32 protein-coding genes and 1 other annotated feature (1 of these 33 running past the window's edge) are annotated in these 43,156 nt (G+C 50.0%); of the genes, 15 read left to right on the plus strand and 17 right to left on the minus strand.

Annotation, left to right across the window (positions count from 1 at the left end):
- Positions 1–926, minus strand: partial view of a pyruvate:ferredoxin (flavodoxin) oxidoreductase gene (gene nifJ, locus QZQ46_RS03215; RefSeq protein WP_296826770.1) — the 5' portion only. It extends 2,590 nt beyond the left edge of the window; 926 of the gene's 3,516 nt are visible here — the first part of the coding sequence; the start codon lies at positions 924–926; its stop codon lies beyond the left edge, outside the window.
- A 491-nt stretch (positions 927–1,417) separates the two neighbouring features.
- Here nifJ and QZQ46_RS03220 point away from each other — a divergent pair, with 491 nt between their 5' ends.
- Complete coding sequence (locus QZQ46_RS03220) at positions 1,418–2,329, plus strand: LysR family transcriptional regulator (RefSeq protein WP_296826772.1); 912 nt, start codon at positions 1,418–1,420, stop codon at positions 2,327–2,329.
- 53 nt (positions 2,330–2,382) lie between these two features.
- Positions 2,383–2,724: a hypothetical protein gene (locus QZQ46_RS03225; protein WP_296826774.1), complete on the plus strand. Its 342-nt coding sequence runs from the start codon at positions 2,383–2,385 to the stop codon at positions 2,722–2,724.
- A 21-nt stretch (positions 2,725–2,745) separates the two neighbouring features.
- On the opposite strand, the gene QZQ46_RS03230 is transcribed toward QZQ46_RS03225, so the two are convergent.
- From QZQ46_RS03230 to QZQ46_RS03240, 3 genes are read right to left on the minus strand one after another with little or no spacing between them, the layout of a single operon-like run.
- Positions 2,746–3,432 (minus strand): HAD family hydrolase, encoded by a 687-nt coding sequence (locus tag QZQ46_RS03230; RefSeq protein WP_296826776.1) that lies wholly within the window; start codon positions 3,430–3,432, stop codon positions 2,746–2,748.
- Positions 3,433–3,457: 25 nt separating this feature from the next.
- Positions 3,458–4,654 (minus strand): acetate/propionate family kinase, encoded by a 1,197-nt coding sequence (locus QZQ46_RS03235; RefSeq protein WP_296826778.1) that lies wholly within the window; start codon positions 4,652–4,654, stop codon positions 3,458–3,460.
- 31 nt (positions 4,655–4,685) lie between these two features.
- On the minus strand, positions 4,686–5,222 hold the full coding sequence (locus QZQ46_RS03240; protein WP_296826780.1) for a hypothetical protein: 537 nt from the start codon (positions 5,220–5,222) through the stop codon (positions 4,686–4,688).
- A 274-nt stretch (positions 5,223–5,496) separates the two neighbouring features.
- Between QZQ46_RS03240 and QZQ46_RS03245 the strand changes: the two genes are divergently transcribed.
- Together QZQ46_RS03245 and gltS are read left to right on the plus strand one after the other, a co-directional pair.
- Entirely contained in the window at positions 5,497–6,708 is a 1,212-nt protein-coding gene (locus QZQ46_RS03245; RefSeq protein ID WP_296826782.1) for a nucleotidyltransferase family protein, read from the plus strand.
- A gap of 134 nt (positions 6,709–6,842) precedes the next feature.
- Positions 6,843–8,105: a sodium/glutamate symporter gene (gene gltS / locus QZQ46_RS03250; protein ID WP_296826784.1), complete on the plus strand. Its 1,263-nt coding sequence runs from the start codon at positions 6,843–6,845 to the stop codon at positions 8,103–8,105.
- Here the strand turns inward: gltS and QZQ46_RS03255 are convergent.
- Entirely contained in the window at positions 8,102–8,908 is an 807-nt protein-coding gene (locus QZQ46_RS03255; RefSeq protein ID WP_296826786.1) for a tetratricopeptide repeat protein, read from the minus strand. The genes gltS and QZQ46_RS03255 overlap by 4 nt on opposite strands.
- Before the next feature lie 223 nt (positions 8,909–9,131).
- On the opposite strand from QZQ46_RS03255, the gene clpB reads away from it, so the two are divergent.
- The 6 genes from clpB (at position 9,132) to QZQ46_RS03285 (ending at position 14,880) form a co-directional block, all read left to right on the plus strand.
- The gene (clpB, locus tag QZQ46_RS03260) at positions 9,132–11,720 is read left to right on the plus strand and encodes an ATP-dependent chaperone ClpB (RefSeq protein ID WP_296826788.1); all 2,589 of its coding nucleotides are present in this window, start codon (positions 9,132–9,134) and stop codon (positions 11,718–11,720) included.
- Between the two features lie 109 nt (positions 11,721–11,829).
- A complete protein-coding gene (locus QZQ46_RS03265) occupies positions 11,830–12,333 on the plus strand; it encodes an S-adenosylmethionine decarboxylase family protein (protein ID WP_296826790.1) in 504 nt (167 codons plus the stop codon).
- A gap of 30 nt (positions 12,334–12,363) precedes the next feature.
- Positions 12,364–12,966: an HD-GYP domain-containing protein gene (locus QZQ46_RS03270; protein WP_292279405.1), complete on the plus strand. Its 603-nt coding sequence runs from the start codon at positions 12,364–12,366 to the stop codon at positions 12,964–12,966.
- A gap of 267 nt (positions 12,967–13,233) precedes the next feature.
- Entirely contained in the window at positions 13,234–14,085 is an 852-nt protein-coding gene (locus QZQ46_RS03275; protein ID WP_296826792.1) for a hypothetical protein, read from the plus strand.
- A 115-nt stretch (positions 14,086–14,200) separates the two neighbouring features.
- Positions 14,201–14,566 (plus strand): MFS transporter, encoded by a 366-nt coding sequence (locus tag QZQ46_RS03280; protein WP_296826793.1) that lies wholly within the window; start codon positions 14,201–14,203, stop codon positions 14,564–14,566.
- A gap of 17 nt (positions 14,567–14,583) precedes the next feature.
- On the plus strand, positions 14,584–14,880 hold the full coding sequence (locus tag QZQ46_RS03285) for a hypothetical protein (protein WP_296826795.1): 297 nt from the start codon (positions 14,584–14,586) through the stop codon (positions 14,878–14,880).
- Between the two features lie 350 nt (positions 14,881–15,230).
- Here the strand turns inward: QZQ46_RS03285 and QZQ46_RS03290 are convergent, their stop codons facing one another.
- The 4 genes from QZQ46_RS03290 to QZQ46_RS03305 form a co-directional block, all read right to left on the minus strand.
- Positions 15,231–17,516 carry an SEL1-like repeat protein gene (locus tag QZQ46_RS03290; protein WP_296826797.1) on the minus strand — a complete coding sequence of 762 codons (2,286 nt, stop codon included), beginning with the start codon at positions 17,514–17,516 and terminating at the stop codon, positions 15,231–15,233.
- The gene (locus QZQ46_RS03295; protein ID WP_296826799.1) at positions 17,503–19,194 is read right to left on the minus strand and encodes a hypothetical protein; all 1,692 of its coding nucleotides are present in this window, start codon (positions 19,192–19,194) and stop codon (positions 17,503–17,505) included. The genes QZQ46_RS03290 and QZQ46_RS03295 overlap by 14 nt, the downstream gene beginning before the upstream one ends.
- Positions 19,195–19,586: 392 nt before the next feature.
- On the minus strand, positions 19,587–20,720 hold the full coding sequence (locus QZQ46_RS03300; RefSeq protein WP_296826801.1) for an alpha/beta hydrolase: 1,134 nt from the start codon (positions 20,718–20,720) through the stop codon (positions 19,587–19,589).
- A 149-nt stretch (positions 20,721–20,869) separates the two neighbouring features.
- Complete coding sequence (locus QZQ46_RS03305) at positions 20,870–22,003, minus strand: MFS transporter (protein ID WP_296826803.1); 1,134 nt, start codon at positions 22,001–22,003, stop codon at positions 20,870–20,872.
- A gap of 178 nt (positions 22,004–22,181) precedes the next feature.
- Here QZQ46_RS03305 and QZQ46_RS03310 point away from each other — a divergent pair, with 178 nt between their 5' ends.
- On the plus strand, positions 22,182–23,063 hold the full coding sequence (locus QZQ46_RS03310) for a LysR family transcriptional regulator (protein ID WP_296826805.1): 882 nt from the start codon (positions 22,182–22,184) through the stop codon (positions 23,061–23,063).
- Positions 23,064–23,515: 452 nt separating this feature from the next.
- Here QZQ46_RS03310 and QZQ46_RS03315 read toward each other — a convergent pair whose 3' ends face one another.
- Entirely contained in the window at positions 23,516–24,289 is a 774-nt protein-coding gene (locus QZQ46_RS03315; RefSeq protein ID WP_296826807.1) for a PhzF family phenazine biosynthesis protein, read from the minus strand.
- Between the two features lie 10 nt (positions 24,290–24,299).
- Positions 24,300–25,406 (minus strand): pyridoxal phosphate-dependent aminotransferase, encoded by a 1,107-nt coding sequence (locus QZQ46_RS03320; protein ID WP_296816334.1) that lies wholly within the window; start codon positions 25,404–25,406, stop codon positions 24,300–24,302.
- Positions 25,407–25,516: 110 nt separating this feature from the next.
- On the opposite strand from QZQ46_RS03320, the gene QZQ46_RS03325 reads away from it, so the two are divergent.
- Entirely contained in the window at positions 25,517–26,386 is an 870-nt protein-coding gene (locus QZQ46_RS03325; protein ID WP_296826809.1) for a LysR family transcriptional regulator, read from the plus strand.
- A gap of 205 nt (positions 26,387–26,591) precedes the next feature.
- Here QZQ46_RS03325 and QZQ46_RS03330 read toward each other — a convergent pair whose 3' ends face one another.
- Genes QZQ46_RS03330 through QZQ46_RS03340 form a run of 3 tightly spaced genes read right to left on the minus strand, consistent with a single transcriptional unit; the run spans position 26,592 to position 29,695 of the window.
- Positions 26,592–27,239, minus strand: coding sequence for a ComF family protein (locus tag QZQ46_RS03330; RefSeq protein ID WP_296826811.1), 648 nt, complete (start codon positions 27,237–27,239; stop codon positions 26,592–26,594).
- Between the two features lie 24 nt (positions 27,240–27,263).
- Positions 27,264–29,423, minus strand: a complete 2,160-nt coding sequence (locus tag QZQ46_RS03335) for an ATP-dependent RecD-like DNA helicase (RefSeq protein ID WP_296826813.1) — start codon at positions 29,421–29,423, stop codon at positions 27,264–27,266.
- Complete coding sequence (locus QZQ46_RS03340; RefSeq protein WP_226869919.1) at positions 29,423–29,695, minus strand: chorismate mutase; 273 nt, start codon at positions 29,693–29,695, stop codon at positions 29,423–29,425. The genes QZQ46_RS03335 and QZQ46_RS03340 overlap by 1 nt, the downstream gene beginning before the upstream one ends.
- A gap of 206 nt (positions 29,696–29,901) precedes the next feature.
- Between QZQ46_RS03340 and QZQ46_RS03345 the strand changes: the two genes are divergently transcribed.
- Positions 29,902–31,356, plus strand: coding sequence for an amino acid permease (locus tag QZQ46_RS03345; RefSeq protein WP_044503586.1), 1,455 nt, complete (start codon positions 29,902–29,904; stop codon positions 31,354–31,356).
- Between the two features lie 149 nt (positions 31,357–31,505).
- Positions 31,506–31,748: a binding site (T-box leader), on the plus strand.
- A 69-nt stretch (positions 31,749–31,817) separates the two neighbouring features.
- A complete protein-coding gene (locus QZQ46_RS03350) occupies positions 31,818–33,053 on the plus strand; it encodes a hypothetical protein (RefSeq protein WP_296826817.1) in 1,236 nt (411 codons plus the stop codon).
- 106 nt (positions 33,054–33,159) lie between these two features.
- On the opposite strand, the gene QZQ46_RS03355 is transcribed toward QZQ46_RS03350, so the two are convergent.
- Both QZQ46_RS03355 and QZQ46_RS03360 read right to left on the minus strand, forming a co-directional pair.
- Positions 33,160–34,266 (minus strand): NADH-dependent flavin oxidoreductase, encoded by a 1,107-nt coding sequence (locus QZQ46_RS03355; protein ID WP_296826819.1) that lies wholly within the window; start codon positions 34,264–34,266, stop codon positions 33,160–33,162.
- 312 nt (positions 34,267–34,578) lie between these two features.
- Positions 34,579–38,073 carry an autotransporter outer membrane beta-barrel domain-containing protein gene (locus tag QZQ46_RS03360; RefSeq protein ID WP_296826825.1) on the minus strand — a complete coding sequence of 1,165 codons (3,495 nt, stop codon included), beginning with the start codon at positions 38,071–38,073 and terminating at the stop codon, positions 34,579–34,581.
- A 185-nt stretch (positions 38,074–38,258) separates the two neighbouring features.
- On the opposite strand from QZQ46_RS03360, the gene QZQ46_RS03365 reads away from it, so the two are divergent.
- On the plus strand, positions 38,259–39,497 hold the full coding sequence (locus tag QZQ46_RS03365) for an RNA-guided endonuclease TnpB family protein (RefSeq protein WP_225069253.1): 1,239 nt from the start codon (positions 38,259–38,261) through the stop codon (positions 39,495–39,497).
- A 398-nt stretch (positions 39,498–39,895) separates the two neighbouring features.
- On the opposite strand, the gene QZQ46_RS03370 is transcribed toward QZQ46_RS03365, so the two are convergent.
- Positions 39,896–42,970, minus strand: a complete 3,075-nt coding sequence (locus QZQ46_RS03370) for an autotransporter outer membrane beta-barrel domain-containing protein (protein WP_296826823.1) — start codon at positions 42,968–42,970, stop codon at positions 39,896–39,898.
- Positions 42,971–43,156 lie beyond the last annotated feature (186 nt).

Below are 43,156 nucleotides of genomic sequence, written 5' to 3' on the forward strand. Positions count from 1 at the left end.
TTGGAGAACGGACGATAGAGGTGAACGTTGATAACGCCGACTTTTTCGCCCTGGCTCTGCAAGTATTCGACCGTCTGTTTAGCGACGTCGGAGAGAGAACCCATGGAAACGACGATGTGTTCAGCATCAGCAGCACCGTAGTAGTTGAACGGTTTGTAGGAGCGGCCGGTGATTTCAGAAATCTTGTCCATGTAGTCAGCTACGATATCGGGCATAGCATCATAGAACTTGTTGGCAGCTTCTGTATGCTGGAAGTATACGTCCGGGTTTTCAGCAGTACCGCGAACCTGCGGGTTATCCGGGTTAAGAGCACGTTTGCGGAAGCTGTCGATAGCGTCCCAGTCGACGAGTTTTTTGTAGTTTTCGAAATCCATGACTTCAACTTTCTGAATTTCGTGAGACGTACGGAAACCGTCGAAGAAGTTGATGAACGGCAAGGAACCTTTAATAGCAGATAAGTGAGCGACACCAGCGAGATCCATGACTTCCTGAACATTGGATTCGGCCAAGAGACAGCAGCCCGTTGCACGAGCAGCCATAACGTCCTGGTGGTCACCGAAGATGCTCAGTGCATGGTTAGCCAAAGCACGTGCAGCTACGTGGAATACGCCCGGAAGGAGTTCGCCGGCAACTTTGTACATGTTCGGCATCATGAGGAGGAAGCCCTGAGATGCTGTGTACGTCGTGGTCAAAGCACCAGCCTGTAAAGAACCGTGGAATGCGCCAGCAGCGCCAGCTTCGGACTGCATTTCAATGACGTTGACTTTGTGTCCGAAGATGTTTTTCATGCCATTGGCGGACCAATCATCGACATGTTCTGCCATAGGAGAAGACGGCGTGATCGGATAAATTGCGGCAACTTCAGTAAATGCATAGGACACCCATGCAGCTGCTTCGTTACCATCCATGGTTTTAAATTTGCTCATAGATAAAACACGCTCCTTAATTAAATGTTATACACAATATGGAAGATTCCATACTGATAGGCTTAAGAAAGCTATAAAGACGTTCCGCCGTATCTCATACAGACGGCGCGAACAGCTGCACAGGTTCCAACGATGCATTCTGTTCACGTATCGGCCATACACGTCCCAAATTGAAAAAAACGCAACAAAAAGCGGGAAGGTCTGACAATATTCAAAAAAAGTATTGCTAATATTCTGAATCTGTACTACTATTATAGTGGTATTACAGATTCGCACATTACCATATCTCTTTTCAGAATTGCTGACCATCACAAACCGAACGACTTTGTAACTTTATCTTACAAGTTAATTATATGCCTAAGCAATGTTAAATTCAATAGGAATGTGATGCTAGTTTATGCATCGTTCAGTGCTATTTTGTAAACGTATACCAATGGAGTGTATATTCTAACGTTATTTGATATACACTATTAGTTAGTGGAGGTGTTAGCATGGATTTTCATCATCTTAAATACTTTGTCGAAGTAGCAGACAAGAAGTCATTCAGCAAAGCAGCGCGAACACTGCATATTTCTCAGTCCGCCATCAGCCGTACCATCAAAGCCCTGGAAGAAGAACTGGGCGTCGTCCTCTTCATGCGAAATGCGAAGGCCGTCGAACTTACCGACGCCGGCACGATTTTCCTGTCCCACGCAAAACGAGTCGTCTTCATGTTCGAACATTTGAAGACCGACTTTGAAAATGAGTTTAAACTGGAACAGGGCACGATTCTCATCGGTCTCCCGCCCATCACCGGGGCCCCGATCTTTGCCAACCTCTTAGGGGCATTTAAGCAGGAATATCCGCAAATTGAACTGGACTTATACGAACACGGCTCCAAGAAGGTCGAAATCAGCGTTCAGGAAGGCCTCATCGATCTCGGCATCGTCTGCACCCAGCCGAAGGAGAAGGATTTTGAATCGTTCTTCCTTACCCAGGACCCGATGAACGTCATCATCCACCGCGACAACATCCTGTCCAAGGAAAAGACGATTCCCTTGAAGAAACTGGCCAACGAATCACTGGTCCTCTACCGCGATGACTTCAACCTGCACGACGAAATCATCCAGCACTGTAAGAAAATCGGCTTCCAGCCGAAAATCATCTTTGAAACGAGCCAGCGCGACCTCATGATCCAGACCGTCGTCGCCAATCTCGGCGTCGCCCTCCTGCCGAGCCGCCTGTGCCCGACCAAGGAAGCCAATCCGCGCGTATCGGAATCGGTCGTCGTCCGTCCCCTCGTCGAACCGGAACTCATGCACGTTCTCTACGTCATCTGGAAACGCGGCCACTACCTGTCCCATGCCGCTCAGTTGTGGCTTGACTTCGTCCGCAATAAAGCCCGCGTCATTTCAAACTTATAATGGCCGAAAAAAAGCAGGACCCCACCTCTCCTATCCGTCACCTGCGACAGCAGATGCAGCATGGAAAGGCCGTCTTCCTCGGACAGTACCGCCGCCTCCGGCAGAATTGGCACAGCCTGTCAAAAGGTCAAAAATATATGGCTGCAGCAGCGGTCCTCCTCTTCGTGTGGACCCTGGTGCTGCAAGTCCAGGTTCTTTCCTTGTCACAGACCGTCGCCCTGCAGCGGGTCCGCATCTCCCAGCTCGAGAAACAGGCCCAAAAGCAGAATAATCAGCTTTACTCGGCATCGGTTACCTTAGCTGACATCGAAAAGAAATGGCACGCCCTCAACTTCCGCGTCCTGGAAAATACCTGGCGCATCGAAGAACCGAAAAAAAACCCAGACTCCTTATAGAGTCTGGGTTTCCTTTTTATATTACGATTCAAGAAGTGCTTCGAAGGCTTCCGGTTCCGGAAGGGACGGAATGATTTTCCAAGGCTCGCACTTGGCCAGGTTATCGTACGTATGGCGTCCCGTAGCGACGCTGATCGTCCGGGCGCCAATGGCTTTTCCGCACTGGATATCGTGAGGCGTATCGCCGATGACATATATCGCTTCGATATCGTCGCCCCAGGTCCGTTTGGCAATAGCCAGGGCATTGCGGGCCAGGTCGTCACGATAGTAGTAGTCGAAGGCAAAGCCCGAATGGTCGAAATCAAAATACTGAGACAAGCCGAAGAAATCCATCTTCAGGCTGGCGCCGACGCGGCTGTTCCCCGTCAGGAGTAGCTGCTGATAGCCTTCTCTACCGTGGAAGAACGCCAAATTTTCCTTGGCATTCGGCAGGATGACGCCTTCGTGAGCCTTGCGCTTCAGCCATTTCAGGAGCTTTTGCTCATAGTTCCGGCAGAAGGCAAAGACTTCTTCATCAGTCGGCATGACACCTGTCGACTTATAGAGCAGCTGCTGACAAATAAAATTGTCCGTCCTGCCGCCGGCATCGATTTTCGGTATCGGTATATCGGCACCGTTTAAATCATGGAGGACTTCTTTAATGGCATGCAGTCCGGCATGACCTGTATTCAATAAGGTTCCGTCAATATCCCAGTATAATAATTTCACATTCTTCACTCCATTTGAGGCACTATTACTGCTTGGATACGATGTCCTTCGTATCGCGGGCAATCATGATTTCTTCATTCGTCGGAATGACATACATCTTAACCGTCGAATCGTCGGTGCTGATCAAAGCGTCTTTGCCGCGGACATCGTTGCGCTGCGGATCGAGTTTGGCACCGAGGTATTCCAGGCCTTCGGCAATGGCTGCGCGGTCTTCAATGCCGTTTTCGCCGACGCCGGCCGTAAAGGTGATGACGTCAACGCCGCCCATGGCAGCTGCGAAAGCGCCGATTTCCTTGCGGACCTGATAGTGGAACATGTCGAGAGCCAGCTGAGCCCGTTCGTTGCCTTCACCGGCAGCTTTGCCGAGGTCGCGGAAGTCGCTGGAAACGCCGGAGATGCCGAGAACGCCGGACTGTTTGTTCATCAATTTGTCCATATCCTTGGTCGTATAGTTATGGTTGTCCATAACGTTGAGGACGATAGCCGGGTCGATATCGCCGCAGCGCGTGCCCATGAGGACGCCGGCCAAGGGAGTAAAGCCCATCGTCGTGTCGACGCATTTGCCGTATTTGATGGCTGCTAAGGAAGAGCCGTTGCCGAGGTGGCAGTTGATGATGCGCAGTTCTTCAACGGGTTTGCCCATGACTTTAGCGACTTCACCGGCGACATAGCGATGGCTCGTGCCGTGGAAGCCGTAACGGCGGATATGATCTTCCGTGTAGAGTTCGTACGGGAGGCCGTACATGAAGGCTTTTGCCGGCATGGTCTGATGGAAGGCCGTATCGAAGACGCCGACCTGAGGTACGCCGGGCATAATGGCCTTGCAGGCATTGATGCCGATGATGTTCGGCGGATTGTGAAGCGGAGCCATGGCCGAGCATTTTTCCAAGGCTTTCATGACTTCGTCCGTAATGAGCGTGGAAGCAGCGAATTCTTCACCGCCATGGACGACGCGGTGGCCGACAGCGTCGATAGCATCCATCGATTTGATGACGCCGCATTCAGCGTCGGTCAAGATGTCGAGGACCAGCTTAACGGCTACTTGGTGATCCGGAATGGACTGTTTGATTTCCTTTTTCTGCCCATTCCATTTGTGGGTCAGCTGCGAATCGGTAAGGCCGATTTTTTCGACCAAACCTTTTGCCATTACTTCTTCATTATCCATGTTGACGAGCTGATACTTCAAAGATGAGCTGCCGCAGTTTACAACCAATACGATCATGAAATTTTACCCTCTTTCGTTTGTTTTAAGATTACTTTAGATGACCAAATACGTGGTCAACTACTTCCTTCGCCAAATCGTCGCCGTCTTTGTACATGTACATGACGTGCCAGATCTGGCCATTATCTTCAAAGAAGAAACTCCGCACGATGAGCTTTGCCGGCTGGCCGTTCAATGGCTCCGTGTAGGCGGCATCGACGACAACGGCCTTGCGTCCGCTCTCTTCGGCGTCGGTAATCTTCGTTTGCAGATCAGATACATCCGGTGTCTGTTTCAGCCTGGCAACGTATTCGTTGGCCATGGCAACAGGCGTCGTTTCGCCGGCTGTTTCAGAAACAGCGACGACATTAATGTGTTTGTCATTATTGATATACATCATGCCCTGGCCTTCCTGACGGTTCACGTGTGCCAGGTCAAACGGGGTCATGACATACACTTCAGAATTGCCAGCCTTCAACTGGACATAGCCGAAACTGTATTCTTCAAGCATCGTATTGCTGCCACAGCCGGACATCAATACGGCAGCCGTGATCATTGCCGCAGCTGCAAGTCCTTTCAATCCTTTCATACAATCACCTATTTATGCTTTCTACAGACTAGGTTCATTATAGCATAAAAGAGTTATAGCGTCATCTAAAAAAAGCATGAAATGGAAATACTTTCGCTATCCCGTCGAACAGCCAAAAAGAATGGACGGCCTCCATTGACGATTGCCTTTACCTTACGTATACTTATAAACAACTTATACCGCGACATCCCCCTGTCATCAAGCCGTCCCGGTCTCCTCTACCGTCGCGATTCCCTGTAATCATTGTGAAATTCAGAACATAAAAGAGGTCTCTATGGAATCCATTGCCGTCATCGCTGAATTTAATCCCTTTCACACAGGCCACGCCTACTTACTGTCGGAAATCCGCCGGCAGAGCCCGGCCGATGCCGCCATCATCGTCATCATGAGCGGCTCCTTCGTCCAGCGCGGCGAACCGGCTTTCTTCGACAAGTGGCACCGTGCCCGTTGGGCCGTCAGAAACGGCGCCGACGCCGTCTTTGAACTGCCTGCCGTCTATGCACTGTCGAGTGCAGAAGGCTTTGCCTCAGGCGGCGTCCGTTTAGCCCATCGCCTTAGCTGTACGGCCCTTGCCTGCGGCGTCGAAGACGGTACGGCCGACGCCTTTCTCCGTCTGGCTGAAGCTGCCTTAATGAAAGCGCCCGGCGAGGAGAAGAAAGCTGCGACAGCCGGCCGCAATCAGACCGAGGACCTGAAAAAAGCCCTTCCGGAATCAGCTCATCTTTTGGAACAGCCCAACGCCCTCTTGGCCCTTGAATATGCCAAAGCCGTCCTCCGCTTGCCGTCGCCCCTTACGCTGATGACCATCCCCCGCAAGGGAAGCCACCACGAAAAAAGCCTCGGCCAATCTTTTACCAGTGCTTCGGCCCTCCGAAAGGCCCTTGAAAATGGTTTTTCCGCAGAAGCAGCAGCCTACTTCCCGAAAAGCATCTGCGCAGACGTTGAAGGCCTGGTCACCTCCGGAATCTTCAGCGATTACGGCCGCTACCACGACTTCGTCAGCCTGCAGGGCCGCCTCCTGACAGCGGAACAACTGCGCCGCCTGCCGGCTTTTACGGAGGGACTGGAAAATCGCTGGCATAAGGCATTTTCTACCCTTTCGACATATGATGAAGCCCTGTCAGCCATCAAGACCAAGCGCTATGCCTTCAGCCGCCTGTGCCGCATGGGAGCCTACACGGTACTGCAGCCGTCACAGGACTTCTTCAACGAATCTTACCAAGAAGGACCGCAATACGGCCGCATCCTGGCCTTCAATGACCGGGGCGCCGCTTTTTTAAAGACTGCCAAAAAGGCCTTCCCGATCATTACCAAAGTAACGCAGGAAGCAAAAAGCCTGTCCCCCTTAGGACAGACTCAGCTTGCACTCGATATGCGGGCCACGGACATTCAAGCGCTCTGTTTCCGCAGCACTTCTTGCCGCCAAGGACGAAGGGACTATTATACCCCCCCCTGCTATCTTTCCCAAGCGGACGGAGAAGGGTGACATCCGGTTATTTTTATCCGCATATTTGTTTTACAGCCCGAAATCTGTTATCATAAGTACTGTATTTTTTATTTTTTCATAACCTATTTCATCGATTCTGCCCATAATCGGTAAAATATGAAGGGGGCTTATTTGTGGCTGTAAATCTTAATATTTATCAAACATTAGCCGCAGCGATTGTCGTTTACTATACCGGCGTATTCTTGCGTGCAAAATTCGACGTCCTGCGCAAGTACTGTATCCCCGCTCCGGTCGTCGGAGGCATCTTATTCGCTATCATCAACTGCATTCTCTATACTCAGGGTCTTTGGCAGTACGAGCAGGATACGATTATGCAAAACATCTGTATGATGCTCTTTTTCACCAGTGTCGGCTACACGGCCAGCATCAGCCTCATCAAACGAGGCGGCATCATGGTCTTTAAAATGGCCATCGTCACGACGATTCTCATCACCTTCCAGAATATCATCGGGGTGAGCCTCGCGACAATCTTCGACCTCAGTCCTCTCATGGGACTGGCAACGGGATCGGTTCCCATGGTCGGCGGTCACGGCACGGCAGCGGCCTTCGGTCCCTTGTTGGAAGACATCGGCCTTGACAGCGGCGTCACCATTTCCGTCGCCGCCGCTACCTTCGGTCTCGTCGCCGGCGGTGTCATCGGCGGGCCGATTGGGGAAGGACTGATTCACAAACACCATCTGGTCAGCTCGGCTGAATCAGAACGGTTCGATCCTTCGGCCAACGCCGACGCCGTATCGCGGTTGAAAGCCGTAGCCGGCGATAAGGAACGGGCCGAAAACGCCATCAAGATTGAAAACAAAATCGGCCAGACCATCGACAACTACCGCTTCATGAACGCCATGGCCCACCTCTTTCTGGCCATGGGTCTCGGAACGATCGTCAGCGGTTTCTTCAGCAGCATCGGCCTTGTCTTCCCTGGCTACATCGGCTCGATGATCGTCGCTGCCGTCATCCGCAACATCGCCGACTTTACGCACAGCTTTAAAGTCTACCAGCATGAAAGTGAAGTCCTGGGCAATCTGAGCCTGACCGTCTTTTTGACATGCGTCCTCATGAGCCTCAAGCTCTGGCAGCTGGCAGACCTTGCCGTACCTCTGGTCGTCATGCTCCTCAGCCAGGCCTTGTTCATGGCCCTTTTCGCCTACTTCATCGTCTTCCGCATCATGGGCCGCGACTACGAAGCTGCCGTCATGACCAGCGGCGTCTGCGGCTTCGGCTTAGGGGCTACGCCCAACGCCATCGCCAACATGACGGCTATGACGGAAATCTTCGGCCCGGCACCGACGGCCTTCTTCGTCATTCCCCTCATCGGGTCCTTAATCATCGACCCGGTCAATGCCACGATTATTACGGTATTTATCAATATCCTCCATTAATCGTCCTGACTTTTGTTTCGCCAATATAGCGCTTCATCGCGATCCATTTCTACGCCATCGCCCCTTTCCAGGGCGGTGGCGTAATTTTTCATGCCCTCTTTATAGCCTGACGCTGCAGACTGAGCAAACCAGTAGGCCGCCTGAATGCTGTCAGGACCTACGCCGTGGCCGTCACGGTAGAGGACGCCCAAGTTGTTCTGCGCCGGCCCGTCGCCGGCCATGGCCGCTTCATAGTACCAGTGCGCAGCCAGTTCCCAGTCTTGAGGAACGCCATAGCCTTTTTCATAGAGATAGCCGAGATTGTTTCCGGCAATGACATTTCCCTGCTCTGCCGCCTTGGCATACCAATAGGCGGCTTTTTCATAATCCGGTTCCCCGGTGTAGCCGAACTGATACATGATGGCCGCATTGCACTGGCCGTCGCCGTCGTCGTGATCGGCAGCCCGCCGGTACCAGTACAGGGCCTTTTCGTAATCCTGAGGGAGATCCTCCCCTATTTCATAGAGATGGCCTAAATTATTCTCAGCCGCTCCATAGCCCCGGCTGGCGGCCGCACCGTACCAAAGGACAGCCTGTTCGATATCGCGCTCCGTGCCTAACCCATGCTCATATTGGTAGCCCAAGTTATACTGACCGGCAGCATAACCGCCCTTGGCCGAACGGCTGTACCAGTAAAAAGCCTTCTTATATAAATCATCTTTATCTTCTATATCGGCGTCAAAAGCGTCAAAGAAATAATCGTCTCCCATGGCACATTGAGCCGCTGCATCGCCGCTAAAGGCCAGTCGTTCTGTTTCGTCCATCGTCGGACTCCTTTCATCGGTCTCCCATGACGGAAGACAATCTTTATACTGCCTCGATTGTAGGGGAAAGGATGAGGGCTGTCAACAACGTCTTTTCCAAAAGATTTACAAATTTTCCTTTTTGACATATTGATTTTTTGACTTTTACAGCTATAATGATACTAGAAGCTAGCGAAAAGCTCCTAATCCTGAATACAATCGCCATAATAAGGAGGTCTTACTTATGGGAAACGAAAAATATACACAGAAAGTCATGGAAGCCTTCCAGTCTGCCCAGCAGATTGCCGCCCTCCATTACAACCAAGAAATCTCCTCGGTCCACATGCTCATGGGCCTGCTCAAAGAGCCTGAAGGCCTGCTGAGCACCATCCTTACGGAATGTCAGACCGACGTCCCCATGCTCCAGGCACGGTTGGAACAGCTGCTGAAGAAAATCCCTTCCGTCCAAGGTTCGAGCCAGATGTCGATGTCGACGGAAATGGTCCGGGTCATCGGCAAGGCTCAGCAGTTAGCCGACTCCATGCACGATGACTACATCAGCACAGAACACCTGCTCCTCGGCATCGTCAGCGAAAGCAGCAGCGACGTCCAGGAACTGTGCCGTGAATTCGACCTGCACCAGGACAAGATCATGAGTACCATCAAGGCCAACCGCAAGGCCAACGTCAATACCGACAACCCCGAAGGCAACTACAAGGCCCTTGAAAAATACGGCCGCGACCTGACGGCAGCTGCCCGCCAGAATAAGCTCGATCCGGTCATCGGCCGGGACGACGAAATCCGCCGGACCATCGAAATCTTGTCGCGTCGCCGCAAGAACAACCCGGTACTCATCGGGGAACCGGGCGTCGGCAAAACGGCCATCGTCGAAGGATTGGCCCGCCGCATCGTCAGCGGAGACATTCCGGAATCGCTGAAGAACAAGACACTCTACTCCCTCGACATGGGTTCTCTCATTGCCGGGGCCAAATACCGCGGTGAATTCGAAGAACGGTTGAAATCGGTCCTCAATGAAATCGCCAAATCCGACGGTCAGATTCTCCTCTTCATCGACGAAATCCACACCGTCGTCGGCGCCGGCGCGTCCGAAGGCTCCATGGACGCCGGCAATATCCTGAAACCGATGCTGGCCCGCGGCGACCTGCGCTGCATCGGGGCTACGACCCTCAACGAATACCAGAAATACATCGAAAAGGACGCTGCCCTCGAACGGCGTTTCCAGCCGGTCATGGTCGCCCAGCCGTCCGTCGAAGATACGATCACCATCCTCCGCGGCCTGAAAGAACGCTATGAAGTCCATCACGGCGTCCGCATCCGCGATAAGGCCTTGGTTGCAGCTGCCGTCCTCTCGGACCGCTACATCTCGGACCGCTTCCTGCCCGACAAGGCCATCGACCTCGTCGACGAAGCCGCTGCCAAGCTGCGCACGGAAATCGAATCCATGCCGACGCCGATTGACGAATTGAGCCACAAGATCATGCAGCTCGAAATCGAAGAACAGTCCCTGACCAAGGAAACGGACGACGCTTCCAAAGAACGACTGGCTAAGATCACGGCTATGAAGCAGGAATTGAAAGAAAAAGAAAACCAGCTCAAATCCCAATGGGATACAGAAAAACAGTCCATCCTGCACACCCAGGAACTGAAAAAAGAAATCGACGCCGTCAAGGGCGAAATGGCTCAGGCCGAACGCAACTACGACTTGGCGAAAGCATCAGAACTGAAGTACGGCAAATTGCCGGAACTGGAAAAACAACTGGCGGAACAGGAAGCTCACCTGGCACAGAAACAGGATTCTCAACTCCTGAAAGAAGAAGTCGGCGAAGAAGATATCGCCCAGGTCGTCAGCCGCTGGACGGGGATTCCCGTCACTAAGATGATGACCGGCGAACGGGAAAAACTGCTCCACCTCGACGAAACCCTCCATAAACGCGTCGTCGGTCAGGACGAAGCCGTCCGCGTCGTCAGTGACGCCATCATCCGCGCTCGGGCCGGCATCAAAGACCCGAACCGTCCCATCGGTTCCTTCATCTTCCTGGGGCCGACCGGCGTCGGCAAGACCGAACTTGCCAAGACCTTAGCGGAATCCCTCTTCGATGACGAACGGAACATCATCCGCATCGACATGTCGGAATACATGGAAAAACATACCGTATCGCGCCTGATTGGGGCGCCTCCGGGATACGTCGGCTATGACGAAGGCGGTCAGCTCACCGAAGCCGTTCGCCGCCGTCCCTACAGCGTCATCCTCCTCGATGAAATCGAAAAGGCTCATCCGGACATCTTCAACGTCCTCCTGCAGATCCTCGACGACGGCCGCCTGACCGACGGCAAGGGCCGGGTCGTCAACTTCAAGAACACGATCATCATCATGACCAGCAACCTCGGTTCTCATGAAATTTTGGAAACGCCGGACTATGAACAGGCCAACCAGAAAGTCCGCGACCTGCTCAAACAGTACTTCCGTCCGGAATTCCTCAACCGTGTCGACGACATCGTCGTCTTCAAGGCCCTGCAGAAAGACCAGGTACGCAATATCGCAGCCATCCTCTTGGACCGCCTCGGGCAGCGCCTGGAAAAACAGATTAAGATCAAACTCACCTGGACTGATGAAGCCCTGCAGGAATTGGCCGACAAAGGATTCGATCCCCAGTTCGGTGCCCGTCCCCTGCGCCGCTTGATTACCCATACCGTTGAAACATCCTTGAGCCGCAGCATTATTGCCGGCACCATCCGCGAAGGCGATACGGTCGCCATCGGCTTTGACGGAACGGATTTTACCTTCACGCCCATTCGTGAGCACAAAGCATAACTAAAACGAGCCTCATGGGGTTTTAACATATCCCGTGAGGCCCTTTTTGGTTTACAAGTTCCCAAAAACAGTATATAATTAATTGTAACTAAGTAACGGGTGGAGATTTATGAATAACACATTAGGAAAACATGTACTCATCGATTTTTATAACTGCAAAGCTTCTATTACCGAAGCCGAAGACTTGCAGCCCTTAGTGGAACGCGCATTCGACCTGGTAGGCGCGCCTGCTGAGGGCATTACCTTCTTCCATATAGACGACGAACTGACATGTATGGCTGGATCGGGCAACGCCCATATCAGCATTCATGCCTATCCTCTCCTCTCCTACGTGGCAGTAGACATCTACAGTTTCAACATCGACCTCAAAACGAGCCAAATCATGAGCGCATTAAAAGTAAACCTCCGTTCTGACCGCATCAAGGCGACGAGCATTCGCCGCGGTGATTTTGGCTCTATCCGCGACATGCGCCCGAAGCGCAAGTCCAAGATTACGACAGCACGGCGTATGAAAAATACAGGGGCTCGCATCAAAAAGACGAGTGCCAAAATGTTCAATATCCTTCGTCATCCAAAAAAAGTACGCCAGTCGAATCGGACGACGAACGAGTAAAGTGGTTGCAGATGAAAGGGTTTGTTTGTCATGTATATGGTATCGTTAAATCAAGCAGCGGGCATTGCCCGTGAAGAAATGACGTCACTGGACGGCATTACGGCAGAGTTGCTCAACTTCATACAGCTAAAAAGTCAGCGCTTATATATGCACTCCCTGCAAGTTGCCAACTACAGCGTCAGTATCGCTGCCAAACTCATGCTTCCCAAGAGCGAAATCGAACAGATAAAATACGCCGCTCTGCTCCATGACGTCGGTCTTTTGGTCGTATCTAATACACTTTTGGTCAAGATACCCTATTTAAACCGCTCCGAAATGGCACAGTACAAGCGCCATGCAGCGTCAGGCGGCAACATGCTGGAAAACATCCCCTGCTGCCAGGACATCGTCCCCTACATCCGCTATCACCATGAGCACTGGGACGGTTCCGGCTTTCCCAAACACCTGCGCGGAGCCAATATCCCCTTAGGGGCGCGGATCATCGCCGTGGCCGACTACTACGACATGATCATCAACCCGTCGACAGAATTTTGGGCGAAGACAAAAAAACAGGCCGTCCGCGAACTCTTCAGTTCTTCGGGCCTCCTCTTTGACCCGGAAGTGGTCAAGGCCTTCATTGAAATCTTAGGCTGATAAAAAAACATAGACAAGCGCCGCCGGCGACAGACTCCCTGTCATACCGGCGGCGCTTTTTATCGTCCTTCCGCCTCGTTTCAGAAGACAAAAATTCCGTCCTGTCCGCTGTAAAAAGCCGACAAAAGAACGATCCGACAGATGTTCTGCCATTCAATATATGGTATAATTAAATGTAATTATGAAGCTTATTGATAAGCAAATTTTCCAAAGGATGTGATGGTATTGAACCTGGCACCCCGACGTGCTGACCGTGGAACTCATGTAATGATTCTACTGATTACCTGGCTTTATGTTTTCATCAATATGATGACTCGTGACTTTGAAATCCCATCCATTATAGCCGTCGTCGTCTTATTCATCGCTTTTACTTGGCGGCGCATCATGTACATCGTCATCACGGCGGCCGTTACGATGCTCCTCATCAGTATCTTTCCCTTTTTGGCACCCATTGCCTTTATTATCATGGTGGTCATCTTCTGCCTGCGCCTGAAATATATTGCGGCCAATTGGCGGGCCGTCGCGGCCGGATTCTATATGTACGGCGTAGGCTTCTACTTTGCCTTTCTTCGCAGTACGACCGTCGAAACGATTCCGGCCCTGCTCACGGGTTTCGTCGCAGCCGTTGGTTTCCACCTCATCCTGATTTGGCTTTACAATCATCATTACACCCTGGAACGGGCCCTTCCCATCATGGGCGTCGCCCCGCTGCTCATCATCCTCATCTGCCTGCCCTTCATCAAGGCCTTCGGCGGATTTGACGCCATCACCGATGCTGCCGACACGGCCGTCGATACGGCCCACCACGGCGGCGACATGCACGGCGGTTCCGATGCCGTCACGCCGGCACCTGGCCACCACTATACCCACGACTATTACCGCACCGGACCGGACGGCACCCTGCATCACGTCAGGGGCTACGAAGCGACCAATCCCGACGGTATCGTCACTAACAACTATTCCTATCACGGCCAATCCGTCTCCGGCCACGCTTCCGGAGGCCATGGTACAGTGTCTGCCGAAAATGCATCTGCAACGCCGACGGATCCCATTGCCGACAGCACTATCGTCGCCGATCCCGGTCCGAAACGGACAGAACCTAGGGAAGAAGAGGATTGACGCAAAATAATACCTCAACAGCACGAAAAAGCCTGATTTCTTGTTACGAGAAGTCAGGCTCTTTATGTATGTGGAATGTTTCTTAGATCACCAAAAATAACAGGAGGATCATGATATGGATAAAACAAAAATGGCGCTGATTGCGCTGGCTATGATGTTTTTTGGTACGGGCATCACGGAATTCATTGCCGTCGGACTGCTGCCGATGCTCTCTCAGGAATTTAGCATCGCCTCTTCCGTTGCCGTCAGCTTAGTATCGCCTACCAAAAGCGCCGGCGCCATCGCCTTCATTTTCAGCGGCTTTACCATCGCTACGGCCTTTGCAGTCCCCTTGGGAACGTATCTCAGTTCCTTCTTCAGCTGGCGCCTGCCCTTCTGGAGCGTCGTCGCCGTCGCCGCCCTGACCTTGTGGCTTAACTACCACTGCATCCCCAATGATGCCGGACAAGCAACGACCAGCCCCAACTGGCGCAATCAGTAGAAATTGATGTAGCCGGAATGGGACTCATGGCCTTCATGAGCGTCCCCATGCTGCAGGCCAACATCATGCTGCTGGCCAAACGCCACGTACCGAGCGCCGTCGATTTGGCCTCGTCCCTAAACATCGCCGGCTTTAGCGGCGGCATCATGTTAGGCGCCATCTTAGGCGGCATCGTCATCGACCATATCGGCCTGGCCTATACCCCGCTGGCAGCCGCCTTCATGGTAGCCCTCAGCGTCATATTGACTATCGTCGCCATAGCCCTTCAGAAAGAACCCGTTGCCTCTTTAAAACTGCAAAGAGCCTCGAATTAACAAGGCCCTGCATGTACACCTAAGCCAAGATTCTCACCACTAAATATACGATCGATTTCAATCACCTTTCCGATTCACAATGCATAGTGACTTAACTGCATCTATGCTGCTTGAAAGGTGATTTTTTAATATCGTCATTTCTCCAACATAACTGTAGTGACTTAGAATAGGCACTTTCTCAATAGAATCCCCTGCCCAAAGAAAAAGCCTGATTTCACGCATCCTGGAAATCAGGCCTTTCAGCATATTCTCAATGACTTTAGTGCTATCAAAAGATTACTGAATACTTCTTAAATCATCGAACAATTGCCTATTTCAAAATTACCTATCACGGTCTTTAAATATGTCAATTAATAGGAATAGCCTAACTTATTTAATTGTTTAATGGCATCTTCATCTCCCCCTGCTGCCGCCTTCCTAAACCATTCAACGGCCATTGCCTCATTTTTCGCTAATCCCTTTCCTCCGACTAAGTAAGATATACCTATTAGAACTTGCACATCATTCGCCCCTTGTCTTTCTGCTTGTTTAAATAATTCGACAGCTATCGCTACATCTCGATCTACACCTCTTCCCATTCCATAGCACATACCCAAACGAATCATTGCTCGAGTATGCTCCTGTTCCACTGCCTTTCTATACCATTCAACAGCCTGCGCTTCATTTTTCTCCACGCCGACCCCTTTGAAGTAGCAGTCACCCAAATTATTTTGCGCATTGGCATAACCTTGTTGCGCCGCCTTCCAAAACCATTCCACAGCCTGTGCTTCATCCGTTTCTATTCCGACTCCGTCTAGATAACTCAAGCCCAAACGATCCTGTGCCCTGGCATAGCCTTGTTCCGCCGCCACCTTATACCATACAACAGCGCGCTCTTCATCCGATTCTACTCCGTCTCCATTTAAATAACAGTCCCCCAACGCATATTGCGCAAGTTTATTTCCTTGTTGCGCTGCCTTCCGATACCATTCCACAGCCTGTGCCTCATCTACTCCTACTCCAACTCCGTTTAAATAGCAGTCACCCAAATTATTCTGTGCATCAGCATCGTCTTGCTCTGCTGCCTTCTTATACCATTCAACAGCTCTCGTTTCATTTTGCTCCACGCCAATTCCCATCTCATAACACATCGCCAAATAATACTCTGCAGCGGCATAGCCATGCTCCGCCACCGCTCTAAACAAATCAACAGCCTTCCCTTCGTCCCTCTTTACACCTCTTCCCATTAAGTAACACTCACCCAATTTAATCTGGGCTCTGACATAACCTGCCTCAGACGCCTTCTTATATAATTCAACGGCTTTCTCCTTATCTTCCCTGACGCCTTTTACACTATCATAGCACAAGCCTAAATTGACCATTGCATCAGGTAGTCCTTTATCGGCAGCTTTACGGAACCAGGAAACAGCCTTTTGATAGTCTTGCGTTGTGCCTAGTCCATACTCATAGCAAATGGCCAAGGCATTTTGTGCTCTCGCATCACCTCTCTCGGCAGCCTGTAAATACCAGTCATAGCCGAGGCTCTGGCAGTCTTTTATGCCTGTCTCCAGATCAAAAGCTTGTCCCATATAGATTTTATCCATACTAGCCTCGGAATTGGCAATGAGGGGACTCTCTTCAGCACACTGGTCCAGATTGAACAGTAAGTCCAATAGCAAATCATAGTACGTAACCTCTGTATTCAGATCTACTTGAGCCTGCTTCTTCATATAATTTAAAAGGACCGTTTCTTTCAGTTTTTCAGTATCCGTAACGCCCGTTACCTCCGACAAGGTGGCCAATAAATAAGACTCATCGCCATCTAATTTTTTCAGTTTATTCAAGGCACCAAAGCACAACAAATACTCTGGTTCTGCCTGATCAATTACGATGTCCCCGTCGCCCAACAGATAATCTTTCAAGGCTTTATCCTCGTTGAGATGCTGTACCAGGGTTAAATAGTTTATTTTTTCCCGAGCATCAAGGCCAATGGCTCCCATGGCCGACTTTAACAGCAACAGCTCACCTGTATTCCAATTCCCTTTTGTAATGTCGTAAAAATCTCTGGCTGTGCAGACGAGCTTTTCAACAGGTGTCAAATCGATGTATTCTCTCCCCTGATACATTCGATATTCTACGGATGCCTGCCAATTTAATAAAGCCACATTCCGCTCCACTTTATCGATGCGCAAACTCAGCTGCACAACTTGGCTTTGGTTATATTTTACAAAGTTCCGGAGTCCTTCATACAGGTCTTCAAATCTACGGTCGACTTCTCCTAAGGAAGCATCCATCTTATTATTCACAGCCTTCAGCAAATCAAAGCTCAAGACATTTTGCTCTGCCATTCTTTGCAGTATTTTCTGTGAAGCATACTGCGCCGTAACTAGTTGTGCACCGCCGGCATTGGCCAGCTTCTGATTACTGCCGGTGATGCTGCCGATTATTCTAGAGAGAAAACCTTTATTTTGCAGTTTTTGCTGTGCCTCTTCGGATTTACCCAGGGCAGCAATACACTCAAAGGTAAGGCGATTCACATCCTTACGGTTTTGTTGAGACTGCTGAATAACCTGATCAATTTTACTATCGAGGAACACGACTTCTTGAGGCGTTAAAACTTCATCAATCTTTACCGTTACGAAATTATTTGCTTCCATTTAGCAGTTCCTCCAGTTCTTTTTTATATGCTGAAATTCTGGCGTCTGATGCTTCTTTTTGCCTTTTATATAGAATTTCATCATGTTTCATTTCATTCAATATCACTTCTATTTGCATTGAAGAAATATTTCTTTGCTTCATAACATACCAAGCCTTGTCGGCAACCCTTTTATCAACATCTTGGTTGAGGAGCCGTTTTGCCATAGCCACCGTATCCACCTCGGCCGTGTTCGTAAGATAAGACATATCACGCTCTTCCTCAAAACCTTCGAGCAAATCCCCCAAGCCGGCAACAATCTGTCCATACTCAGGAATGTAAATAGCGGCCCTCATGGAAATGACGCTTAAAATAATTTTTTCCAGCATCTGATGTGCAAACTGTCTCTGATCGTCGGCGGCAAACATATCTTCAAGGACATCAGCCGTCAAACGGCTTTGTAAATCGCCTAACACGATATTTGCTTCTTCTTGAGACAGGAGGTACTCGTCAGCTAAAACCACCAACTCCGATTCCATAATTGCAATCATCTTATCGGCGTCATCTTCAATGAATGTGCTCATAAGCGCATGGGCGGCCTTCCCGGCGGCCATACCGCCGACAACACCTCCGGCGACGGTACCGACGCCTTCCACTATCATAGAGCCCAATACGGCCCCTCCCGCTCCTCCTGCCATGCCGCCGGCAGTTATGCTCAGATTCTTGAGTAGCTGCTCTTTCGAAATACGGCCTCGAAACATACTGATAAGCTGCGGCGTCGTTACAACTAATCCCAGTACGGCTGCTGCCGCAACGTTGCTTCTCAAAAGCTTCGCTAAATTCTTAGTAGCTGCATTCCCATAAATATTCGATCCGTCTCTCATAGAATTGACCAGCATATGACGCACATTGCTGGGAAGCATTTTAACCAGTTTGATCGATGGTTTGAGTAAGATATTATTTAATTGGGTACGAGTCAACTGTGCCGTTATAACCTCTGCTACGAAGGCCACTCCTCCCACCTGGATCCCGGCAGCTAAAGCCTGATTCAAGGCCACTTCCGGTTTTTCACCACTCCAGATCGCTTTGGCGAAGGCAATCGTTCCGGTGATTCCCATGGCACTCAAAGCCACGACGGCCCCGTGGGCAGCATCAAATTTTAATGACTCGATATTCCCTGCCTTCGCAATCTTCACGGCCTGCTCATAAGTAACACGCCCTTCTCTGATGAGTTTTTCCGCATCTTCCGGATTGGTGCAGCCGGGAACCTTGCCATCTCTGATTTTCTCTTTTAACAGCTCGACAGCTTCCTTAAACTGCCCCTTGGGGACTTCTAACTGCATCGGCTTCCCCTTACCATCTAAATACCGATAGTTCCCATCATGGCCAAAAGCTGAATTCACGCTCATCTTGGCATTTTGACAATATTTCGTTTGAATTAACGTGCCGTCGACGATGCGATCGGCCCCGTTTTTACGATTGTCATCGCCTAAAATAGCCGCATTTTTGCCGGACAACTTATCATATAAGTCATTGGCCTGCTCGGCTGCAAAACCGTGCCCTTGCCGAGCATTGAATTTCGACATTTTCTCCGTGTGGGCCCCGATATTGGCCCGTGTACTTTCATAATCAGCGGCTAAGGTTTGATGCAGCGGGCTTTTTAATCGCTGCTCTTTCCGATCCTCATTTTGTCTGCTCATATGACCTCCACATAGACGACCTGCCTCTATTACATCTCATTCACTGTTTCTATCAAGCGCTTATTCATATTTTTATTGTATACTTAAATTTACTAATACGCAACAACACAGATACTTCACTTATCATTATACCCTTCCAGATGGTCAAATTATGTCTATCCACCTTATCTGCAAAGCTTTACTATAAAAAATGACCTCCTAAAGTCAGCCAAACTTCAATGACCTTTCCTGTCTGTGATTCATGTCGCCCCTAAGGCTGTAATGATGCGAAAAGGTACTTTTTTAATATCCTCGTCCTCTACCGGGAAAATCATTTTTAGCAGTCTCAAAAAGATACGCCTGCGCAAAAAAGGCCTGACTTCTGGAAATCAGGCCTTTCACTTACGGTGATATTATTTTAAATGATCTTTGAAGAACTGTTCGAATTTATCAAAGGGGATTTTCTCGGTATTATCATAGAGGTCCGTATGGTTGGCACCGGGAACGATATAGAGTTCCTTATCCTTTGAACCGACGGCCTTATAAGCATCTTCGCTGAAATAACGGGAATGGGCTTTTTCACCGGCCACGATCAGCGTCGGCGTACGCATTTCTTTGGCGTATTCCATGATGGGCATATTGATGAGGCCCAGAGGCATGAGCGTCGTCCAGGAACCATTGGGGTTAGAGTTTACCGAACGCGGATGATAGCCGCGGCTTGTCCGATAGAAATCAGCATATTCGGCGATAAACTTCGGCGTTTCCGATGTAATATCTTTTTCCGGGTCCAGATTATTGGCCGGAGCTAAATCGGTATAATCATGTTTCGAGCTTTCCCAGCGAGCATTATTCAGTTGTTCCTTCATCTGGTACCGTGCGTCGGCACTTTGCGGAGCTACACGATCGTATTGCCCTTGGGGATCCATCGTAATTTCATAACCATTGGCCATGACCTGAGTCATATTATACATCGTGCTGACAGCAACAGCTTTGACGCGGGTATCCTGAATGGCATCATTCAAGGCAAAGCCGCCCCAGCCGCAAACGCCCAAGATACCAATTTTGTCACGGTCTACCATATCCAAAGATCCCAGATAATCTACCGCAGCGCTGAAATCTTCTGTATTAATATCGGACGATGCCGTATTGCGCGGATTGCCGGAGCTTTCACCGGTAAAGGAAGGGTCAAAAGCCAGGGTCACAAAACCGCGTTCTGCCAAGGTCTGTGCATAGAGACCGCTGACCTGTTCTTTTACGGCACCGAAAGGCCCGCTTACGGCAATGGCGGCTAATTTCCCTTGGGCGTTTTTCGGCACATACAAATCCCCTACCAGGGTAAATCCATAGCGGTTTTTAAAGGTTACTTTGCGGTGATCCACCTTATCAGACTGGGGAAATATCTTGTCCCATTTCTGTTCCAACTGGATCGTTTGGCCCGGTACAGAAACAGCAGTCGCATTGTCAGGCAAGGCTGCCAAAGAAGTAGCCGTAATAGCAGCAGCCAACAGAGCTGCCATCGAAGTCGTTTGAATTACTTTTTTCAACATAGTCTTGTCTCCTTTATCATCAAAAGTTTAGTTTTATGCTTCATTTATTATTCAAATGGGATATCCTGACTCCATTATAATGGGAGCCATCATAACATAACAAATACATTTATATTATGTCTTGTCATGTTTTTTAATTATATCTGCGCTTATGATACATCGATTCCTATGACCGGATTCATACTGCGCTTCCGGCATTGCCCCCAAAAAAGAAGGGCGGCTGCAGCCAGAAAAAGCAAGCCTCCGTAAATAACGAATTTCGTGCCAAAAGAATCAATAAACATGCCGCTTACCGTCGTAGCTGCCATGGTTCCGAGATTAACGGCCGTAAGGAAGAGGCCGTTGGCAAAATCAGGAGCCTCCGGCGCCGCGTGAGAGAGCCAGAATTGGTTGATGTTGGCGTTGATACCGGCCAGGACTCCCCAGAAAATCGTAAGGACGGCCACCATCAGTTCGCCGTCCCCTCCCGTAAGGAACAGAAGATACACGGCTCCCAGCAAGAAGGGAAAAAATTTCACCGTATCTTCGGCCCGGCTGGAAAGAAGGTGTCCGGCCGCCATGCTGCCAAAGATGGTGCAAAGGCCGTAGCCAAACAGGAGCAAACTGACAAGGTTCGGCGCCAGCCCGACAACATTGGTCAAGTAGGCTGCCCAGTAATTGAAAACGCCAAAGACCGAGCCGTTCAGGAAGAGGATGGCAAAAATAGAGGCCCAAACCATGGGCTTTTTCAACACGGCCAACTGTTCTCCATAAGACAACCGCCCTTCTGCCGGCATGGAAGGAACAAATAAGGCCGTCGCCATCATGACGAAAAACGTCACAAGGGCAAAGAAAGACATGGAAACGGATAAAGAAATATGTTCCGCCAGGAAATTACTGATCGGGACGCCGACGACCATGCCCGCCGACACACCGATGTTTATTTTTGCCACCGCCTTCGGCGCCGCTTTCACACCGGCCACTTCCGCTGCCATCGTAAAAGCCATGGAGCAGTAGACCGGATGGAAAAAAGCAGGAATGACCCGCACGGCCAAAAGCAGATTGAAATTCTCAGCAAAAACAGAAATGGTATTGCATATCGTAAACAATCCCAACACCAACAGCATGACATACTTACGGTTAAACCGGGAGAAAATAAGAGGCATGACGGGACCGGAAAGGGCCACGCCCAAAGCAAAGAGGCTGATGAGCAGCCCGGCGTGGACGATCGTCACATCGTAACGCTGCGCAATATAAGGCAGAATCCCAATAAAGCCCATCTCCGTATTAAGGATGCCGAACACCCCTGCCATTAGAATAAATATCAAAAGACGCTTGTTCACTTGCAAAGCATCACTCCTTTCTCGTTGATGGATTAAGGATATCACAGAAAGCCAAAAATAACTAATACCTATAACATTTATCTGGACATAATTGGATTACATATCTGACTCTGTTATAATGGTAGCAGAGGTGATGGAAATGGAATTTCGTGTCTTAAAATACTTTTTGGCAGTTGCCAGAACGGAAAATATCTCTCACGCCGCAGAAGCCATGCACGTATCCCAACCGGCATTGTCCCGGCAGCTCATGGATTTAGAAGAAGAGCTCGGCGTGAAACTCTTAGTCCGGGGCAATCGAAATACTACACTGACAGAGGCCGGTTTCCTGCTCAAAAAACGAGCTGAAGAAATTGCTCAACTCGTCGATAAAACCGTAGATGAACTGTCCCATGCTCAAGAAGGCGTAAGCGGCAGCGTCCGCATCGGCTGCGGCGAAACAGCCGGCATGAGGGTCGTAGCCCGCGCAATCCAGTCTTTACGAAAAGAGTATCCCAACATCCACTATCAGTTTCAAAGCATGGATGGCATGGTCGTAAAAGAGCAGCTAAAGAGAGGGACCTTGGATTTTGGCGTATTGATACAGCCTGAGACCCCACAGGATTATCCCCATATCGAGCTGGCCCACGAAGATGTCTGGGGTGTACTGATGCGAAAAGACAGCCCGCTGGCCGCACACACGACCATTCGAGCCGCAGACCTGGAAGGACTCCCCTTAATCGCTTCCCGACAGGCGCTGACTGCAAGAGAACTTAGCCTATGGTTTGACAAGGACGAAAGCGAACTCAATATCATCGCCACGTACACCTTGATTTACAACGCCTCTCTCTTGGCCGAGGAAGGCGTCGGCTACGTGCTGTGCCTGGACCGCCTCATCCAACTCCCGAAAGACGGAAATCTCGTATTCCGGCCGTTAGAACCCCAAAACATCTGCCGCATCTTCTTTATCTGGAAAAAGAATCAACTCTTTTCAGAAGCCGCCCGATTATTAAAAGAAAAAGTGATGGAATTGTCCGAAACATAGTCTGCTCTAAAAAGCCCACTTCCATCAAGATATGAGTTCCCAACTACAATATCATCATCGCAGCAAAACAAAACCGACCGCCTAAAGTCAGACCAACAATCTAACCTTAGGCAGTCGGTTAATTTATGCGAATATACACAGATACCGTGCCTATATTATTATAAATTCCTATTACGGTGCTCCGCTGGCCATGACCAAGCCGATTACCTCTGCAGCACCCTTCCGCTTCAAGGCTTTGGAACAGATTTTAAAGGCCCGGCCGGTCACAAGTAGAGCTAATCAAAGGTATTTGTCTTCAATATAATAAAAGGATTACAGAGGTTTGGAACATCCTGTGTTCACGGCTATACAATTACCAGGCTTGGCCGGTACAAATTATGAACATCCCAAAAAGAACTTTCTGTATCGAATCCGATTCGTTATTTATTCGGTGTACTTTTTCGCAATATGTTTTACACAAAAAGCTCCGCCTCCGCAAATAGTGCTGCTCTACCGCGTATTACCGTGTGTTCTCCGGCATAGCTGCAATACAGCACCCCTCCACGTGCGGATGCCTGATATGCGATAAATTCCGTTTTTCCGGTTCTATCCGCCCAGTAAGGAATGACATGGCAATGCCCACGTCCACAGACGGGATCTTCTGCTACATTGCATTTTGGCGCAAAGGAGCGTGTTACGCAATCATACTCATTACCGAGGGCGGTGATGTGCAAACAAACCCCCTCCATCTGTCGAATCAAATCTTGATTCGGGTGAACATTTTTAACCTGCTCTTCATTTTCTAAAACGCATACCATATCAGCCCCACAGTAAGCCTCAACAGGTTTTACTCCCAAAGCCGCTGTCATTTGTTCCGTGACGGGAACCGGCTGCAACTGAAAAGATGGAAAATTCATCACTAGCAAATCATCTTGTTTTTCTACGGTCAGAATGCCGCTAAGTGTATGGAAGGTCACTGTTTTCAGTTTGGGCTCTACAAAACGAGTAATGACATAAGCCGTAGCCAGCGTTGCATGGCCGCACAGTTCTACCTCACCGCCGGGAGTAAACCATCGCAGATGATAAACCGCTCCTTCTTTTACAGCAAAAGCTGTTTCAGAGAGATTATTTTCAACGGCAATATTCTGCATAATCTGATCATTTAACCACGTATCCATCACACAGACAGCGGCAGGGTTGCCTGTAAAAACTTTTTCTGTAAACGCATCCACTACATATTGTTTCATAATTGCCTCCTTATTTTTTTCGATTGAAAAGGTATTCACTGACCAATTGAATGCACTTTGGGAAACTCTTACGGCACAGGCCGATACGAAGATATTCATCCGATTTTTCCAGCACCGAAGAAGGAACAATCAGCACGCCGGTATTCTCCAAAATTTCCATACAGAATGCCATTGCACTTTGCTTTCCCTTTAATTTCACATATGCCATGGTGGCACCCTTAGGTGGAACATAGGAGAATATTTTTTCGTGTTGCTTCACAAACAGCGCCAATAGCTCGGCATTGCGATGGACAAGGGCATTATTACGCTGTATGATAGCATCTCGTTTATTCAGCAGCTCCCTTGCAATCCATTGACACGGCAGATTGGAGCACGTGCTGGTAAAATGGCGGTAATCCAGTAATCTATGCATGAGTCCCGGATTTTTGGTCGCTATCCACCCCAGCCGCAGTCCAGGAGCCGCAAAGGTTTTAGAAAAACTGCCCAGAACAACCGAATTTTCATACAAATCTGCAAATGAGGCATCCGAACAACTTTCCTCCATACGGAGAAAACGATATACCTCATCAGCTATCAAATAGAGATTATACTCACGACACAACGCTGCAATAGAAGCCATTTCACGGTCTGTTAAGCAGGCGCCTGTTGGGTTATGGGGATAATTCAAAATCAGCAGCCGAGTCTGCTTAGTAATTTTTGTTTTCAGCGTTTCCAAGTCAAATTCCCAGTTTTGCTCAAAACTAGGGCGATATTCGATAATAGAGCACCCAATCTCCTTTGCGATGACGGAAAGAGACTGATATGAGGGTGTTTGTACTACGATTTCGTCACCTGGTTTCAACAGCGCACGCATCGTGACATAGATGGTTTCCTCGCCACCGTTCATGACAGCAATTTGGTCAGGTGTGACGTTTTCATAGAGTGCAGACAGTTGCTCTCGTAGTAGCAGATATCCCTTTCCCAGTGCATAGCCCAGTGGCTCATCTGCATAGTCGGAAAGGTCGGACACGACGTCCTTCAGCGATAGGGATTCCGGGTCGGAACTCCCCATCATGTATTTAGATTTCGATTCATATTGGGTGAAATAGGCATCCACTAGAAACTTACTCATATCCATAAGGAATTCCTCCAATGCTTGTGTTTTGTATGAGATTATTATATACTCAGGGATATAAATAAGTAAAATCGATGTTTATTATTATAATATGTAAAAGGATTATTTGAAGAATGCAGAGATACATTGCTCTTTTGAAAATAATTGAGGTTGGTAGTTTTACAAAAGCGGCTGACCTTTTGGGCTACACCCAGCCGGCTCTCAGTCAAATGATTGCTTCACTGGAAAAAGAGTTGTCCATCAAAATTCTATATCGTTCCCGTTATGGTATTCGCCTAACACCAGAGGGAGAAAGGTTGTATCCATCCATGCAAAACGCGGTAATACAATACCAGACCATGCGCCACACAGCAGATGAAATCCGAGGACTGGATTCCGGCATCGTGCGTATCGGAACGGTTTCCAGCGTATCTTGTCACTGGTTGCCTGGCATCATTCGTAGATTTTGGCAAAAATATCCGAATATTCAGATTGTGTTACACCAAGGTGACTATACGAGCATCTCAGAATGGGTACGTACTGGGGCAGTAGACTTTGGCTTTGTGAATCCTAACGCCGTCAAAGGAATGGAAACCACGTTCATCAAGTCCGGTGAATTTCGTGCAGTACTTCCGAAATATCATCCCTTGTCTGAAAAACAGTCCCTGTCCCTTAAGGACTTAGCGAATGAACCGTTTTTGTTACTGGAGGAAGGCGCATATAGTGAACCTTTAGAGGCTTTTCATGCGATAGGTATCACTCCAAATATCAAACTACGTGTCCATGACGATTATTCTATCCTGTCTATGGTAGAGCAAGGGTTAGGCATTTCTATCTTGACTGAACTTGTACTGCGCAAGACAAGTTATGAGGTAGTGGCACTCCCCATTGACCCTGTAATCATCAGAACTATGAGTATTATCACAAAAGATAAAAACACACTGCCACAAGCGAGTAAAAAATTTATTCACTATTTATTAGAAGAAAAAAATTCTTTATACTAATTTTTTAATTTTTCATCTTTAAAGGTCACCCATATACTCTTTCTCCCTACGGGAAAACCACTGCCAACTTCCATCAAGATGCGTATCCGTATAGGTTCAGATTTATAGCATAAAATAGACCTCCTAAAGTCAGACCAAAGATCTAACCTTAGGAGGTCGGTTTATATTGTGAATGAGTAGGAATAAGTCAGGCAGTATTGTCCTATTACGGGGCCCCGCTGGCCATGACCAAGCCGATTACCTCTGCTGCCCCGTTTCGCTTCAAGGCTTTGGCACAGGCCTCGAGGGTTGCACCGGTGGTGAAGATGTCGTCGACAAGGAGGATATGCTTGTTCTTAACATCGGCTGTTTCTCGAAGGCCGAAGGCTCGATGAACGTTTTCGGAGCGCTGGCTTCTGGGCAGGTTCCACTGAGCATCTGTGGGACGCAAACGCTGGAGGATGTCGGCCCAGCGATAATGATCGTCAGCCCATGTTTTGAAAAGGCTTTCGACCTGGTTGAAGCCGCGGCTTTTCATTTTCTCCGGTGCTAAGGGCACGGGAACGACCATATCGATGGCTTTCAATCGTTCGGGCCAGGGAAATCGTTCTAATAAGACGCGGCAAGCTTGGCATTTTCCCTCTCTGCCCTTATATTTAATATCGTGAATCAGACGGCGCATAGCCCCGTCGTAGTCGGCCAAACAGTAACAGGCGTCGAGGGCCTTCAACTGTCGGGAGCGGTTGATGCGCCGCGGATACCAGACCGACGCCAGGCACGACGGGCACCAGTCGCCGTCGCGCTTCATGAGGATGCCGCAGGCCGGGCAGGTCGGCGGATAGAAGAGGTTGGTAATAAGGGTGAGCAGTGACATAAAAATGCCTCCTGTCGCAAAATATTACGTAAGCAGCTCTCCTTGGAGCCGCGGGATGAGCAGCGTAAATCGCCGGCTCGTCCGCTGATTCTGAACGGCCGTTTGGACGGCCCGTTTAGTGCCGACTAAGATGACTTTTCGTTTAGCCCGGGTGACGGCCGTATAGAAAAGGTTTCGCTGGAGCATGATGGAATGGCTGTTGACCAGGGCCATGATGACCGTATGGTATTCGCTCCCCTGGCTCTTATGGACGGTAATGGCATAAGCCAGGGTGATTTCATCGATTTCCGCGCCTTCATACTTGACGTCCTGTTCGGGATAACGGACGTAGACCATGTCGTGCTGTACGGCAAAGATTTGACCGATGTCGCCGTTGAAGACGCCTTTTTCATAATCGTTGTGCTTCTGCATGACCTTGTCGCCGACGCGGAAAATCATGTGGCGGCCCTTCAATTCGCCCTTCCCCAAGACGGGCGGATTGAGCCGTTCCTGAATGAGCTGGTTGAGGTTATCGACGCCGCAGGGATCCTTGTACATAGGAGACAATACCTGGACGGCAAATTCGTCGCCTGTTTCCTCCACTTCACTGCGATACAAAGCGCTGATCTGCGTCGCCCCGTCGGCTTCAGTCTCGATTTCGACGAAGCGGAATTCCAGATCTTCGTTGACCACCGGCAGGCGGCCGTTATTGATGAGGTGAGCGTTGGTGACGATGCGGCCCCCTTCTTTTTGACGGAAAATCGTGTCTAAGCGGACGACGGGAACCGTTTCCGAGGCGATGACATCGTGGAGGACGGCGCCGGCTCCGACCGACGGCAATTGGTCGGCGTCCCCGACAAGGATGCAACGGCACTGGGGCTTCAAGGCATTCAGTAAGTGGTACATCATTTCCATGTCGAGCATGGATACTTCGTCGACGATGACTAAGTCGGCCGGCAATAACTTCGTTTCATTGTATTCAAAGGACTGGACCTTGCCGACATGGCCGTCGGGAATGAGGAGTCGATGGATGGTCTTCGCCTTTCGCTGCGTCGTTTCGGCCAGTCGCTTGGCGGCCCGTCCCGTCGGCGCACAGAGCAGGATGCGCAGGCCTTCTTGTTCGGCCAAGCGGATGATGGTCTGAACGACGGTCGTCTTCCCCGTCCCGGGGCCACCGGTAATGACGGTTATCCCCGATTGAAGGGATTTTTCGACGGCTTCCCGCTGCTTGTCTGCCAGTTCAAAATGACAGGAATCCTGCCATCGGTCCAGAAAGAGCTGAACATGCGTTTTCATAGAAAGAGGCTTCATGGCAGCCATCTCACGGATGCGGTCGGCAATATATTCTTCCTCTTCATAGGCTTCCGGCGTATAGACGTAGACCGTCCCCTCAAAATCCGCCGTCCGTAATTGCCCCATATCGACGGTATCCTGTAAGATATCGTGGAGGCACAGGGCATCAGCCTGCAGGAGAAAGGCCGCCCGCCGTACCAGCTCGGCATCAGGAATGCAGACGTGGCCGTTTTGGGTCATAGTCTGAAGAACGTAGGCCAGGCCGGCGCTGAGGCGCTGCGGCGACTGGCGGTCCATGCCGTACGCCAGGGCAATCTGGTCGGCCGTCTTAAAGCCGAAACCATCGATTTCATGAATCATCCGATACGGTTCTTCGGTCAGGACGTATTTCACATCGTCACCATATTTTTGCAGGAGCCGACCGGCATAGCGTCCAGCGACGCCGTGTTGTTCCAGGTCATAGGCGATGTCGTTGATCTGTTTTTCTTCGTAGAAAGATTCCGTTATGACGGCCAATTTTTTAGGGCCGATGCCTTCGATTTCAAGTAAGCGCTGAGCGTCCTTTTCCAAAATGTCCATCGTATCCTTGCCAAAGTGGGCAACGACGCGGTGGGCCAAAGCCGGCCCCATTCCTTTGACGGCGCCGCTTCCGAGGAAGCGTTCGATGCCGTCGAGGGATTCGGGAATGACGCGGCTCCAACCGTCGGCCGCAAACTGGCGTCCATAGCGCTTGTGCTGGACCCAGTGGCCTTTTACTTCTAGGCGGTCGCCGACGAGGGGTTTCGTCCCGTGACCGGTTACGGTATAAGTCGTATCGTCGCTTTCATCGTGGAGGCGAAAGACGCGGTAATCCGAATCGGAGGCTTCAAATAAGATGCGTTCGGCAATGCCTCGTACAATAAGTTCTTCCATCATCCTATCCCCATGTGTTCCCGTTCATATTTTTTGCTTTCATCCATGATGCACTGGTAGATGCGGCGCAAATAAGGAGCCAAATTTTTCTGCTCCGTCAAATTAGAAATCTTATCCAGCACCTGCCGTTCCCTCCGCGGATCATAGACTTCCATATGGTGTTCTTTTTTATAAGCGGCAACGGCAGCCACGACCTGCATGCGCCGCTCCAAAATCTTGGCCAGCTCCCGGTCCAATAAGTCAATCTCCCGGCGGCATTCTTCTAATTCCATAAGCTATCCTTTCCTTTTACGCATGGTAATACTATTATTATAGCGGAAAAGCCCCTAAAAGGCTATAAACGTTTCGCTACCCTATATAATTCTTGCATAATTGCAGAATATTTATTTGTCATCGACGCCAACATCCTATATAATATATTCGTATGAGTTTTTTTAGATTCTAGTTATCAATTTAATACAAAAGGTTGTGATTTTGCATGGAAGAAACTCAACAGCAGCAGCAAAAGCTGCGCCGCAGTCTGAAAGCCCGCCACATGAACATGATCGCCATCGGCGGTGCTATCGGCACCGGCTTGTTTGTCGCCGGCGGTGAAACAGTCAGCACTGCTGGGCCGGGTGGGGCACTCGTCGCTTACGCACTCATCGGCATCATGGTCTATTTTCTTATGACGGGACTGGGTGAAATGGCTTCATACCTTCCGGTCAGCGGCTCCTTTGAAACGTATGCCAACCGCTACGTCGACAAATCCCTGGGCTTTGCCCTGGGCTGGAACTATTGGTTCAACTGGGCCATTACCGTTGCCGCCGAACTCGTCGCCGGCGCCCTCATCATGAAGTACTGGTTCCCCGACGTACCGGCAGCCCTCTGGAGCGGCCTGTTCCTAGTCATCTTATTCGCCCTCAACTACCTGTCGACCCGGTCGTACGGCGAAAGTGAATTCATCTTCGCCGGCATCAAGGTCCTGACGGTCTTGATCTTCCTGTTTACAGGGACCCTCTTGATTTTGGGCCTCGGCTCTGAACCGTCACCGGGCTTCGTCAACTGGACCGTCGATGAAGCGCCCTTCGTCGGCGGCTTCACGGCTATGTTGGGTATCTTCATGGTCGCCGGCTTCTCCTTCCAAGGGACGGAAATGATCGGCATTGCCGCCGGTGAAAGTGAAGATCCGGAAAAGAATGTCCCCCGTGCGGTCCATTCGATTTTCTGGCGTATCCTCATTTTCTACTTAGGCGCTTTTACGGTCATCGGCTTCCTCATTCCTTATACCGATCCGAACCTGCTCAATACGGATATCGTCAACATTTCCATCAGCCCCTTTACGCTGGTCTTTGAACGCTTCGGCTTAGTCGCCGCCGCTTCGATCATGAATGCTGTCATCTTGACGGCCGTCCTTTCGGCCGGCAACTCGGGCCTCTACGTTTCCACACGTATGCTCTACGCCATGGCTGAAACGGGGCAGGCTCCGAAATGCTTCCTCAAACTGAATAAGCGCGGCGTCCCGTCGTATGCCTTATTTGCAACGGTCGTCTTCGGTTTGGCCGCCTTCCTCACGTCCCTCATCGGCGAAGGAAAGGCCTATGACTGGCTGGTTAACATCAGCGGCATGGCCGGCTTCATCACTTGGATTGGTATCGCCATCTGCCACTATCGCTTCCGCCGGGCCTATATCGCCCAAGGCAAGGATCTGAAAGACCTGCCGTATAAAGCAACCTGGTTCCCCTTCGGCCCTCTCTTGGCATTGATCATGTGTATCATCGTCACGGCCGGCCAGAACTACTCGGCCTTTACCGGTGCCGAAATCGACTGGTACGGCGCCAGCGTCGCCTACATCGGCATTCCTGTCTTCCTGGCAGTCTTCCTCTATCATAAATTTAAACACAAGACACACCTCATTCCGCTGAAAGAGGTTGACCTGTCGCGTGATAAGTAATACCGAGACCGTCCGTCATGGGCGGTCTTTTTCTTTGCTCAATACTTTAAACTTAAACGTTTATCTATTTATTTTCAAAAAAATATTACTTTTCTTCCTTGACTTTTTAAGTTCTCGGTGATATCATAAGCCCATCAACAAAAAACGCCATAAACGCGACGACGCAAAATAGTACGTTCGAACCCCTCGTTTTCAGAGAGCTGCCGGCCGGTGCAAGGCAGTACAGGAGCCGAACCGAACTCATTGCCGAGCGGAGACGCTGAACGAAGTAGGCCGACACGGGAACTCCCGTTACAGAGCATGGATATCGCCGATGGCCGTATCCGAGAGTGCATCCGAAAGGATGAAACAGAGTGGTACCGCGGAAGGACATAACGCCTTTCGTCTCTTAGCAAATACCCTTGCAGAGAGACGAAAGGCGTTTTCGTTTCTCTCCCTGTCCATCAAAGGAGGAAACCATTATGGCCAATATTTCATCGATTAAAACGGCATCCCTCAGTATGTGCTTTTCCGTCGGCGCCGTCCTGTTCAGCTCTCACGCCGGCGGCGGCTTTGCCACAGGCAATCAGGAAAACGTCTACTTCGTCAGCCTGGGCTGGCTCGGTCCCATTACGGCGATCATCACCATGCTGCTCTTTACCCTGACCATCAAAGAAGCCATGAACATGTACAATTCGCGGCACCTCACCAGTTACCGCCAGTTATTCCAGAACTTATACCGCCCCTTTACGGGCATCGAATACTTCTTTGAAGCCTTCTTCTATATCATGGTCTTAATGGCCGTATCGGCTACGATTTCCGGTGCCGCTTCCGCCATCAACGCCCAAACCGGCCTCAACTACTACGCCGGTATCGGTGTCGTCGGCATCATCATCTTCTTCCTGACCATCTTCGGCGCCGGCCTGGTCCGCCGGGCCACGACCTACATGGGCATGGCCATCCTGGCCATGGTCGCCATCATTTTCTCGGTCGGCATCTATACGGCAGGTTCCGTTGAAGGAACCCAGGCCTTTACAGCCGTCATGGCCCAGGACTTTTCCGCCAACGGTTTCAGCAACGTCCCGACAGCCATTCTCCACGCCTTCACCTATGCCGGTTTCCAGTGCGTCGTCATCCCGACCATGATTGTCGTCGGCACTCCCTTAGTCACCCGTAAGAACTGCGCCACGTCGATGTGGATTTCCTTCGCCATGAACGCCGCTGCCCTGACCTTAGCCGTCGTCATGCTCTTAGGCTGGTCCGGCTTCTACGGTAAATCGACGCTGCCGACCCTGACCAGCAGCCAGGCTATGGGCTTACCGTGGCTGACCATCGTCTACAGTGCCTTCCTGATGCTGTGCCTCATTTCCACCGGCGTCACGACAGTCTTCGGCTTCACCGCTCGTTTTTCGGAAATCAATATCCTGAAAAAAATCAGCTCCCGCTCGGTCATCCGCGCTGCCATGGTCACGGCTTTCATCATCATCGCCTCGATGACCGTTTCCATCGCCGGCCTGACCAATATCATCAAATACGGTTACGGCTACTGCGGATACGCTGCCATCGCCATCATCATCGTCCCCTTCCTGACCATCGGCCGCTATAAAAATAAGCGCTATGCCAGTGATAAGGAATACCGAGCCCGCATCGACAGCATGAACGAAAATCCGCAAACGGCCCAGGCTTTCAAACCGACTGCCGAAGCTGCCGGCCACTAATTGACGATCACTCAAGGTATCCTCAAAAGAAAATCCCGCTCACAGACAGACAAAATGCCTTGCATCCACAAAGGTGCAAGGCATTCTTTATTGCTTATGATATTTTTTATTCAACTAAGCGGTCAGGTACTTTCAGTTTCATGAAACCGTATGTGCCGTTGGCAATCATCAGCAAGTCCCGATCCTGTACGTTGAGTTTCTGACGGATTTCAGCATCCCGATTCGCCAAAATCTTGGCGCTCCAATTGGGATCGATGAGGGACGAGCAGCCGGCAGCGACGATTTCCGAATGAGCCAGTGCCGCTTCTACGTCGGCACGAGTGCGAACGTCACCGACGGAAATGAGGGGCACGCGGCCGCCAATGGCGTCGTGGACATAGGCCAGCATCGATTTTTCCTGGTATTCCGGAAGGTTGGTCTTGCGGTCATAACGGGTCAGGGAAATATGGAGATAATCCAATTTCTTATCGGCCAGTTTATCGACGAGCCACAAGGTTTCCTTCAAATTGAAGCCCGGATCCGTTTCTTCTCGCGGCGAAAAACGGTAGCCGATGATAAAGTCGGGAACGTTCATGGCATCGATGGTTTCAATGATGCCATCGACGACGCGTTCAATAAAAGTATAGCGCTTTTCAAGGCTCCCACCCCATTTATCGGTGCGGCGGTTGGAATGGGGCGAAAAGAACTGGTGCAGCAAGTAGTGGTTGGCACCGTGGATTTCTACGCCGTCAAAACCGGCTTTGACAGCTCGAACGGCAGCCTTTTTAAAGTTTTCGATGATTTCTTCAATTTCGTCGTCCCGCAGTTCCCGCGGCGTTTCGGCACCTTTCTTGGCAGCGGCGACGGCGCTGGGGGCTACAGGCTGTTCGCCTTCGATGGTCTTGCTGTCGGTCATGCGGCCGGCATGGAAGATCTGAAGGATGGCCCGCGTGCCGTCCCGTTTTATCGTCGAAGCCAGTTTGCTGAGGTTGGGAATGAAGGCATCATCATCGACGCTTAATTCCCCGGTCCAACCCTTGCCATTGGGCTGGATATAGGCTACGCCCGTAACAAACATGCCGACAGCACCGGTGCGCATGCCGTAATAGGCGATTTCGTCACCCGTGACCGTGCCGTCATAATAACTCATGCGCGTCGTCATGGGCGGAATGGCCAAGCGGTTCTTTACCGTAAGGCCCCGTCTGAAAGTAAGGGTATCCGTTAAGTTAGTCACTGTCTTCACCTCTCTTGAAAGATTATGTCAGTATACGTTTAATAGAGGCACGCCATCATGCCGGCCTTTCGTTCTCAGTCCCGGTCGGACGCGCTTAAATTCGACGATTCCCGTCGGAATTGAATGTAGCCGTCATAACGGTGCCTGCATCGTACCATCTAGCGTGGTTTGTTTTATCATACCCCAGGCCCTCCAAACCGTCAAGAGAAGTCTCACTCCAAAATAATTATCAAGCTTCATAAAAATACCCGATATCAGAGGGGTTTCCTTGATATCGGGTATTTTCGTTTATTCAGTTTGTTGCTGTACGCCTTAATGGAAGCGCCAGGTCATGCCGGCATTGAGTTCCCATTCATTGTCGTAGGAGCCGTTGAAGTTTCGTTCAAATTCAAGCCACAGGCTGCGGTCGTTGCTGAATTCGGCCGTAATGCCGGCGCCGATATCGTACCACGTATCGTGGTCGATCTTATCGAAGCGCAGGCGTTCCAAGCCGTCAATAGATGTCAGGTTATAGGTGCGATTCCCGGCAAATTCATGGAGAATATCGGCCTTGAAGTACCAAGCCTTGTTAGCGTCGATGTCACGGCCGAGGCGGAAGCCCAGTCGGCCGATGAGGCTGTGGACGCTGTCGAAGTCCTGGCCGACGCCGTCATTGCTCCGGAAATCGTATCCGTTAATGTGCGTATATTGGAGCTGACTCTGAGGTTCGATATACCAGGCATCGTTCAAGACCTTCTTGCGGCCCCATTCGACGCTGGCCTGCTGGTACCAGGTACCGAAGGAGCTCTTCGATTCGTCACCGTCGAAAAGTCTTGCCATCCCTTCGCCGTTCATCTTCCCAATGCGACCGACGACGTCGAGGTAATGGCCGTTCTGTCCGAACCAAGTCCGGTACAAGCTGCCCGTATAGCCTTTGTATTTCCCATTTCCTTCATCAAAGGAGGTTTGGCTCTTGAGGTAACTGAAGGACAAGCCCTGACGAAGAAGGCTGCCATCATCTCCGTTCACCGGATCGTCGTAGCCGAGTTCAAAGCGGTTGCCGTGGCCGTCATAGCTGTCGCGGCCGATATGGCGGTAGGTCCAGCGGGCCCACATGCCCGAATTTTCTCCGGCGGCATAACGAGCTTCACCGAGTCGCTTATTAAGGGTATCCATATGGGTCGCTAAGTCGAAGAGGGCCCGATTCTGTACGTCGGCGGCCGGAACGACGTTGCTTTCAACCCTATCGACAGCCGTGAAATACCAGTCCGTCATATCGTCCGTCGTTTCATGAGTGAGTCCGATAACGGGGTCATAAAGATGACCTTTATGGGCGATGCGTCCCTGAATGGAACTGGTAAGGATGGCGTCACTATTATATAAAGAGGCGATATACAAGCGGTCATTGACGGTCATCTTATCGAGGTTCATGGCCGACGAATCAGCAACCACTTTCTGCGTTCCCGTGGCGCTGTCGGTCACGGTCACATAATCGCTGTTGGCCGTCGCGCCCTTCCTTCCCTGGTTGGACAGCCAGTCCAAATCCATGGCCAGCGTGCCTTCACCGGAAAGGGTATTGACCGTTAACTGCTGACCGGTCCGGCGGCTGTCTTTCATATTGACGGTGCCGTTATTGGTAAGGCTGGTCAAAGAGCTATCGCCGGTTACATTCCAAACGGTCCCATTCTGAAGGGTCAAGTCCAGCGTCCCCGTGCTTTCATCGGTACCGTCTGCTGCTCGATTGCGATAAGCAGCACGAGTAAGGTCTGCGCCATCAGACACGGTCGTCGTCCCGGTCAGGTACGAGCCGGCCTTATTGAGTTCCAGCGAAACAGTGCCGCCGTCGGCAACGATATGGCCTTCAATGTATTTCGCTGCATCAGCTGCAGTCGCCTCGATGACACCGCCACCGGCAACCCGTAAAGCCGTATCGGTGCTGTGAATCTTCAAAGGGCCGTTGAAAGTGATGGTACCGTCATTTTGAGCAACAGCGCCATCAGCACCGTTCAGGGCGGCTTCTCCGCCGACGGTGATAGTACTGCCGTCAGCCATAAGTCCCGTCGCCGTGCTGGTGATCGTCAAGGGACCGTTAAAGAGGATTGTTCCGCCATTTTCAGCGATAGCTCCGTCGGCTGCAGTAAGGACAGCTGCCCCGTCGAGCGTGATCCTGCCCTCATCGGCCGTAAGTCCCGTCGCCGTGCTGGTGATCGTCAAGGGACCGTTAAAGAGGAGCATTCCGCCATCTTCAGCAAGGACTCCGTCGGCCCCATTCAGGACAGCTTCACCTGCGACAGTAATACGACTATTATCGTCGTCAGCGATAAGTCCGATATCCGTACTGCGCATGGTCAAAGGACCTTTAACGAGGAGAGTTCCGCCGTTTTGGGCGATAGCTCCGTCAATAGCCTCGACATCAGCAGTACCGTCCAAGGTAATATTTCCGTTATCAGCCGTAAGGCCTACAGCACTGCTATTAAGCGTCAGGGATGGGCCGGTAAAGATAATTTTTCCGCCATCGGTAACCACAGCTCCGTCTGCCGTATCCATGACGACCTTCCCACCAAGAGTGATGCTGCCGCCGTTGTCAGCATAGGCTCCGACAGCTCCCTTATTCGAAATGGTCAGAGTCCCCGCGGTGGCCTTAGCCGTAATATCAGCCTTCCCACCATCGGCATAGAGATTGGCAATTGACAGAGCCAGACTATCCGCTCCCGTCGTCGAAAGGAGCATATCGTTACCGGCTTTCAGGTTTACCCTGCCCTTTGCATAAACGACAGGCGCTGCAACGCCGATATCCAAGGTCATGTCGTGACCTGCCGTGATATCAGCCGTACTGCTCTCATCGGTATCAATCAGACTAACCGCTTGGCCGCTCTTGGTACTGACGGAAATATCATTTCCGGATCCTACCGTGACAGACGCCCCCTCCTTAAGGTCAAACATTTTTACCGACTGGGCATATTTCAGAATAATATCATGTCCGGCATCGATAGATGCCTTGCTTCCAGATTCTAAAACATGAACAGGGTTCGCATTTTCCGTCTGATTATTATAGATAATATCGTTCCCGGCCTTAAAATTGACTTCCCCCTTCTCCTTACCAAATACAACACGATTCACACCTTTATTATTGAAGCGGATATCATTATCGGCAGATAGGCTCACTTGACTCTGATTCTCCGCGTGAATCATCTGATTCGTACCGTACTTTGGATTCTGACCATACTCCTGATTCAATATCACATCGTGATCAGCATGTATATTCGCTGTTCCCTCCTCTTTAAGCTCTATGATAAAACTCATGCTGCCATTCGTTACAACGACATCCTTCCCTGCCGATAGAGAAAGAACACTCTCCTTATCTCGAATAAAAAGCGGTGAAAAATCATTATTATTTTCAATCTTATTAAATTCAATATTGTTTTTCGCATCAAGAGAAATGGTATGGCCTTCCCCCCGAGAAAAGATAGCAGAAACCTTATGGAAGTTGCTAACTATATTGTCGGCATTCGTAATCGCAACTTTATTATCATTTCCGCCTGAAAAATTGATAAAAAAACCACGGTCCCCGGTGGTCAAAGAATGTCCATCCATATCGAGGGTAAAGGACTTATTGCCTTGACCACTCGCGCCAATAATCGGCCAACTGTCGCTAGGATCGTTGTTATTGATTGTCACATCTCCGGTGGCCTTGACTTTTTCGTCATTCTTATCCACCGTAACCCCATATTTCCAAGGCGGAAGGGTATATTCATCGGATATCGCCTCTCCCTCCGTCCAAAGGGTGGTACTGGCATAGGAACCGGCCACCGGCATAGCCAGCAGCATGGTCAAAATACAAGCTCGTAATACATTCCGTTTCTCAGTTTTCATTCAAAATGCGGGCAGGATACTCCGACCTCTTAGGTTTGGGAGGAATGCCCGCTTCACCTCACTTTCTTAAACGACTAGAATTTTAGTAAAATATATGATATGGTAGTTTTGATGAAAGTAATATAATTTTAGAAAGGCCGGTGAGAAAAGTGTACGACCTGACCAAAACGATAAAACTTCGCATCCATGTTTCGCCAGAACAAGAAATCCTGTTTCGTCAAATGACGGAGCGTTATCGTCAGGCCTGCAACTTTGTGTCACAACACATCTTTGATAACCATTTCTCTTTGGCTTACCAAAACCTTAACAAAGAGCTATACAGCGATCTTCGCAAACAGTTTGGGCTGAAGTCACAGCTTGCACAGTCATCCATCAAAACGACTATCGCTCAATACAAAACCGTCAACGAGCAACTCTTACACTCCCCTTTTAAATACAAGGACCAAGACGGTACCTGGAAATACATCACCAAAACGCTCGAATGGCTTTGGAAGCCTATATGCTTCAAGCTCCCGCAGGCGGATTTGGTTCGCAACCGCGATTACAGCTTCGTTGATGACGGAAAAATGCTGTCTATCAACACCCTTGGAAAACGAACCCGTTGTACCTTTGAAGACAAGCCTTTCGTGGAGTACCTTAATGGCTCGTGGAAGCTCGGTACGGCAAAACTAGTTGAACTCAAAGGACTGTGGTATCTTCATATTTCGATTACCAAAGCGGTTGAGTCCTTCCGGAAAGAGAACGTCCGCCATATTGTCGGTATAGACCGTGGCCTTCGTTTCCTGACTGTCAGTTATGACGAACAAGGCAAGACAAGTTTTGTTTCTGGGAGAAAAATTGCAGCCAAACGACACAAGTTTCTCAAAGTCAGACAACAACTTCAATCCAAAGGAACAAAATCTGCAAAGCGTCGGCTCAAAGCCATTTCAGGGCGAGAGAACCGTTGGATGTCTGATGTAAATCATCAGATTTCTAAGACACTCGTCGAGAAATACGGCAAAGATACATTGTTTGTGCTGGAAGATTTGACGGGTATCAGCTTTGAAGAATCGAATCTCTCCCAGCATACAAAGGTGCAGCGCAGTGACCTGCGGAGCTGGCCTTTCTATCAACTGGAGCAATTCCTGACCTACAAGGCTCACGAAAATCACTCTGAGGTGCTGAAAATCTCGGCAAAATATACATCGCTACGCTGCCCAAAATGCAACATAATCCACAAAGAAAACCGTGACCATAGTAAGCATCTGTATCGCTGCCAATGTGGGTATCAATCCAACGATGATCGAATCGGTGCGATGAACATCCAGCACCTCGGAATTAGGTGGATTTTGGGAGATAATCACCCTCGTTACGAGAGGATAATAACGGCCTCGGAGTAAATCTCCCCGGCAAAACGGGCATAGTCAACTGTCCGATGATGTAGGCAGAATTAGGGAGACATCTCCAGGATGTCGCGACTACCTATGCGTTTCTGACTTACAAGCCACCTATTCTATAAGCGGTGGTAGTTGACTGTATCCTCTCCGAACATAAAAAACCCGAAATTCGTTCATTTTATTAAAGTATAAATTACTTTTGGTCATTTATCTATATACTTTTGTAATGTATAGGTCATTTATATGTATAATATTTGTAAGTTTTATGATGATACAATGTATTTTCCGATATTTTTTCTGTTATATATGTATTTTTTAAACGAAAAAGTCCCCGATATCAAGGTATTTCGCCTGATATCGGGGATAATAGTTTATTTATTCAATTGTTTCCCTTATTTTCCTTAATGGAAGCGCCAAGTCATGCCGGCGTTGAGTTCCCAATCGCGGCCATAGGAACCGTTGAAGGTTCTTTCGAATTCAAACCACAGGCTTCTGTCATGACTCAGTTCGGCCGTGATGCCGGCACCTACGTCGTACCATGTATCGTGGTCGGTCTTATCGAAGCGCAGGCGTTCCAATCCATCCACGGAACTCAGGTCAAAGGTGCGATTGCCGGCAAATTCATGGAGGATGTCGGCTTTGAAGTACCAAGATGTATAGGCGTCAAGGTCTTTTCCGAGGCGGAAGCCTAAACGGCCGATGAGACTGTTCATGCTGTCGAAGTCTTGGCGGATGCCGTCACTGGTCCGGAAGTCGTATCCGTTGATATGCGTATACTGGAGCTGGCTCTGAGGCTCGATGTACCACTGATTATTCAAGGCTTTCTTGCGGCCCCATTCGACGCTGGCCTGCTGGTACCAGGTTCCGAAGGAGCTCTTCGATTCGTCACCGTCGAAGAGTCTCGTCGTCCCTTCGCCGTTCATCTTTCCAATGCGGCCGACGACGTCGAGGTAATGTCCCTTCTGTCCCAGCCAGGTCCGATAGAAGCTGCCCGTATAGCCCTTGTATTTCCCATTTCCTTCATCAAAGGAAGTCTGACTCTTGAGGTAACTGAAAGATAGGCCTTGGCGAAGGGTACTGCCGTCGTCTCGCTTGTCGGCGTCATCGTAGCCGAGTTCAAAGCGATTGCCGTGGCCGTCATAGCTGTCGCGTCCTAAGTGACGATAGGTCCAGCGGGCCCACATGCCCGAATCTTCACCGTCGGCATAACGAGCTTCGCCGAGGCGTTTATTGAGGGTATCCATATTGGTCGCAAAGTCGAAGAGCGTCCGGTTCTGTACGACAGCTGCCGGAACGACGTTACTTTCGACCTTATCAACGGAGCCGAAGTACCAATCTGTCGTATCGCCCGTCGTTTCATAGGTCAGGCCGATGATGTAATCATAGAGGTGGCCTTGATTGACATTGCGCTGTTGAATGGAGCTGGTGAGGACGGCATCGCTGTTATTGAGTTCGGCGACATAGAGGCGGTCGTTGACGGCCATCTTATCGAGGTTCATGGCCGACGAATCAGCAACTACAGTCTGCGTTCCCGTTGCACTGTCGGTCACGATCACATAATCGCTGTTAGCCGTAGCACTCTTGGCCCCCTGATTGGACAGCCAGTCCAAATCCATGGCCAGCGTCCCCTCACCGGAAAGGGTATTGACGGTTAACTGCTGACCGGTCCGGCTGCTGTCTTTCATATTAACGGTGCCGTTATTGGTAAGGTTAGTCAGGGAGCTATCGCCAGTTACATTCCAAACGGTGCCATTCTGAAGGGTCAAGTCCAGCGTCCCCGTGCTTTCATCGGTACCGTCTGCTGCTCGATTGCGATAAGCAGCACGAGCAATGTCTGCGCCATCAGACACGGTCGTCGTCCCGGTCAGGTACGAGCCGGCCTTATTCAAATCGAGAGAAATAGAACCATTGTCGGCCACGATATGGCCTTCAATGTATTTAGCCGAATCCTCTGCGGTCGCCTCGATGACGCCGCCGTCGACAGCCTGTAAAGCCGTGCCGCTACTGCGAATCGTCAAAGGTCCATTGAAATGGATCTTCCCGCCATTGGCGGCTACGGCACCATGCCCGACTTCCATGACGACGGGACCTTCGAGGGTAATGCTGCCGCCGTTATCGGCATAGGCACCGACGGCACCATCATTTGAAATGGACAGGGTTCCGTCAATGACCTTCGCCGTAATCGTGCCGTCGTCGGCATAGAGATTGGATTCGAGGGGATTTTCCCCATCTTTGCCGGCCGTCGAAAGAATCATATCATTACCGGCCGTCAAATTGGCCTTGCCGCCTGTATCGACATGGACGTTAGGGGCTGCGACGCCAATCTTTAGCACCATATCATGACCGGCTGAGACGTCAGCTGTACTCCTGGCATTCACGGCAATCATACTGAGCTCATCAATAGCCCCCGGCGTGTCAAAAATGAGGTCATGATTGGCCCGGACCGTCAATTGCGAATCGTCACGGGTTCGCAGGGTTCGCTGGGCATTGCTAAAAAAATTACGACTTCTCAGAGACAGAGACGAACCATACATGCTGTAAGCACTGGGAGTCAAAGCCAAGGTCTTCACCTTAAAGATGATATCATTGCCTGCCACGACGTCTGCCGAAGAGCCGTTCTTGACATTAAACAGATTGGTCGAGTAGAGACTGTCTATAATCAGGTCGTGGCCGGCCTTGACGTGAGCCTCCGTCTCATCCCCCAAATAATAAACGGGGTTGCTGTTTTCATGATTTTGATAATGGATAATGTCACGACCGGCTTCGATATGTATCACGGCTTGATGGCCATTTACTTCATTAGGATTCCCATCGCTATTAAAAATAATGTCATTGCCGGCAACGAGATGCGCCCTCCCTTGCTTCTCAACATAAACCATAACGACGTCATCTTTATTGTTCATGACAATATTGTTCCCGGCTGATAAGGAAAGGTCATTATCACCGCCCCAATAAATGATAGGATATTTGTCTTCAATCGTATCTTCTCTGGTTAAGCGAATATCTTCCGCAGCCTCTAAGGAAATGACATGTCCCGTTCCGGTAGCATGGATATCATGAGAGAGATGAGACGTGCTGACGATATTTTTTGCATTTTTAACGATAATCTTATTATTCTTCCCCTCGGTTAAATTGACAAACGAGCCGTAGTCTCCGGAAATAAGGCTATGCCCCTTCATATCGAGGGTAAAAACCTTGTTAGATCCATCCGTAGCTCCAATAATAGACCGGTTCGTATCGTTGGTGGTATCTCCGTCCGCAGCCTCCGTATTAGAGATAATCACATCATCCACGGCCTCAACATCTCTTGACTGTCTAAAAAAAATGGCGTTGTTTCGCCCCTCAATATGGTATTCACCACCGATTTTATCACCGGACAAGGGATAATCTTCTGCCGCCCAGACTCCGGTGACGGGCATAGCCATCAACATGGTCAGAATACAAGCTCGTAGTACCGTTTTTCTCTCTTTTTTCATAGTTTCGTCTCCACTGTAAACATTAAAATATCGGAACTTTTTTATCTAATTACATTGTAAATCATATCGAATTATAAATCTACACGTATTTGTTATTATTTATACTTTTAATTGTATTAAAATTGTTTTCTGGCTCTTTGTCAAATATTGGGGTGCCAACTAAATCATCCACCGCGAATGGACGTG

The sequence above is a fragment of the uncultured Megasphaera sp. genome (assembly GCF_900539295.1).
GTDB lineage: Bacteria > Bacillota > Negativicutes > Veillonellales > Megasphaeraceae > Megasphaera.

What these genes read in the sequence shown, in the direction of transcription:
- QZQ46_RS03220 (WP_296826772.1), top strand. Translation starts at nt 1,418, where the DNA reads ATGGATTTTCATCATCTTAAATACTTTGTCGAAGTAGCAGACAAGAAG.
- QZQ46_RS03225 (WP_296826774.1), top strand. Translation starts at nt 2,383, where the DNA reads ATGCAGCATGGAAAGGCCGTCTTCCTCGGACAGTACCGCCGCCTCCGG.
- QZQ46_RS03235 (WP_296826778.1), bottom strand. Translation starts at nt 4,654, where the DNA reads ATGATCGTATTGGTTGTAAACTGCGGCAGCTCATCTTTGAAGTATCAG.
- QZQ46_RS03240 (WP_296826780.1), bottom strand. Translation starts at nt 5,222, where the DNA reads ATGAAAGGATTGAAAGGACTTGCAGCTGCGGCAATGATCACGGCTGCC.
- QZQ46_RS03245 (WP_296826782.1), top strand. Translation starts at nt 5,497, where the DNA reads ATGGAATCCATTGCCGTCATCGCTGAATTTAATCCCTTTCACACAGGC.
- QZQ46_RS03255 (WP_296826786.1), bottom strand. Translation starts at nt 8,908, where the DNA reads ATGGACGAAACAGAACGACTGGCCTTTAGCGGCGATGCAGCGGCTCAA.
- clpB (WP_296826788.1), top strand. Translation starts at nt 9,132, where the DNA reads ATGGGAAACGAAAAATATACACAGAAAGTCATGGAAGCCTTCCAGTCT.
- QZQ46_RS03265 (WP_296826790.1), top strand. Translation starts at nt 11,830, where the DNA reads ATGAATAACACATTAGGAAAACATGTACTCATCGATTTTTATAACTGC.
- QZQ46_RS03270 (WP_292279405.1), top strand. Translation starts at nt 12,364, where the DNA reads ATGTATATGGTATCGTTAAATCAAGCAGCGGGCATTGCCCGTGAAGAA.
- QZQ46_RS03275 (WP_296826792.1), top strand. Translation starts at nt 13,234, where the DNA reads ATGATTCTACTGATTACCTGGCTTTATGTTTTCATCAATATGATGACT.
- QZQ46_RS03280 (WP_296826793.1), top strand. Translation starts at nt 14,201, where the DNA reads ATGGATAAAACAAAAATGGCGCTGATTGCGCTGGCTATGATGTTTTTT.
- QZQ46_RS03285 (WP_296826795.1), top strand. Translation starts at nt 14,584, where the DNA reads ATGGGACTCATGGCCTTCATGAGCGTCCCCATGCTGCAGGCCAACATC.
- QZQ46_RS03290 (WP_296826797.1), bottom strand. Translation starts at nt 17,516, where the DNA reads ATGGAAGCAAATAATTTCGTAACGGTAAAGATTGATGAAGTTTTAACG.
- QZQ46_RS03295 (WP_296826799.1), bottom strand. Translation starts at nt 19,194, where the DNA reads ATGAGCAGACAAAATGAGGATCGGAAAGAGCAGCGATTAAAAAGCCCG.
- QZQ46_RS03300 (WP_296826801.1), bottom strand. Translation starts at nt 20,720, where the DNA reads ATGTTGAAAAAAGTAATTCAAACGACTTCGATGGCAGCTCTGTTGGCT.
- QZQ46_RS03310 (WP_296826805.1), top strand. Translation starts at nt 22,182, where the DNA reads ATGGAATTTCGTGTCTTAAAATACTTTTTGGCAGTTGCCAGAACGGAA.
- QZQ46_RS03315 (WP_296826807.1), bottom strand. Translation starts at nt 24,289, where the DNA reads ATGAAACAATATGTAGTGGATGCGTTTACAGAAAAAGTTTTTACAGGC.
- QZQ46_RS03320 (WP_296816334.1), bottom strand. Translation starts at nt 25,406, where the DNA reads ATGGATATGAGTAAGTTTCTAGTGGATGCCTATTTCACCCAATATGAA.
- QZQ46_RS03325 (WP_296826809.1), top strand. Translation starts at nt 25,517, where the DNA reads ATGCAGAGATACATTGCTCTTTTGAAAATAATTGAGGTTGGTAGTTTT.
- QZQ46_RS03330 (WP_296826811.1), bottom strand. Translation starts at nt 27,239, where the DNA reads ATGTCACTGCTCACCCTTATTACCAACCTCTTCTATCCGCCGACCTGC.
- QZQ46_RS03335 (WP_296826813.1), bottom strand. Translation starts at nt 29,423, where the DNA reads ATGGAAGAACTTATTGTACGAGGCATTGCCGAACGCATCTTATTTGAA.
- QZQ46_RS03340 (WP_226869919.1), bottom strand. Translation starts at nt 29,695, where the DNA reads ATGGAATTAGAAGAATGCCGCCGGGAGATTGACTTATTGGACCGGGAG.
- QZQ46_RS03345 (WP_044503586.1), top strand. Translation starts at nt 29,902, where the DNA reads ATGGAAGAAACTCAACAGCAGCAGCAAAAGCTGCGCCGCAGTCTGAAA.
- QZQ46_RS03350 (WP_296826817.1), top strand. Translation starts at nt 31,818, where the DNA reads ATGGCCAATATTTCATCGATTAAAACGGCATCCCTCAGTATGTGCTTT.
- QZQ46_RS03360 (WP_296826825.1), bottom strand. Translation starts at nt 38,073, where the DNA reads ATGCTGCTGGCTATGCCGGTGGCCGGTTCCTATGCCAGTACCACCCTT.
- QZQ46_RS03370 (WP_296826823.1), bottom strand. Translation starts at nt 42,970, where the DNA reads ATGAAAAAAGAGAGAAAAACGGTACTACGAGCTTGTATTCTGACCATG.